Annotated in this window: 53 protein-coding genes, 7 tRNA genes and 3 rRNA genes (2 of these 63 cut by a window edge); 1 reads left to right on the forward strand and 62 read right to left on the reverse strand. The window is 37.8% G+C overall.

Annotated features, from left to right (window positions below; all coding sequences use genetic code 11):
* The 24 genes from topA to ACQ4QH_RS05885 form a co-directional block, all read right to left on the reverse strand.
* Positions 1-2,092, reverse strand: the 5' portion of a protein-coding gene (gene topA / locus ACQ4QH_RS05770) for a type I DNA topoisomerase (RefSeq protein WP_439818122.1). Its footprint begins 50 nt before the window's first position; only the first 2,092 of its 2,142 coding nucleotides appear in the window; the start codon lies at positions 2,090-2,092; its stop codon lies beyond the left edge, outside the window.
* A gap of 125 nt (positions 2,093-2,217) precedes the next feature.
* Entirely contained in the window at positions 2,218-3,084 is an 867-nt protein-coding gene (gene dprA / locus ACQ4QH_RS05775) for a DNA-processing protein DprA (protein ID WP_439818123.1), read from the reverse strand.
* Between the two features lie 47 nt (positions 3,085-3,131).
* A complete protein-coding gene (locus ACQ4QH_RS05780) occupies positions 3,132-3,896 on the reverse strand; it encodes a ribonuclease HII (RefSeq protein WP_439818124.1) in 765 nt (254 codons plus the stop codon).
* The gene (gene ylqF, locus ACQ4QH_RS05785; RefSeq protein WP_439818125.1) at positions 3,889-4,761 is read right to left on the reverse strand and encodes a ribosome biogenesis GTPase YlqF; all 873 of its coding nucleotides are present in this window, start codon (positions 4,759-4,761) and stop codon (positions 3,889-3,891) included. The genes ACQ4QH_RS05780 and ylqF overlap by 8 nt, the downstream gene beginning before the upstream one ends.
* A gap of 21 nt (positions 4,762-4,782) precedes the next feature.
* Positions 4,783-5,004: a YozE family protein gene (locus tag ACQ4QH_RS05790; RefSeq protein ID WP_002826999.1), complete on the reverse strand. Its 222-nt coding sequence runs from the start codon at positions 5,002-5,004 to the stop codon at positions 4,783-4,785.
* Entirely contained in the window at positions 5,001-5,618 is a 618-nt protein-coding gene (locus ACQ4QH_RS05795) for a YpmS family protein (protein ID WP_439818126.1), read from the reverse strand. Before ACQ4QH_RS05795 ends, ACQ4QH_RS05790 begins: the two co-directional genes overlap by 4 nt.
* A gap of 1 nt (position 5,619) precedes the next feature.
* Positions 5,620-6,492 (reverse strand): GDSL-type esterase/lipase family protein, encoded by an 873-nt coding sequence (locus ACQ4QH_RS05800; protein ID WP_439818127.1) that lies wholly within the window; start codon positions 6,490-6,492, stop codon positions 5,620-5,622.
* A gap of 121 nt (positions 6,493-6,613) precedes the next feature.
* Positions 6,614-7,459 carry a DegV family protein gene (locus ACQ4QH_RS05805; protein ID WP_439818128.1) on the reverse strand — a complete coding sequence of 282 codons (846 nt, stop codon included), beginning with the start codon at positions 7,457-7,459 and terminating at the stop codon, positions 6,614-6,616.
* A gap of 182 nt (positions 7,460-7,641) precedes the next feature.
* Positions 7,642-8,508 carry a DegV family protein gene (locus ACQ4QH_RS05810; RefSeq protein WP_439818129.1) on the reverse strand — a complete coding sequence of 289 codons (867 nt, stop codon included), beginning with the start codon at positions 8,506-8,508 and terminating at the stop codon, positions 7,642-7,644.
* Between the two features lie 184 nt (positions 8,509-8,692).
* Entirely contained in the window at positions 8,693-9,109 is a 417-nt protein-coding gene (locus ACQ4QH_RS05815) for a MarR family winged helix-turn-helix transcriptional regulator (protein ID WP_439818130.1), read from the reverse strand.
* 49 nt (positions 9,110-9,158) lie between these two features.
* Positions 9,159-9,797, reverse strand: a complete 639-nt coding sequence (locus ACQ4QH_RS05820; RefSeq protein WP_439818131.1) for a copper homeostasis protein CutC — start codon at positions 9,795-9,797, stop codon at positions 9,159-9,161.
* Positions 9,798-9,929: 132 nt separating this feature from the next.
* Positions 9,930-11,624 (reverse strand): NFACT RNA binding domain-containing protein, encoded by a 1,695-nt coding sequence (locus tag ACQ4QH_RS05825; protein ID WP_439818132.1) that lies wholly within the window; start codon positions 11,622-11,624, stop codon positions 9,930-9,932.
* A gap of 24 nt (positions 11,625-11,648) precedes the next feature.
* Positions 11,649-12,584: a riboflavin biosynthesis protein RibF gene (gene ribF / locus ACQ4QH_RS05830; RefSeq protein WP_439818133.1), complete on the reverse strand. Its 936-nt coding sequence runs from the start codon at positions 12,582-12,584 to the stop codon at positions 11,649-11,651.
* A 70-nt stretch (positions 12,585-12,654) separates the two neighbouring features.
* Complete coding sequence (gene truB / locus ACQ4QH_RS05835; protein WP_439818134.1) at positions 12,655-13,566, reverse strand: tRNA pseudouridine(55) synthase TruB; 912 nt, start codon at positions 13,564-13,566, stop codon at positions 12,655-12,657.
* 119 nt (positions 13,567-13,685) lie between these two features.
* Entirely contained in the window at positions 13,686-14,039 is a 354-nt protein-coding gene (gene rbfA / locus ACQ4QH_RS05840) for a 30S ribosome-binding factor RbfA (RefSeq protein WP_439818135.1), read from the reverse strand.
* A gap of 39 nt (positions 14,040-14,078) precedes the next feature.
* On the reverse strand, positions 14,079-16,304 hold the full coding sequence (gene infB, locus ACQ4QH_RS05845; RefSeq protein WP_439818136.1) for a translation initiation factor IF-2: 2,226 nt from the start codon (positions 16,302-16,304) through the stop codon (positions 14,079-14,081).
* Between the two features lie 11 nt (positions 16,305-16,315).
* Positions 16,316-16,621 carry a YlxQ-related RNA-binding protein gene (locus ACQ4QH_RS05850; RefSeq protein ID WP_439818137.1) on the reverse strand — a complete coding sequence of 102 codons (306 nt, stop codon included), beginning with the start codon at positions 16,619-16,621 and terminating at the stop codon, positions 16,316-16,318.
* A complete protein-coding gene (gene rnpM / locus ACQ4QH_RS05855) occupies positions 16,611-16,910 on the reverse strand; it encodes an RNase P modulator RnpM (protein WP_002826984.1) in 300 nt (99 codons plus the stop codon). Before rnpM ends, ACQ4QH_RS05850 begins: the two co-directional genes overlap by 11 nt.
* A 10-nt stretch (positions 16,911-16,920) precedes the next feature.
* Positions 16,921-18,051 (reverse strand): transcription termination factor NusA, encoded by a 1,131-nt coding sequence (gene nusA, locus ACQ4QH_RS05860; RefSeq protein WP_439818138.1) that lies wholly within the window; start codon positions 18,049-18,051, stop codon positions 16,921-16,923.
* Between the two features lie 19 nt (positions 18,052-18,070).
* Positions 18,071-18,757, reverse strand: coding sequence for a ribosome maturation factor (locus ACQ4QH_RS05865; protein WP_439818139.1), 687 nt, complete (start codon positions 18,755-18,757; stop codon positions 18,071-18,073).
* Positions 18,758-18,919: 162 nt separating this feature from the next.
* The gene (mgtE, locus tag ACQ4QH_RS05870) at positions 18,920-20,305 is read right to left on the reverse strand and encodes a magnesium transporter (protein WP_439818140.1); all 1,386 of its coding nucleotides are present in this window, start codon (positions 20,303-20,305) and stop codon (positions 18,920-18,922) included.
* Between the two features lie 26 nt (positions 20,306-20,331).
* Positions 20,332-21,249 carry an RluA family pseudouridine synthase gene (locus tag ACQ4QH_RS05875; RefSeq protein WP_439818141.1) on the reverse strand — a complete coding sequence of 306 codons (918 nt, stop codon included), beginning with the start codon at positions 21,247-21,249 and terminating at the stop codon, positions 20,332-20,334.
* The gene (locus ACQ4QH_RS05880; protein WP_002826979.1) at positions 21,250-22,068 is read right to left on the reverse strand and encodes an NAD kinase; all 819 of its coding nucleotides are present in this window, start codon (positions 22,066-22,068) and stop codon (positions 21,250-21,252) included.
* Positions 22,069-22,089: 21 nt separating this feature from the next.
* Positions 22,090-22,704, reverse strand: a complete 615-nt coding sequence (locus ACQ4QH_RS05885; RefSeq protein WP_439818142.1) for a GTP pyrophosphokinase — start codon at positions 22,702-22,704, stop codon at positions 22,090-22,092.
* A 388-nt stretch (positions 22,705-23,092) separates the two neighbouring features.
* Between ACQ4QH_RS05885 and ACQ4QH_RS05890 the strand changes: the two genes are divergently transcribed.
* Positions 23,093-23,704 carry a DsbA family protein gene (locus ACQ4QH_RS05890; RefSeq protein WP_439818143.1) on the forward strand — a complete coding sequence of 204 codons (612 nt, stop codon included), beginning with the start codon at positions 23,093-23,095 and terminating at the stop codon, positions 23,702-23,704.
* 93 nt (positions 23,705-23,797) lie between these two features.
* Here ACQ4QH_RS05890 and ACQ4QH_RS05895 read toward each other — a convergent pair whose 3' ends face one another.
* The 38 genes from ACQ4QH_RS05895 to yajC all read right to left on the reverse strand — a co-directional run.
* Positions 23,798-24,316, reverse strand: coding sequence for a YfcE family phosphodiesterase (locus ACQ4QH_RS05895; RefSeq protein WP_439818144.1), 519 nt, complete (start codon positions 24,314-24,316; stop codon positions 23,798-23,800).
* A 2-nt stretch (positions 24,317-24,318) separates the two neighbouring features.
* On the reverse strand, positions 24,319-24,915 hold the full coding sequence (locus ACQ4QH_RS05900) for an XTP/dITP diphosphatase (RefSeq protein ID WP_439819512.1): 597 nt from the start codon (positions 24,913-24,915) through the stop codon (positions 24,319-24,321).
* A 21-nt stretch (positions 24,916-24,936) separates the two neighbouring features.
* Positions 24,937-25,770, reverse strand: coding sequence for a glutamate racemase (murI, locus tag ACQ4QH_RS05905; RefSeq protein ID WP_439818145.1), 834 nt, complete (start codon positions 25,768-25,770; stop codon positions 24,937-24,939).
* Positions 25,771-25,832: 62 nt separating this feature from the next.
* Positions 25,833-26,462 (reverse strand): HAD family hydrolase, encoded by a 630-nt coding sequence (locus ACQ4QH_RS05910; protein WP_439818146.1) that lies wholly within the window; start codon positions 26,460-26,462, stop codon positions 25,833-25,835.
* A 220-nt stretch (positions 26,463-26,682) separates the two neighbouring features.
* Positions 26,683-26,754, reverse strand: a tRNA-Gly gene (locus ACQ4QH_RS05915).
* A gap of 10 nt (positions 26,755-26,764) precedes the next feature.
* A tRNA-Met gene (locus ACQ4QH_RS05920) sits at positions 26,765-26,838 on the reverse strand.
* Between the two features lie 8 nt (positions 26,839-26,846).
* Positions 26,847-26,920, reverse strand: a tRNA-Pro gene (locus ACQ4QH_RS05925).
* 28 nt (positions 26,921-26,948) lie between these two features.
* Positions 26,949-27,022: transfer RNA gene (locus ACQ4QH_RS05930), tRNA-Arg, on the reverse strand.
* A gap of 19 nt (positions 27,023-27,041) precedes the next feature.
* A tRNA-Lys gene (locus tag ACQ4QH_RS05935) sits at positions 27,042-27,114 on the reverse strand.
* A 2-nt stretch (positions 27,115-27,116) separates the two neighbouring features.
* A tRNA-Val gene (locus ACQ4QH_RS05940) sits at positions 27,117-27,189 on the reverse strand.
* Between the two features lie 8 nt (positions 27,190-27,197).
* Positions 27,198-27,314: ribosomal RNA gene (rrf, locus tag ACQ4QH_RS05945) — 5S ribosomal RNA — on the reverse strand.
* A gap of 77 nt (positions 27,315-27,391) precedes the next feature.
* A 23S ribosomal RNA gene (locus ACQ4QH_RS05950) occupies positions 27,392-30,307 on the reverse strand.
* 201 nt (positions 30,308-30,508) lie between these two features.
* Positions 30,509-30,581 (reverse strand) — tRNA-Ala (locus tag ACQ4QH_RS05955).
* Between the two features lie 70 nt (positions 30,582-30,651).
* Positions 30,652-32,226 (reverse strand): 16S ribosomal RNA (locus ACQ4QH_RS05960).
* Together the 16S, 23S and 5S rRNA genes with 7 tRNA genes alongside form the textbook arrangement of a ribosomal RNA operon.
* Positions 32,227-32,727: 501 nt before the next feature.
* Complete coding sequence (gene trxA / locus ACQ4QH_RS05965; RefSeq protein WP_002828982.1) at positions 32,728-33,042, reverse strand: thioredoxin; 315 nt, start codon at positions 33,040-33,042, stop codon at positions 32,728-32,730.
* Between the two features lie 73 nt (positions 33,043-33,115).
* Positions 33,116-35,503 carry an endonuclease MutS2 gene (locus tag ACQ4QH_RS05970; RefSeq protein WP_439818147.1) on the reverse strand — a complete coding sequence of 796 codons (2,388 nt, stop codon included), beginning with the start codon at positions 35,501-35,503 and terminating at the stop codon, positions 33,116-33,118.
* Positions 35,504-35,545: 42 nt separating this feature from the next.
* Positions 35,546-36,085, reverse strand: coding sequence for a CvpA family protein (locus ACQ4QH_RS05975; protein WP_439818148.1), 540 nt, complete (start codon positions 36,083-36,085; stop codon positions 35,546-35,548).
* A complete protein-coding gene (gene zapA, locus ACQ4QH_RS05980; protein ID WP_439818149.1) occupies positions 36,085-36,315 on the reverse strand; it encodes a cell division protein ZapA in 231 nt (76 codons plus the stop codon). Before zapA ends, ACQ4QH_RS05975 begins: the two co-directional genes overlap by 1 nt.
* A 135-nt stretch (positions 36,316-36,450) precedes the next feature.
* Positions 36,451-37,077: a ribosome biogenesis GTP-binding protein YihA/YsxC gene (yihA, locus tag ACQ4QH_RS05985; protein ID WP_439818150.1), complete on the reverse strand. Its 627-nt coding sequence runs from the start codon at positions 37,075-37,077 to the stop codon at positions 36,451-36,453.
* Between the two features lie 12 nt (positions 37,078-37,089).
* The gene (clpX, locus tag ACQ4QH_RS05990; protein WP_439818151.1) at positions 37,090-38,337 is read right to left on the reverse strand and encodes an ATP-dependent Clp protease ATP-binding subunit ClpX; all 1,248 of its coding nucleotides are present in this window, start codon (positions 38,335-38,337) and stop codon (positions 37,090-37,092) included.
* A gap of 131 nt (positions 38,338-38,468) precedes the next feature.
* Positions 38,469-39,758 carry a trigger factor gene (tig, locus tag ACQ4QH_RS05995; protein WP_002828989.1) on the reverse strand — a complete coding sequence of 430 codons (1,290 nt, stop codon included), beginning with the start codon at positions 39,756-39,758 and terminating at the stop codon, positions 38,469-38,471.
* Positions 39,759-40,001: 243 nt separating this feature from the next.
* The gene (gene tuf / locus ACQ4QH_RS06000; protein WP_002828990.1) at positions 40,002-41,189 is read right to left on the reverse strand and encodes an elongation factor Tu; all 1,188 of its coding nucleotides are present in this window, start codon (positions 41,187-41,189) and stop codon (positions 40,002-40,004) included.
* 201 nt (positions 41,190-41,390) lie between these two features.
* Positions 41,391-42,314, reverse strand: coding sequence for a hypothetical protein (locus ACQ4QH_RS06005; RefSeq protein WP_439818152.1), 924 nt, complete (start codon positions 42,312-42,314; stop codon positions 41,391-41,393).
* A 122-nt stretch (positions 42,315-42,436) separates the two neighbouring features.
* On the reverse strand, positions 42,437-44,332 hold the full coding sequence (locus tag ACQ4QH_RS06010) for a ribonuclease J (protein ID WP_439818153.1): 1,896 nt from the start codon (positions 44,330-44,332) through the stop codon (positions 42,437-42,439).
* 246 nt (positions 44,333-44,578) lie between these two features.
* The gene (rpsT, locus tag ACQ4QH_RS06015) at positions 44,579-44,833 is read right to left on the reverse strand and encodes a 30S ribosomal protein S20 (RefSeq protein ID WP_002828993.1); all 255 of its coding nucleotides are present in this window, start codon (positions 44,831-44,833) and stop codon (positions 44,579-44,581) included.
* 55 nt (positions 44,834-44,888) lie between these two features.
* Positions 44,889-45,158 (reverse strand): 30S ribosomal protein S15, encoded by a 270-nt coding sequence (gene rpsO / locus ACQ4QH_RS06020; RefSeq protein ID WP_040761154.1) that lies wholly within the window; start codon positions 45,156-45,158, stop codon positions 44,889-44,891.
* Between the two features lie 138 nt (positions 45,159-45,296).
* The gene (gene holA / locus ACQ4QH_RS06025) at positions 45,297-46,322 is read right to left on the reverse strand and encodes a DNA polymerase III subunit delta (RefSeq protein ID WP_439818154.1); all 1,026 of its coding nucleotides are present in this window, start codon (positions 46,320-46,322) and stop codon (positions 45,297-45,299) included.
* Positions 46,323-46,384: 62 nt separating this feature from the next.
* Positions 46,385-48,469, reverse strand: coding sequence for a ComEC/Rec2 family competence protein (locus tag ACQ4QH_RS06030; RefSeq protein ID WP_439818155.1), 2,085 nt, complete (start codon positions 48,467-48,469; stop codon positions 46,385-46,387).
* 161 nt (positions 48,470-48,630) lie between these two features.
* On the reverse strand, positions 48,631-49,311 hold the full coding sequence (locus ACQ4QH_RS06035) for a ComEA family DNA-binding protein (protein WP_439818156.1): 681 nt from the start codon (positions 49,309-49,311) through the stop codon (positions 48,631-48,633).
* Positions 49,312-49,406: 95 nt separating this feature from the next.
* Positions 49,407-49,679, reverse strand: a complete 273-nt coding sequence (locus ACQ4QH_RS06040) for a DUF1292 domain-containing protein (protein WP_439818157.1) — start codon at positions 49,677-49,679, stop codon at positions 49,407-49,409.
* A 109-nt stretch (positions 49,680-49,788) separates the two neighbouring features.
* Positions 49,789-50,073 (reverse strand): DUF1292 domain-containing protein, encoded by a 285-nt coding sequence (locus ACQ4QH_RS06045; protein WP_439818158.1) that lies wholly within the window; start codon positions 50,071-50,073, stop codon positions 49,789-49,791.
* A gap of 11 nt (positions 50,074-50,084) precedes the next feature.
* Positions 50,085-50,519 carry a Holliday junction resolvase RuvX gene (ruvX, locus tag ACQ4QH_RS06050; protein ID WP_002829000.1) on the reverse strand — a complete coding sequence of 145 codons (435 nt, stop codon included), beginning with the start codon at positions 50,517-50,519 and terminating at the stop codon, positions 50,085-50,087.
* A gap of 34 nt (positions 50,520-50,553) precedes the next feature.
* Positions 50,554-50,805, reverse strand: a complete 252-nt coding sequence (locus tag ACQ4QH_RS06055) for an IreB family regulatory phosphoprotein (RefSeq protein ID WP_002829001.1) — start codon at positions 50,803-50,805, stop codon at positions 50,554-50,556.
* A gap of 48 nt (positions 50,806-50,853) precedes the next feature.
* Positions 50,854-53,502: an alanine--tRNA ligase gene (gene alaS / locus ACQ4QH_RS06060; RefSeq protein ID WP_439818159.1), complete on the reverse strand. Its 2,649-nt coding sequence runs from the start codon at positions 53,500-53,502 to the stop codon at positions 50,854-50,856.
* Between the two features lie 332 nt (positions 53,503-53,834).
* A complete protein-coding gene (locus ACQ4QH_RS06065; RefSeq protein ID WP_439818160.1) occupies positions 53,835-55,193 on the reverse strand; it encodes a DEAD/DEAH box helicase in 1,359 nt (452 codons plus the stop codon).
* Complete coding sequence (locus ACQ4QH_RS06070; RefSeq protein WP_439818161.1) at positions 55,193-56,143, reverse strand: DHH family phosphoesterase; 951 nt, start codon at positions 56,141-56,143, stop codon at positions 55,193-55,195. The genes ACQ4QH_RS06065 and ACQ4QH_RS06070 overlap by 1 nt, the downstream gene beginning before the upstream one ends.
* A 106-nt stretch (positions 56,144-56,249) precedes the next feature.
* The gene (dinB, locus tag ACQ4QH_RS06075; RefSeq protein ID WP_439818162.1) at positions 56,250-57,365 is read right to left on the reverse strand and encodes a DNA polymerase IV; all 1,116 of its coding nucleotides are present in this window, start codon (positions 57,363-57,365) and stop codon (positions 56,250-56,252) included.
* A gap of 243 nt (positions 57,366-57,608) precedes the next feature.
* Positions 57,609-57,671, reverse strand: partial view of a preprotein translocase subunit YajC gene (yajC, locus tag ACQ4QH_RS06080; RefSeq protein WP_439818163.1) — the 3' portion only. Its footprint extends 327 nt past the window's final position; 63 of the gene's 390 nt are visible here — the last part of the coding sequence; its start codon lies off the right edge, out of view; its stop codon occupies positions 57,609-57,611.

Here is a 57,671-nt window from a genome sequence, read left to right on the forward strand (position 1 = left end):
CATCTTTAGGTGTTGTACCATCTGGTAACGTTTTTTCCGTCGGCTTGTCCCAAGAGACAAAGTCACATTCAGGATAACGTGAGCATCCATAAAACTTACGACCACGTTTTGTCTTACGCTCAACGATTTGCCCCATCTTACACTTAGGACAAAGTAACCCGATTTCTTCAACAATTGTTTGGGTATTGCGACAATCCGGGAAGCGAGAGCAAGCATAAAACTTACCATATCTACCTAATTTCTTAAGCATTGGTGCACCACAGACATCACAGTCAAAACCTGCCAGCTCATCCTTTAGGACAATCTTTTCCATTTCTTTTTCAGCTGTCTCTAATTCTTTTGAGAAGGGTGTAAAGAAATCATCAACTACTTTCACCCAATATTTTTGACCAGCTTCCACATTATCTAAGTCTGTCTCAACTTGGGCAGTAAATTTAATGTTGGTCACATCTGGGAAAAACTCTTGAACAGTATTTTGAACCAGTTCTCCCAGTTCAGTTGGCACAAATTTTTTAGTATCTAACCGAACATAGGCTCGACGTTGAATCGTTTCTATTGTTGCCGCATATGTAGATGGGCGTCCAACACCATTCTCTTCCAACGCTCTCACCAAGGTTGCTTCAGTATATCGAGCAGGTGGCTGCGTAAAGTGCTGCTCAGGTGACATTGACACCATATCCACAGCATCGCCAGTTACCAAGCTAGGTAATTTATTATCTTTATTTTTGGCAGCTGGGTATGCCTTTGTAAATCCAGCAAACTTGGTTTGTGAACCATTAGCACGGAAAGTCACACCATTTTGTTCAATGGTCACTGCCATCGTGGCTAAAATTTCTGGTGTCATTTGACTGGCAACAAATCGTGACCAAATCAACTGATATAACTTAAATTGATCATTCGTTAATTTATCTTTCACAGATGATGGCGTACGAAAAACTGATGTTGGTCGAATAGCCTCATGCGCATCTTGCGCACCTTCTTGTTGCTTTCCCTCAACTGGCTTAGTAGCTGCGTACTCTGAACCATATTCATCATTAATAAATGATGCTGCTTCTGTTTTGGCAGTATCAGATAATCGAACCGAATCAGTACGCATATACGTAATTAATCCGACCGTGCCATTTTTACCACCCAAATTAATTCCTTCATACAGCTGTTGGGCTGCCATCATGGTTTTACGAGTTTTAAAATTCAACTGCGTATTAGCTGCTTGTTGCATTGTTGAAGTGGTAAAAGGTGGTTGTGGATTGCGCTTGCGATCCTTCGTAACAACATTAGTAATATTAAATGGTGCTGTTCGATCAAGCTTTTTCAAAACCTCTTGAACCGCATCATTATCTGGTAAGGCTGCCTTTTTACCATCGAGGCCATAAAACACAGCCTTAAATTTTGTACGATCCTTTTTGAACATCGTATCCAATGACCAATATTCATCTGGTTGAAATGTCTGAATTTCTTGCTCACGTTTAATGACAAGCCCTAAAGCTATTGATTGTACACGACCTGCAGACAATCCTTTTTTAACTTTCTTCCATAGAATAGGTGATAATGAATACCCAACCAGCCGGTCTAAGATACGTCGGGCCTGTTGAGCATCGACAAGATCCATATTAATTTTTCTAGGATGTTTAAAAGCATCTTTCACTGCATCTTTGGTAATTTCATTAAATACCACACGATTATCACTCGCCTCTACATCAAGGTCTAGAATGTGTGATAAATGCCAAGCAATCGCTTCCCCTTCTCGATCCGGATCGGATGCCAGATAAACATGTTTAGAAGCCTTGGCTTCCTTCTTTAAGGATTTAATAATATCGCCCTTACCGCGTATATTAATGTACTTTGGCTGATAATCATTTTCGATGTCCACACCCATTGTTGACTTAGGTAAATCACGAATATGACCAATACTTGCGACTACTTTATAGTTTCGTCCAAGATATTTTTCAATTGTTTTTGCCTTTGATGGTGATTCAACAATCACTAAATTCTTTTTTTGCTTTGCTTTTGTCTTCGCTCGAGATTTAGTTTTTGTCGTCGTTGATTTCACCGCACGCGCCTTTTTTTCTTTAACAGCAGTCTGTGAAGCCATTTGCGTGCACCTCTTTTCTTGTAGTTTAATTTATTATTTTCATTAGTCTAAGTTCCTAACAATATTGTACTATACACTATACAACGAAACTTTGCCAAATACTCATTGTATGATACATACAAAAATTAGTAAAAATTTGCAAATTCTAAAACGATTTGATCAACTGATAAAACCGGTGTCGCACCAGCTAAAATCAATTCATTTGTTCCGACAGAATATTCGCCATCAATCCGTCCAGGTAATGCCATAACTGTCCGATTCTGGTCCAACGCTAACATAGCTGTAATAAGTGATCCCGATCTTTTTCTAGCCTCAATGACCAAACAAACTTGACATAGCCCCGAAATAATTCGGTTTCTTTCTGGAAAATGATGTCTTTTGGGTCCTTGCCACGGTAAATATTCAGATAATAATAATCCTAGCTGACTAATAGTATTTTGAAGATTTTCACAATGTTTTGGGTAGGCAAATTCAAATCCTGTACCTATAATTGCAATTGTTTGGCCATTAGCTTTGAGTGTTTCACGGTGTGTCAATTCATCAATTCCTGCTGCCAGTCCTGAAACTGTTGTTAGTCCTGCTGCAGTTAAACCTGGTATCCATGATTTTAAAACACTCTTGCCATACGATGTAGCCTGTCTAGATCCTACAATGGCAACTAATGGTTGCACCAATAATGATAAATCGCCTTTATAGAATAAACAAATGGGTGCATCAATACACTCAGACAAAGTTATTGGGTATGAAGCATCACAAATTGCAATGTATGTCTGGTCTTGCAATTTATGCCAATCGACTTGCCAATTTGTCTCTTTAAACCAGAGAGTTGCCTCATTTCGCTGTGATTGCCGCATTTTACTAATAGTTAATATCTGTTGCCAAGATAATTTTGATAATTTATTTTCTTTTAAGTGGATCCAAATGCGGTAGCGCCCCTTTATGCTTAGTCCTGGAATCATTAATAACCATAATAAAAAATCACGTTGTGCCATTATAAGTCTCCTTTATAAAAAGGACACCTAGCAACGTGATTTGTTCATTAATTCAAAAACTTTTTTACTGGTGCAAATGACTTACGGTGAATTGGTGTAATGCCTAATGTATTTAATCCCGCTAAATGTTCAGCAGTGCCATACCCTGCATTATGCTCAAATCCATAACCTGGAAATTGCTGTGCAAATTCTTTCATTAAATTATCTCGATAATTTTTAGCCAAAATTGATGCGGCACCAATCGAAATACTACGATCATCACCTTTAATTAATTTTTCTTGTGGCATTTCTAAATCAACTGTCATCGCATCAATAAGTAAGCCATCAATAGGAACACTCAAAGATTCTACAGATTGACGCATGGCCACCCTAGAGGCTTCATAAATATTTAATCGATCAATATCTTTTGCATCTACCACACCAAATGCAAAATCCACAACTTTTTCACGTATTTCTGTATCAATTGATTGGCGTGTTTTCTCGGAAAGTTGTTTAGAGTCATGAACAATGGCCAGATCAAAACTATCGTCAATTACGACAGCTGCCGCAACAACTGGACCTGCCAATGGACCTCTACCAACTTCATCAATACCAGCAACAACTTGCCCCTGTTGCCATGCTTTTCTTTCAAATTCTAATCGATTATTAAATGCTTTTTGTTGTAATACATTTTTTTCTTGTCTTTTTTCATATTGACGCAACAACTTTTGTACACCAATACGTTCATCAACTTGCCATCGGGCAATGTCTTCAGAAGATGGCCGCTGAAATAATAGCCGCTTAATTTCGGTAATTGTCTCTGTTTTAGTCATTCACTACCTCACCAATATGATCACTTGGTAGTTCTAGTGTGTATCGCCCTAATTTACCACGTCTTAAGTCAATCAATAATCTTTCAGATGCTCGATCATAATCATCTTTAAAACCTAATTTTTCAGTTATCATAAGTAAAATATCCACATCGGATTTTTCTTCCCAAATCGATGTATTTAGATGGTAACGAGTCGTAATTGCTTCTGCATTATAGTCTCTAAAAAATTTTAATGCAGCCAAAGCAATGTCATCCAAATTAATTAACTGATCTTTTATTGCACCAGTCATGGCTAGATGTTGGCCAACCCGTTGATCGACAAATTTAGGCCATAAGACACCTGGTGTATCTAACAGTTCAAGATTGGTTGGTGTTTTCAACCATTGCAGTTTTTTAGTGACACCAGGTCGATCACCAGTTATTGCAACATTTTTGGTCACCAAATGATTCAATAATGTTGATTTACCAACATTTGGAATACCAGCTACTAATGCACGGATTGCTTTATCTTGAACACCTTTTTCTTCCAAATTTTGCCACTTATCTGCCAATACAGTACGCGCTGCTTTCGTAATGATCTGAGGTGTTTTATGTCCTCGTGTATCTAGAGATACAACTGTTAACCCTTGTGATTCAAAATAACTCCGCCAAATACTTGTACGTTCTGGATCTGCCAAATCTGTTTTTGTCATAATCAATAATCGAGGCTTATCTCCAAGCACATCATCTAACTCTGGATTACGAGATGACAATGGGATACGTGCATCAACCAATTCAAAAACGATATCCACATGCTTTAAGTTTTCACGCATGAGGCGAAAGGCTTTGGCCATATGTCCTGGAAACCATTGTATAATTTGAGACATGTTATTCTCCTTCAAATTTTTTTATTCTTCTGACGCTTTATATTCTGACCAGGCTTGATCAAATATTGACATATTGTATAAATAAGTGGCATTTTCTTCCAAATATCTCGAAATTAAGTCAAAGTCATCAGATTGTTTTGGAAACTGCGTATCATAAAAAGCTGCATTAGCAAAATTTTCAACTTCATCACTAGTCACTGGATTACGTTGGGTCATTAGCCATTGGAAAAAAGGGCGTCTCATTTGTCTGAAAATCCTCCTCTAAACACAAATTTATCCTTTTCGGGATTAATTTGAACTGCCTTCACATGGACACCTTGCACCTTTGGCGCCTTGCCTAAATCAATTAACAATGTTTTTTTCTGTGCATCCAATATCAGCCAATTAGGTAGATTTACTTTTTTACCAAAATAATCCATCACATATTTCACAGGCAAAGGTAATTGTCCCACAGCAACTGAATCTGCATGAAGTAGTATCCCACCATGCTTTGTAACTTCAGGTGTCATTCTCATACCGAAATCAACAGATTGGCCAAAAAGCTTATATGTGCCGTACAACATCATACCTTTCTTTTGCATTTCAAAGCGAAATTGATGCCGTAAGGATGGATCAGCATTAATGTATTTTTCAACAAGAGCATTCAACTCCTTGCGACTAACACTAACCTCAAACGACGCCTGACCAATTTCTGGTCGTGAATCCGTTACATGTTGATGACTCTGTGGCAAGAATAACAAAACTGTACTTAAAATAACTAATACAAGTATCGTTCCTAATATTCCTTTTAAAAATCCTCGTTTTTGTGATTGACGAATAATCTCATCTATATTTGACCTTACATTGTCTTGTTTCATCTTATTTTTTCAACCAATCTTGTTCACTTAATGACATTTTTTTAACCAATAAAGTACTCATTTTATCATAACCTAAATTATTTGGATGGTAGTGGTCCTGCGTTGTTATATATTGATTTAGTTCTTCATTTTTCCCTGAAGTTAGTGTTTCCGTCACCATTTTATTATTTAATGATCCACGATTGGCAGCTTCGGATTTCTTTTGTAATTTTTCACGCGATGCTTTGGTTTTATATTGACCAAACGTTAAGGTTCTAAATGTAGATACATAAAACACGCGACCATCTACAGATGCTAAATTTGCGTTTATATCATTATAAATTTTTACGTCATCATTTAAATCATTCCGGTTAGCTAAATAAACATACAATGGATTATAGTTACCAAATAAATAAATAGGCGCCTGTTTATTTTGTTTTTTTAGGTAATTAATCAAATTTGTTAAATTCTCAGTATAATCCGGCATTGCTTTTTCAACTTGCCTTGTAACAGCAGATTCAGACCTAGCTAATACTGCCTTAAATAAGGTTTGTTGCAGATCATTGCCACCAACTGTCAGAGTAATAACATCTGCATCTCCTATGTCTTTTTTTGCCTGCGAATTTGCTTTAATACGTGCTAAAATTTGATCGGAACGATCCCCAGCTTTTCCATAATTTGATGTATCAACTTTCACATTATATTTTTTTGAAATTTGCTTTGCAGCACGTTTCGTGTAACCTTGTTGTTTTGTTGTATCACCAACTCCTTCAGTTAATGAATCACCGACTGCAACAAAGTTAATGCTGTCTTTATTATCTGCATGTACGGTTGTTAACCCGATAAGAAAAAAAGCCAATAAACTGGTCAACACTAAATACATCCTTCTTGGCATAACAGGTGGCTCCTTTCTATCGTTCACTAATAATAACCTAATTAATAATTTTACCATATTTTAAGGCAACACGAAAAAAGCGAGATTTACACATCTCGCTAGTTCATACTAATATCACTTACTAATTTAACTGATAACTAAACCCAATTGCGCCATCACCAGTGTGTGTCGCAACAATCGGCGTGGTCTGTTGCAATACAATTTCTACCCCTGGAAAAAGCGTTCGTAATTGTTCGCCTAATGTTTCTCTTTCATCTGGAATACCGGCAGTTGAAATTCCAATTGCATGCACACCCTTTGGTGCTGATTGAAGTACTTCTATAATTTTTTGTATATAGGCTTTAGTTGATTTGGCACCACGACCCTTAGTCTCAACATTAATATTTCCCTCAACAACATGTGCACCGATGCGAATATTTAACATACCTGCTAACAAACCTGCTGTTTTTGACAAACGACCGCCAGCAACAAGATTGTCAAGTTTTGAGACAGTTAAATATTGTTCTGTTTTTTCTTTTACTGATTTAATTTCGGCCAATACTTCATCTCGCGAAGCACCATTAGCGGCCTTTTCAGCTGCTGCTAAAACAACCATACCAAGTGAGCGATCAATTAAACCAGAATCTATAATCGTTACATCTCCATCAACCATCATTGCAGCTTGACGTGCTGCATCTACAGAACCAGATAGCCCTTTCGTCAAGTGAATTGAAATAACAGATGAGCCATCAGCAACTAATGGTTCATAAATTTCTGTAAAAACACCTAATGCTGGTTGAGAAGTTTGTGGCAAACTTTTAGATGCCGCCATTTTGTCCATAAATTCAACTGGTGATATGGTAATACCATCTTGATAGGTTACACCATCAACCGTAATTGTTAGTGGAATAATTTTTATATCATATTTTTCAATCTCATGTGGTAATAACATTGCTGTTGAATCAGTAACAATTTTTACTTGGGCCATAATATTTAATTCCCCGTTTTCTTGTAATTCATTATGATTAATTATCGCATTTTTTTTGGAATTTTTCAATTAGCTGATATATAAAAACCGATAATCTGGTTTTTATAACTAAATGATATTCCTGCTACAAAAAAAGTTGCAGTATTCTATTCTAAAGATTACAACAACTTTCGTGACATTTCTTATAAGGAATCTGGGTCTCGTAGCCAAGCCAAAGCTAATGCACCCTTCCCTAAGTGTGCACCAATGACTGGTCCGATATAACTAAATTCGATACGCATATCTGGATATTCTTTTTGTAGCTTATCATGCCAAGCCTGTCCGGCCTCTTTATCATTTCCCTGAATAACCATTGCACGTAGCGGATAATCTGCTGCTTCTTTTGCTTGAGCAAATAAAATTTCTGCACGTTGCATTGCTTTCTTCATTGAACGCACTTTTTCAAATGGTACAATTTGATTTGTCTCATCGTCAAAAGTTAACAAAGGTTTAATCTTTAACATCGTCCCAATAAAAGCAGAAGCATTTGATAAACGACCACCTCGTACCAAATTTTGTAAATCATCGACAATAAAGCACTCATTAATTGTTGCTGAAAGTTCGTCCAAGATCTTGATGATGTTGTCGATGGACTCTCCTTTTTTAACTAATTGTGCTGCCTTCATTACTAGGTGTCCCATCAAACGGACCGTTATCTTTGAGTCGTACCCATAAACTTTAAAATCTTCTATCATGTTATCCAAGCCGGCAACTGTATTAACTGTTCCTGAAATTGTTGATGCTAAGTTAATAACAATTGCACCATCATAACCTTCTTGTTTTAGTGACTCAAATAATGATAACCAATCACCAATTGCTGGCTGAGAAGTTGTTGGGAATTCTGAAGCACTAGCTAATTTTTCGTAAAATTCTTCTGTTGTAATATCAATACCTTCATGATATGTTGTTCCATCAATAATTACTGGTAATGACATGACCTTAATATCATACTTATCAATTTCTTCTTGATCCAAATATGCTGTTGAATCAGTGACAACTGCAAGTTTCATCTTAATAAAATCCTTTCAAAGTCATTTGACGTGTAACGTACGCCTATTTTGTTCTTACGTAATTTTTGTGTATGTAATTAACTATTCTAAGAACTTATTCTTGTATATATAATGACTTAATCACCTGATATTAAATCATAACACAAATCAGTAATGTTTTCATTTCGATTAAATGATTCGCAGTCTAAAACGGTTTCGTCATTGATTTATTCAAACGATTTAACAAAATTTGCAACATACTAGTTTCTTCTTCAGACCATACTTTAAAAACATTTTCTTGAAAATATTGGTGTTTTTCATTAATTGCCACTAAAGTATCTGATCCAAGAATTGTCAGTTTATATATCAGTTGTCTATGATCTTTTCCAATGGCTTCGCTGGCTACCAACTCTTTTTTAACTAATGAGTGTAGTTGTCGCGATAAAGTTGAATTATCAAGACCCGTATCAACTGATAGTTTATCTTGCGTATCAATTTCATCATCTAAATGTTGTAAGAGCTGCCATTCTGCAATGGTTACGCCATTGTCCTTGGTAATTTTTGTTAAAGCCGTTTTATATTGTTTTTCAGTCTGCCGAAGCGCTTCAAGTATTGTTTTCATTTCAACCTCCACACGATTGCACGCTTGCCAATAACCACCAGTTTATAAATCATGATAGTCTAACAATTTTAGACCCATGAACATCATTTACGCCTAGAACAGCTGCTACCCGATAAGCATTCATATACGTCACACCGCCACCAGGCATGATTGTCAGTCCTTTTGGTGCCATTGCAATGATTTCATGTAAATGAGGAATTGTTTCTTCAATACCCGTATTTAATGCTCCTCCATGCGTCAAGACACGAACAACACCATACTGATAGAGCCATTGTAAAGCTTGTGACTGACAACTCACGTCAATCGCATCAAAAGCCATATGATAAACAACTTTCATTGGTTTCGCTGCCTCAAGCAGTTTTAACATATGATGACGGGCTAAACGACCTTTTTCATCAACCACACCAAAGGTAACCATTTTAACACCCAAACTTTTAAAAGTTAGAATAGATTGTCGCATCATTTCAATCTCGGAATAAGTATAATTGAAATCACCTGATCGGGGCCGAATCATCACAACTAAATCAACTTGAGATTTTTCAGCAAGCTGAACTGCCATTGCAACCGTCTTAGGGTCTGGTGTTAAGCCACCTAACTCAAGATTAGCATTTAACTCAACGCGATTTACCCCAGCAGAGATTGCAGCTTTCATTGTTGGTATATCAGCTAATGCAATTTCTTTTTCCATATATGATCCCTCCAATCTACTAACCCAGAACACAACTTACCAATTTTAAAAATGTGATGAAATTCTTTTTATACATAAGATACTAAAAAAGACAGATTAATACACGTTATTAACCTGACTTTAAAGTTTTTTTTAATTATTCTGTCGTAATTTCTGCACTAATTGTACCTCTGGGGTAACAGTCATCGTTGTTTGTCCTTCAAAAATGACAAAGCCTGGCTTAGAACCATTTGGCTTTCTCAAGCGTCCAACCGGTAAATAATCCACTGGAACGTTGGCCGATTCTCGTGCTTTTGAAAAATAAGCTGCTAACATAGCCCCTTCAAACAAAGTTTGCTCTGTTGGCTCATTATCGTGAATAATAACGTGTGAACCAGGAATATCTTTTGTATGCAACCAAATATCAGACTTTGCCGCAGTTTTCATCGATAATCGTTCATTCTGCAAATTATTTTTTCCTACTTCAATCAATGTACCATCAGTGGCATAGAATTTTTCAGGTTGACTAACCTTTGGCTTCTGTTTCTTTTTATGCTGTACCCGAAGATAACCTTCTTGTGTTAATTCCTCTCTGATTTCAGCAATATCTTTTGGTGAAGCAATGTCTATCTGTGCCAGTAGTGTTTCAAAGTAATCAACTTCCTGCTGTGCTAAAGCAATCTGTGAATGCAAATATTTTACTGAATTCTTTAACTTATTGTACTTTGTGAAATACTTTTGTGCATTCTGAGATGGGCCAATTTGGTTAGACAAGGTTATTTTCATTAACTTATTATCATCATAATAATTTGGTAATTCAATCTCTGTCATTCCACGTTGAATCTGAGACATATACGTGGTTAGCAACTCACCTTTTACACGATATTCGTCAGCATGGTCAGCATTTGCCAATTCATTTTTTTGTTTTTGAATTTTTTTCTTATTCTTTTTTAATTCATTACGAACGGTTCGCAAAACAATTACCGCTTGTTGCTGTACACGATCACGCTCGGATTTTTCTGCAAAATAAGCGTCTAAAAGTTCACTTAAAGAATGGTAAGGTGCCTTAATGCCATCAATCGTTACCCAATTAAATGGTGTAAAAGCTACCCCTTTATCCGTACTGATTAACTCTGGTTCTGGTGCGTTAAAATGGTTTAACCACGAAGTTGTAATTGCTAATGAATCACCAGATTGTTGTAAAACATGTGCCAACTCATTGGCAGAGTCACGGGCAAAGCCTTGGAAATGTTGTTGAATTTCCTTTGCCAAGTCATTAATTTTAGGATTATCTAAAATAATATTGGCCACCCCATCCAAGCTTTCAAATGGATTGATAACATTTTGCTTAGGCGGCAAAATATAAGTCCCTCCAGGCATCAAAGTTCGAACTCGATTTTGATCTGCAGGTACATGTTTAATTAAGTCAATAATGCGTTGCGTTGCCTCGTCTACTAAAAACAAGTTTGAATGACGCCCCATCATCTCTAAAATCAATGTTGTTTGCTCTTCATCACCAAGTTCATCGCGTCCTGACGTCACAAATCGAATAATGCGATCATTTTCAACTTGTTCAATTTTAATTAGTTTTGATCCTTCAAGATGCTTGCGTAGCATCATTGCAAAATTTGGTGCTGTCTGCGGATTGGTATATTTTATTCTTGAAATCTGGGCACGAGCAAATGCTGGATGGGCACTCAATAAAACTGGGAAATTTTGTCGATTATGTCGAATAATCAAAAAAATTTCATTCGCATATGGTTGATGAATTTTCATGATTCGTCCACCAGCTAATTTATCATTTAACTCATGCACCATGGCATGTGTAAAAAGTCCATCGAATGACATGTTATTTATCACTTTCCTTTCTGACTAAAGGTTTAGTAGAAATGCCTGCGCCTCTTTTTCGTCTTCGGCCAATTGATCAATTAGCTCCTGTACATTATTAAATTTCACCTCACCACGTAAGTAGTGGTGCCATTTAATTTGTACATTTTCACCATAGATAGCGCGACTAAAATTAAATAAGTTAATTTCAACTGTTTTAGGTCTATTTTCACCAAAAGTGACGTTATATCCAATTGAAGCCATACCTGGATACCAAGTTTGGTTAATTTTCATTTCTACGACATACACACCAACACCTGGTAATCTCTCACCTGGCGTCGTTTCAATATTGGCAGTTGGATATCCTAATTCTCGTCCTCTCGCCTCACCATGCACAATTAAACCTGTTGTTTCATACGGCCGCATCAATAGGTGCGTTAACTTATCTAAACGACCTTCATCAACCATCTTCCGTGCAGTAGTTGATGCACTCTCTTTTCCATCCACATTTACTTGCTGGACCTCAATCACATCAAAGCGACTTTGTGCATATTGATGTAAATATTTCATATCAGCATTTTTAGGACCATAAGTATGGTCGAATCCAGCAACAACAGCCTCAGCATGTAGTCCAAACATATATTGATCGACAAAATTCTGTGGCGCTAATTGTGCAAACTCAGATGTGAAGTTAACAACATAGGTTAAATCCACTCCGAGTTCGGCCAATAGATCCAACTTCTTGGGTAATCTAGTTAAATAAGTAAGTGGTTTATTATATGTTTTAAATACGATTGATGGGTGATGATCATATGTTAAAACAGCTAGCTTGATACCCCTTTTTTTTGCTTCCTCTGCAGCTCGTTTAATAACCATACGATGCCCAGCATGCACCCCATCAAAAAAACCCATTGCTAAAACAACTGGCTCTTTTTTTATTTGACTAGCCTCATATGGATGATGCAAATAAATAACTTCCATCAGTAAGCCCTTCTTCTCTTTTTTTGTGTATTAGTGTATTAATCATAACACATGTTATTATAAGAATATTTCACTCTATTGAAAAAGTACGATAAGTACGATATTGATTTTTATCAGGTCGCCAAGCAAAAACCGATTTCACATCGCCCTTATATGTCAAAACAATTTTTTCTGTAGTCGGTTCATGTAGACTTGCTGGTTGCCCAATCCCATGTTTTACCTTTTCCCATTGTTCATCATTTAATTCGACGTGGGGATATTGTGCGACTGCTGTTGCAAGTGGCATTAACCAGTCATCTAATGAACCTTTCCCCACCATGCGTTGCGCAATCTCATCTAAACGATGGGCTTGTGCAATATCATATCCTCCAGCACTAACTCTTGTTAACTGACTCATAACTGAAGGTACTTGTAACTGCCTACCTAAATCAACAGCAAGCGTTCTAATATATGTCCCCTTAGATACCTTAGCTAAAAATGAAAATGTTTGTGTGCCTTTTTTTTCATCAAACGTTGTTGCGGATGTCATTTTAAATTCATAAATTACTGCTTCACGTTTTGGTCGCTCAACAGTTTCACCAGCACGTGCATAATCATATAAACGACGCCCTTTAACTTTAACCGCAGAATACATTGGTGGAATTTGAGTAATATGTCCTGTCAACGCCTGCATTCCTTTATTTATTTCATCGACTGAGAATGGTTTAACAAGCTGCTGAGTTTGCACCACTTCTCCATCCATATCTTCTGTCGTTGTTGCAATACCAAGTGTGATTGACCCCGTATATATTTTCCCAGTTTCTTGCAAAAACTCAATCGTCTTTGTCGCTTTACCAAGTGCCACAGGCAAGACACCGTCAACATTAGGATCAAGCGTGCCAGCATGTCCAATCTTTTTCATTTTTAAAATCCGACGTAACTTAAAAACAACATCATGGGAAGTCATCCCTTTTTCTTTATAAATTGGTATAATTCCGTCCATACTTCTCACCTTCGATTTTTGTGTAATTATATGTATATAAAAAGGGCTTTTGTACCAAAATAAGCTGGTAAAAATGCCCTTTCATTAATTATTCTCATACCTATTCATAATAAGTATGATTAGTCTTGGTGTAATTGACGAATCAAATCATCAATTTTATTACCATATTGAACAGATTCATCTTTAACAAATTTTAACTCTGGTGTTTTATAGATACGCAAACGTGAACCTAATTCTTTACGAATTAATCCAGTTGCTGCATCAAGACCTTCTGCAGCTTTTTTGTTAACTGATGCTAATTCTGATAACACACTATAATAGATTTTGGCTTGTTGCAAATCTCCAGTGACTTCTACACCAGTAACTGTAACCCCCTCAATACGAGGATCACGAATTCGCTTTAACAATAAATCATTAATTTCTCGTTGAATTTCTTGTTCTAAGCGACCAACTCGAAAATTCTGTTGTGCCATATTAATTTTCTCCCATCAATATATACATTGTGAAATTAATTAGCGTGGAATTTCAACCATTTCATACGCTTCAATCATATCGCCAACTTTTTCGTCATTGTATTTTTCAATTGTTAGACCAAAGTCATAACCGTTCTTGACTTCCTTAACATCATCCTTATAACGACGTAATGAGCCAATCTTACCATCAAAAATAACGATACCATCACGGATTAGACGAACTGATGAATTACGCGTGATTTTACCTGACATTACCATACCACCGACAATTGTACCAACCTTTGATACCTTGAATAAATCACGAACTTCCGCAGTACCAACAACTTTTTCTTCAAACTCAGGATCTAATTGTCCCTTCATTGCAGCTTCAATTTCATCGATGGCATTGTAAATAACACTGTGCAAACGAATTTCAACCTTATCAGTATCAGCTTGTTGTTTTGCTTGTGGTGTTGGTCGTACATTAAATCCAACAATAATTGCACCAGATGCTTCTGCAAGTGTTACATCTGATTCGTTGATAGCGCCAACGGCTGTATGAATAATATCAACCTTAACACCCTCAACATCAATCTTACGGAATGAACCAGCTAATGCTTCAACAGAACCTTGAACATCTGCCTTAATAATAACAGGCACAGACTTCATTTGCTTCTCAGCCATCTTATTAAACAAGTCAGATACAGAAACAATATTATTACGATTACGTTCTGCAATCACGGCACGTTTTGCACGTTCCTCACCAGCAGCACGGGCCGTTTTTTCATCTTCAAAGACAACAAAACGATCACCAGCAGAAGGCACATCATTTAATCCCGTAATTTCCACAGGTGTAGATGGCAAAGCTTCTTTAACACGACGACCACGATCATTAGTCATCGTTCGAACACGTCCGTATGTATTACCTACAACAATTGGATCTCCAACATGCATTGTTCCTTGTTGAACCAATACAGTAGCAACAGTACCACGACCCTTATCTAATCGAGCTTCAACAACAGATCCTGCAGCTCTTTTGTTAGGATTTGCCTTTAATTCCAAAACATCAGCGGTCAAAAGAATCATTTCTAATAACTCATCGATATTTTGTCCGAACTTTGCAGAAATGTTAACGAAGATTGTGTCTCCACCATATTCTTCAGGTACTAATTCATATTGCATTAATTGATTGATAACATTTTCTGGATTAGCACCTGGCTTATCAATCTTATTAACAGCAACAATAATTGGTGTTTTTGCAGCCTTAGCGTGATTGATCGCCTCAATGGTTTGTGGCATAACACCATCGTCAGCCGCAACAACCAAAACAGTAATATCAGTAATATCTGCTCCGCGCGCACGCATTGCTGTAAACGCTGCGTGACCTGGTGTATCTAAGAAGGTTACAACACGATCATTTAACTTCGTCTGGTAGGCCCCGATATGTTGCGTGATACCACCAGCTTCACCCTCTGTAACGTGTGAATTACGTAGGTAGTCCAGCAAAGTTGTTTTACCATGATCAACGTGACCCATGATAGTGACAACTGGTGCACGTGGCTCCATGTTTTCGCTATCTTCATCTTCATCCTCAAAGAATTTATCCAAGTCAGCAATGTCCACTTCAACCTTTTGCTCAACATTAATACCATAATCAGCTGCTAATAGTTCAATCGTGTCAGCATCCAATGACTGGTTTTGATTAACCATAACACCCAACATGAACAACTTCTTAATAATTTCGGTTGCGTCACGGTGAATTAATTTAGCAATATCTTGAACATTCATACCAACAGAATATACTAGTGTTTCTGGTAGTGGCTGATCCTTACGCACTGTTGGTGCTGGACGATGTTCATTATTGTTACGATTACGTCCTGGGCCTTTCTTACCACGTCGATTATTACGGTTATTATTATTATTGTTATTATTAAAACGACGATTCTTATTTTGTGAATTACGAGTATTATTACGTCCAGAATTGCCTTCACTATTGCTTTGTTGCTGCGTCTTTTGCTTAGTGTGCTGTGGACGAGAAGGTTTAGTTTCTTCCTTCTTGTTATCCTTGTTATGGTTCACATTTTTTTTCGGTGCTTTTTGCTCAGCTGCTTGAGGCTTTGCTGAGTTATTATTTTTCTTTACGGCGTTAGTCAAGGTTTGAATTGCCTTATCATCTAATGTAGACATGTGATTTTTAACCGACATGTTTGCTTTATTGGCAATTGACACTAAATCCTTTGATGAAACATTCAAATCTTTCGCCAACTCATAAATTCGCTTGGTCATATAACTTCCTCCTAATTATCTAAGTATTCTCGCATTTTTTTAGCAAATCCTTGATCAGCTATTCCAATTACCGTTCGTGCTAATCCAGTTGCATCTGCCAACTCTTGTCGAGTTAATGCTGTCGAAAACGAAACTTTATAACTCGTTGTTTTATCTGTAAATTTTTTTTTGCTTGTTTGACCACCATCTGATGCAAAAAAAACTAAACTCACTTTGCCAGAACGAATTGCGTTCAGAACTAATGATTCACCAGTAACTAACTTACCTGCACGCCTAGCAAGGCCTAATAAGTTTAATAATTTTTGTTTATTTTGCATCGCCAAAAAGCTCCTTACGTGCTGCTTGATGATCAACATATGCAATCAACTCATCATAAAACTGTTCTTCAAGTTTTGTTTCAAATACTTTATCAAAGATACGCTTTTTCTTAGCGGTTTCTGCCACATCAACAGATAGAGAGATGTACGCACCACGCCCATTTGCTCGATTTGATGGATCTAAAATGACATTACCTTCTGGTGTTCGTACAATACGCACGAGTTCTTTTTTAGGTACCATTTCTCCGGTAACAATATCTTTACGCATTGGAATTTTACGTGGCTTCATATGCGACCTCCTATTCTTCTGAATTATCGTCTAATTCAACTTCTTCAATATTTTCTGCAACAGAACTAGCTGTTGATTGATTTTCTAATTCAGCGATAACTTCTTCACGTGCTGATTCTGGCTTGATGTCAATTTTAAATCCTGTCAAACGTGCAGCTAAACGTGCATTTTGACCTCGTTTACCGATAGCCAATGATAGTTGATAATCAGGTACCAAGACCGTTGCTGCGCGATCATTAGTTGGATCAAAAATCACTTCAACAACTTCTGCTGGATTCAATGAATTTTTAATAAATTCAGCTGGATCTTCTGTCCACTCAACAATATCCATGTTTTCACCTGATAATTCAGTAACAACAGATTGCACTCGTGCACCACGTTGACCAACCATCGTTCCAACAGCATCTAGATTTTCATTATGTGAATAAACAGCAATTTTTGAACGATCTCCTGCCTCGCGAGCAATAGACTTGATCTCAACGGTACCATCAAAAACTTCAGGTACTTCTGCTTCAAATAGTCGCTTAACCAAATCAGGATGAGTACGAGAGACAAACACTTGTGGACCTTTTTGCTCATTTTGTACTTGTGAAACCAAAACCTTAATCTTATCACCCATTTGATAATTTTCACTAGGCATCTGGTCATTTGGCTTCATCGCTGCCACTTGATTACCTGGCAAAATGATGTACAAGTAACGTGAGTCTTCTCTTTCAACTTCTCCAGTGATAATTTCATCTTCATAACCGACAAAGTTATCGTAGACAACACCACGTTCAGCTTCACGTACTTTTTGCATAATGATTTGCTTTGCTGTTTGTGCTGCTAAACGGCCAAAATCTTTTGGTGTGACTTCAAAACGAATTTCGTCACCAACTTCGTAAGCCTTATTTAGGTCTAAGGCCTCTTCTAAACTAATTTGTTCATATGGTTCTTCAATTTCATCTACGACTGTCTTAACCGCGTATACCTTAATACTACCCTTTTTTTTATCGAATTGAACTTCGACATTTTCAGATTCGTCATAGTTTTTTTCGTACGCTTTTTTTAAGGCCTCTTCCAGTGCTGCAATTAAAACTTCGGCTTTAATACCCTTTTCTTCTTCAAGTGCATCAAGGGCTGATACTAGTTCCTTACTCATTTTTTGTTTCTCCGTATTTTTAAAAATCATTTGATTGTCGTGCTTGTGCAACTGCACGACGTGGGATCAGCAATTCATCATTGGACTCATCAGTAATGATTAAATCTTCTGGTGTAAAATTATTTAATTCACCTAAAAATTCTTTGCGACCATCAATTTTTTGATAAGTTGAGATGTGCACTAACTTATGACGTGCCCATTCATAATCCTCTTCAGTAGTCAAAATACGATCTTGGCTGATAGATAAATTGGCTTTCTGAATATTATCTAAATCAATCTCAATCAACTGATGCTTTGTTTTTAATGCGACATCTACAGTCAATTTGTCATCTAAAAATGATACCAACTGGCCAGTAAATTTTTCTAACCCTGCAACTGGATTATTTAAAATCACCTCAATAAATTTTCCAACTGCCCAAACAAAGTTTCCTGGTTGCTGTAATTCTCGATCAGCACCTGGAGATGAAACATCAAGAAGATAAGCCTGTGGGAATGGATCAGGAGTAATCATATCTAGCTCATCGCTGATAACTTCAGTTAACATCACGAGATCATCCATATTAATTTCTCCATCAACACGGTCTACAAGTACCCGAAGAACAAAATCGCTGTCTTGTTTTTCATACAAAACATCCCAAAGATCAAAACCCTTTGTAGCCAATATAGGTTTTAAAATTGCTTGAACATTTTCTGTAACTTTTGCCATTCTAACCCTCCCTTCATGCATCAATATTCGCTCGATTTAATAAACTCCTTAAAAAAATGAGCGGCCGAGAAGAAATCCGGCCACTCAATTAAGAGCATATTCATTAACAAACCTTATAGTATCACGAATTTATCCTATAGGCAAGTAACTGCTCTTCATATTTTAACGCATCATGAAGTGATCAATGAATGTTTTTGCAACATTAAAATAGATAATAACGGATGTTAGGTCAGATAGTGTTGAAATGAATGGTCCAGATGCCACTGCGGGATCAACACCCACTTTATCCATAAGCAACGGAATAAATGCTCCGGCAACATTAGCTACCAAAATAGCAACACTCATTGCTAATCCAACGGCGATTCCCAATAACAGATTATTTTTCCAGATTAAGATAACTAGGAAAATAGTCACACCTGCAAGTACACCAATCATTACACCAATTAAAATTTCAATTAACAGTGATTTAAAGATTGACTTCTTTTCCTGTAAAGCAATGCGACGAACTGCAACCGCCAGTGATTGCGTACCTGCGTTTCCTGCCGTACCGGTTATTAAGGAAATAAAAACAGCTAGAATTGATGTCTCTGCTACTAAATAATTATAGCCATCAATCACTGATGCAGTTCCCATCCCCAAAAATATCAACCCAATTAACCAAGGTAAACGTTTCATTGCTGACTTAATTGGATTATCTTCTAAAGTGACAACGTCCACACCAGCCAGTCGTGAATAATCTTCTGCAGCTTCTTCGTCAATAACATCAACAATATCATCAACAGTAATCATTCCAACCATCTTTTGTTCGGCAACAACAGGAATTGCAACAAAGTTATAATCAGCCATAATTTTAGCCACTTCTTCTTGATCATCTGTAGGACTAACCGTAATCAGATTTGTGTCCATTACCTCAGCAACTTTTGCTGCATCTGGCCACACAATCAATGATTTCAGTGAGATAACCCCCACCAATACACCATTGTCATCTAAAATATAAATATAATTGATTTGCTCCGCTTCCTGGGCAGCTTGCTTAACCTCTACCATGGCCTGGCCAATTGATAGCTGTTGATTAATAGCGATGAACTCGGTACTCATCAGAGCTCCCGCAGTATCATCATCGTATTTCAAAAAGCGTTTGATTTCTTCAGCACTTTTTGGAGGCATTAATGACAAGTAAAGCGCTAATTGTTTACCGTCTAAGTCAGACATCAAATCAACCGCATTATCAGTGTACATTTCTGCTAGCATTTCTGCTGCATAATGAGGGGACATTTCAGATAATAGATCATTAAAATCGACATCTTCAGGATCAATCTCATCAAAAATATCCGCCAGTTCCACTGGTTTTAACCAGTCAATAATTTGATGTCTTAACTGCGCCGTTAATGAAACATAGAAGACCGCTTGATCAAATGTATGCAATTCATCAAAACCATTCAAAAAGGCATTTTTATCGTTATTTTCAATATATTGAACTAAATAATGGGCCTGTTCTGATAACTCATCACGCATTTCTTCCGTCAATTCCTGTAATGTTTCTTTCATTATTCACCACGCTATTTTTTATTTATCTAAGATTTACTCACCATATCTTCTGTAGAATTACCTGTTAAAATTTGCTTTAAGTCTTCAGGCAACGGGCTCTGAATGTGTCGCTTAATTTCACTAAAAGGATCATAGAATTCTAACGAATAGGCATGTAATGCTTGCCGCTCAATTCCTCGATCCATTGGGCCACCATATATTTCATCTCCAATTAATGGATGTCCTATATATTTAAAATGCACACGAATTTGATGTGTTCGCCCAGTATGTAACTGTACCTTTACTAATGTTTGATTCGACATCCGGTTTACAACCCAATATTCTGTTTGTGATGATCGCCCATCAGCACGTACCTCACGTCTAATAAAATCATTATCCATTCGACCAATTGGTGCATCAATAAAGCCATGATTGTCTGAGACAATGCCATCAACAATTGCATAATAACGCTTATCTACTGTGTGTGTTTGCAGTTGCTTATCTAAAAGGCCATGTGCAAAACGGTGCTTGGCTAGTAAGGCAACACCAGATGTAAATCTATCTAGTCGAGTCACAACATGTGGTACAAGATCTTCTGCCCCTTCTGAAATCAAATAACCTTTAACACGATTAACCATGGTTGTCTCTCGATCAGCTTTTCCAGGGACGGATGTTATGCCTGCCACCTTGTCTACCACTAACCAATTTTCATCTTCATACAAAATTTTAATCGGTAAGTCAGAAGCAGCCACAATTGCATTGGATTGTTCTGCTGGCATTTTCACCTCAACCAAATCACCTGGTGCAACATCATCTAGTGTTCTAACTGGTCTATGATTGAGTAGTACCTGGCCACCCCCACGTTTAATAATCGCAAACATACGATGTGAAACACCACGTTGTGCTAAAAATGTTTTTATACGTAATGTACTTTCACTTTGATTTTTCCAACTAAAATGAGCCACTTATCTCACCTCCGTTCCAATAAAGCTAGCCTGTACACGATGCCAAAAATGCATATGCCGGTATTCAGCAAATTGGATCTTTTGGTCAGCCACCTGGAAAGAAATCCAATCAATATTAGAAGATATTTTATTTAAATGATCATAACTAAACGTTACAGCAGAACCATCGTTTTCTAGTTGTACCTTAACGACCTCGTGACTACCAATGATCAAAGGAGAACCTAACGTACGAAAAACCCTGCTATTTATCGAAGCAATTTCAGCTAATTGAATTGCTTGTAAACTCGGATGCATGACTGCACCACCAATTGCTTTATTATAAGCTGTCGACCCAGTTGGTGTCGAAGCTGTCAAGCCATCTCCTCGGAATCGCTCAAACAATTCATTTTGAATATAAACATCAGCAACTAATGTACCAAGAGGGCGTTTGATAGCCGCCTCATTTAAGGCTAAAATATTTTCCTCATGTCCATCTGTGTAATGAATTTTAGCATGCAAGAGGGGATATTTAACTGTTTTAGCGGTTGTTTCTTGATTAACCAAACTCTCAACTAACTCATCTAATTCAAAATATTGCCAATCAGCATAAAATCCCAAATGTCCAGTATGCACACCAATAAAACGAATTTTATCTAATTGATCAGTATAATGATGAAAAGCCCCCAACAATGTCCCATCACCACCAACTGTAATGACTACTTCTGGATTTTCATTGTCAAATATGACTCGTCCTTCACTTCGAGCAATGAGTTTTTCTTTCAGTAAGGAAACTACTGCTCTAGAATGAGGTACATTATTACTATATACAGCGATCTTCATTTAGCAGCCTTCCTTTTACTTTTATAAATTACCGTTTGTTCCATTTTCTGATAAGCCATTGTGGAGTTCAGAAAACAATTCATCAACTTTGATGCTTAGGTCCGCAGCATTTTTTAACTTTTCTTGCATCTCTTCGGTATATTCACCATCATATTTATAATTAATGGCATGTTCAATTGTTGCCCATACATTCATTTGCATCGTTCGAACTTGAATTTCTGCTAGTACTTTCTTTTCACCAGTAACTAACTGAACAGGATACTCAATAACAATATGATACGAACGATACCCTGATGGCTTTTCATTCGTCACATAATCACGTTCTTCCAGAATAACCATATCTTTGCGTTTACGTAACAAGTCAACCACGCGATAAATATCCTCGGTAAACTGTGTCATGATTCGAACACCAGCTAAATCTTCCATATCTTGTTCAATACGATCTATGTTAATATGACGTCGAATAAGTTTTTCTTCAATAGCTGGGATAGTTTTCACCCTGCCAGTTACAAATTCAACTGGTGTTTGTATACTTTGTAATTCAAATTCTTGGCGCATGCCACGCAATTTAACCTTTAATTCATCAACAGTTTGAACATAAGGTTGCAGTAATTTTTCCCACTCATCATGTGTCATTTTTACTCCCCCAAAAATTTCATAAATCTCACTATTATTTGTGTCCTGCTATTAAAAAATCAAACTGACACGCTAAAATAACTAACCGCTGAGTATTTATAATAGGTTATACAAGCGGAATATTATCGTATTCGTTGTGAAAACTATATAATTAAGTCAGCTCATTATAACAAATAACACAATGCTTTAATTTTACAATTACTAAGTAATTCTTACCAGTGTTATTTAATAAATAATCAGTATTTGAAAACTTATATTATGCATTTTTTCACTAAAAGGGTTATCCTTAGTTCTGTTATAAAAAGAAAGAGCATATAGACACACTAGCAATGATAGCGTACTATTGATGGGTATGCATAAAAACGTTTTTTGGAGGTTGTCGCTTGTTATGTTAGAAGTGTACCACTTCGTCACTCCCCTCTCAGCTGAAAGTATAGCATCAGAGGAAATGATTACGAGTTATTTTGAAGAAATGAATCAATTTGTTTCCTACAAATTGATCCCAATTGTCACGATGCAATCAGTACGAGATACGTACCACGAATTAAAGCGTAGTTACAAAAATGTTGATTACGCAACCGTTGCAAATAATTTATCACAATTAGTATTAGATACAAAGGCTGTCCAATCTCAAGGAAGAAAGGCTGCCAGAGCATTTTATTTTAAAATGCAGACGAAATTATTAGCTAATAAAAGTTATTCTAAAAATTTAGTTTTGTCGACCATCGCTGAACTGAATTTAGATGAAAATATTTTTTTGGAAGATTATAATACGCTGTCAACTTTGAATGCTTTGAGAGATGATCAAAATATTGCGGCAAACATGGGGATTGTATCCTATCCTACCATGGTCGTATATAATTCAACCGAAAACAGATACGCCTTTCAAACAACAGATTTTTCATCTCAAGGTTTAGCACATGTCTTCAATTCGTCTATGAGTCAAAGAACGACCAATGCAACTCTTCATTTAGTTAACTACGAAGAAGGTACTAATTAAGAAAACCAAAAAGTAGATCGTAATAAACAATTTAAGTCAAATTGTTTTATTACGATCTACTTTTTTCTAAATTAAGTCAAATTGACACACATTCTACCTATCAAATTCAAATTTCAGTCCTGATACAGGCTGTAAATCACGCGTATAAAACTGCACAATAAACTTTTTAGTTTCTACTGAAAGAATTGCATATGTTCCCTTGAGATATGCATAAGGTCCCTTAGGTAGGGAAATCGACCCTGGATTAATAAATAACTTGCCATCAATCTGTTCAGCTCCCAACATATGTGTGTGACCTGAAGTAACAATATCTACATCTTTATGCGATGCTACTTCTCTCAACTGATTAAGAGAAATTTCAGTATGCACCAAGTGACCATGAGTTTGATAAATTTTAACAAATTCATCTTCATAGTTACGATCATCAGGAAACATCGGATCATCATCCATATTACCAATTACTGGAAGTAATGTATCAAAAAGTTCATCAGACCTTTGTAACTCCGAGTCACCGTTATAAAACATTGCACGAACTTTCCCCTTATAATGCGCAACAATGTCAGTTAAAATTTGTCGATCACCATGTGTATCAGATACAATCAAATAATCCATAATTAATCTCCCCACCAATCTTTAAATAATACAATAAATTGTCTTAAAGCATTTCCTCTGTGCGAAATACTGTTTTTTTCTGTGGCTGTTAATTCCGCAAAACTTTTATGCAATGGTTCATAATAGAACAACGGATCATATCCAAATCCATCGGTCCCTTGTTCTTCAAATAAAATACTACCATTAACTGAACCATCAGCCACAATTTTTTCTCCTGTTGGCTTCAATCCAACAATTACTGTATGAAATGTCGCTGTGCGATCTTGCTTTTTTACATTAGTCAATTCTGATAATAACTTTTTATTATTTGCGAGATCATCATGATCACCCGCATAACGTGCAGAATGGACACCAGGCGCACCATTCAAAGCATCAACACTCAGTCCAGAATCATCTGCTACAACCGGCAAGTGATAAGTTTCTGAAATTATCTTCGCTTTGATAGTCGCATTGTCTAAAAAAGTAGACCCATTTTCGTCAATCTCTGGTACATCTTCTAAATCGTTTAATGAAATAACTTCTACACCAAAAGGCGACAAAAATTCACGAAACTCACGTATTTTACCATTATTTTTTGATGCAAAAATTAATTTAGTCATCATTTTTTCTCCCCAAAAATTTTATTTTACAGATATTAGCTGTTCACCTACAATATCTACATGTTGTACATTTAAATTTGAAATCTGAAGCCAATTTTCTGCAAGACGATCAAAAATTTCCTGATCGCCAGTTGTAAAATATTTGTCCAAATTTCTTATCTGATGATTTGTACTCTCATGTCTAATTTCAAAATCATCCAAAATTTGTGCGACAACCTCAATTGTTGACGTTCCTGGATCAACCAGTTTTACTTGTTCTCCTACAGCTTCTTGTATAAACTTTGCCAACAAGGGAAAATGGGTACATCCTAAGACTAACGTATCAATTTCACTTGTTTTAATTGGTAATAAAACTTTTGTAACTATCTGGTTAACAGTTAATTCATTCTTTTCCGGTTGCTCTGCAATTTTGACTAAGGTTGGTGCGGCCAATTGCAAAACATGAAAATCAGAATTAATTTTCTTCAACCCATCATAGTAAGCCATGGAATTAACTGTTCCCTGCGTTGCAATAATACCAATATTATTTGACTCTGTTAACTGACTAGCCGCATCCACTCCTGGCTGGATAACACCAACAACTGGAATTGGTAAGTATTTAATCAAATCATCCAAAGTAGCTGCAGTAGCTGTATTGCAGGCAATAACTAATAGTTTAATTTCTTTTTCCATTAAAAAATCTACCAATTGCCAGGTGAATTTTCTAACTTCATTTGATGATCTTGGCCCATACGGCATTCGTGCAGTATCGCCAATATAATAGACCTGCTCATCTGGTAATTGTTTGAGAGCTTGTTTGACGACGGACAAACCACCTATACCTGAATCTAAATATCCGATTGCACGATTATCCATATTTTTCACTTCTTTCAAAAAGTTATTTTAGATTATAAAATTTCTAAATACTTCAATAATATCTACTTATCATTTAGCATATAAGCTACCAGGTCAGACGGTGTTTCAAAAATCATATCTGCCTGATTGTTAAAGACAGATTGATCACGAACTCCCCAAGCAGCCATGCCAAACTTAATACCCGCATTATGTGCTGCTTGCATATCATGAACAGAATCACCAATATACATTGCTGTTACTTTATCTGCTTCCAAATTATCCAATGATTTTAAAATTGGATCGGCTGCAGGTTTCATATGAGGTGTCTGTCCTGCAAATACAAAGTCATCAAAATATTTTTTGAAATCAAAATCATTACTATGACTAGCAAATTCTTCTGGTGTATTTGAAGTCACTATGCCAAGCTTCTTATCACCTAATTTAAGTTTCGAAAGCATCTCAGTAATACCATCAAATAATTTAACCTCATGCCAAAAATCGTGATAATGGCTTTGCCAAGCTAATTGCATTTCTTCTGGATTTTCCACACCCATTCTAATTAATCCATCTAATGATGGTAATCCAAAAATTTTATACACTTCCTCGTAAGATTTTTCAATCCCACGATCACGAAATGTTTGAATAAGTGACTGCATATACATACTTTCTGTACTTAATAACGTACCATCAACATCAAAGATAACCGTATTCATAATTTTCCCCTAAAAATATTTATACAGTATAGTATATAACACTCACAAATTTCATGCATCAACCTAAACATTGAAAATTATTAATGACAGATTAATTGGCAGATAGACATGACTGTTTTTTACGATATATTTGAGACCAATTTATGATGACATAGGAAGGTGTATACATAAAAAACTCCGATAAACACTTGGTAATCAATGTTTATCGGAGTTTTATCAAAGCGGACGACGGGAATCGAACCCGCATTCCCAGCTTGGAAGGCTGGAGCACTAGCCATTGTACTACATCCGCATTATGCTAATCGCGGCGGGGGGAATCGAACCCTCGACCTCCCGGGTATGAACCGGACGCTCTAGCCAGCTGAGCTACACCGCGAATAAATATCGGGACGACAGGATTCGAACCTGCGACCCCCTGGTCCCAAACCAGGTGCTCTACCAAACTGAGCTACGTCCCGAAATAATAACAAATATTAATTTGTTAAATGCACCTAGAAGGATTCGAACCTTCAACCTTCTGATTCGTAGTCAGACACTCTATCCAGTTGCGCTATAGGTGCAATTTCCATATTAGTAATATGGGTCGTCTGGGGCTCGAACCCAGGACCCATGGATTAAAAGTCCACTGCTCTGCCAACTGAGCTAACGACCCAATGGACGTTACAGGGATCGAACCTGTGACCCCCTGCTTGTAAGGCAGGTGCTCTCCCAGCTGAGCTAAACGTCCATTATAATGCATCGCGATGTCCTATCCTCGCAGGAGGCGATCCTCCAACTACTTTTGGCGCTACTGAGCTTAACTACTGTGTTCGGTATGGGAACAGGTGTGACCTCAGTGCCATCATCACGACACGTTTTTTATTGAGTGAACTTAGTTCCCTCAAAACTGAATCATAATTGCGTTTTTCTTGCCTTACACCACTTGCTACTTGGTTAAGTCCTCGAACCATTAGTACTAGTCCGCTCCATGCGTCACCGCACGTCCACTTCTAGCCTATCTACCTCATCATCTCTGAGGGGTCTTACTTCATTTCTGAATGGGAAATCTCATCTCGAGGCGAGTTTCACACTTAGATGCTTTCAGCGTTTATCTCATCCGTACATAGCTACTCAGCGATGCTCCTGGCGGAACAACTGATACACCAGTGGTACGTCCACCCCGGTCCTCTCGTACTAAGGGCAGCTCCTCTCAAATTTCCTACGCCCGCGACGGATAGGGACCGAACTGTCTCACGACGTTCTGAACCCAGCTCGCGTACCGCTTTAATGGGCGAACAGCCCAACCCTTGGGACCGACTACAGCCCCAGGATGCGATGAGCCGACATCGAGGTGCCAAACCTCCCCGTCGATGTGGACTCTTGGGGGAGATAAGCCTGTTATCCCCAGGGTAGCTTTTGTCCGTTGAGCGATGGCCCTTCCATGCGGAACCACCGGATCACTAAGCCCTACTTTCGTACCTGCTCGACTGGTAAGTCTCACAGTCAAGCTCCCTTGTGCCTTTACACTCTGCGAATGATTTCCAACCATTCTGAGGGAACCTTTGGGCGCCTCCGTTACCTTTTAGGAGGCGACCGCCCCAGTCAAACTGCCTGCCAGACACTGTCTTCCACCACGCTTAGTGGTGTGAGTTAGAGTGTTCATACAACGAGGGTAGTATCCCACGTTTGCCTCCATCGAAACTAGCGTCCCGATTTCTACGGCTCCTACCTATGCTGTACAAGCTGCACAAACACTCAATATCAAGCTACAGTAAAGCTCCATGGGGTCTTTCCGTCCTGTCGCGGGTAACCCGCATCTTCACGGGTCTTTAAATTTCACCGAGTCTCTCGTTGAGACAGCGCCCAGATCGTTACGCCTTTCGTGCGGGTCGGAACTTACCCGACAAGGAATTTCGCTACCTTAGGACCGTTATAGTTACGGCCGCCGTTTACTGGGGCTTCAATTCGTACCTTCGCCGAAGCTAAGCACTCCTTTTAACCTTCCAGCACCGGGCAGGCGTCAGCCCCTATACGTCATCTTACGATTTTGCAGAAACCTGTGTTTTTGATAAACAGTCGCCTGGGCCTATTCACTGCGGCTCAGCTTGCGCTGAGCACCCCTTCTCCCGAAGTTACGGGGTCATTTTGCCGAGTTCCTTAACGAGAGTTCACTCGCTCACCTTAGGATGCTCTCCTCGACTACCTGTGTCGGTTTGCGGTACGGGCAGGTAAACACTAACTAGAAGCTTTTCTCGGCAGCGTGACATCACAGACTTCCCTACTTTATTTCGGTCCCCATCACAACTTGTCCGTATAAGTGCAAGCATTTGACTCACACTAAGACTTGTTGCTTGGCCCAGCATTTCCAGCCGCTGGGTTCTGTTAGCCTTCTGCGTCCCTCCATCGTTCAAACATGTTCACCTGGTACAGGAATCTCAACCTGTTAGCCATCGACTACGCCTTTCGGCCTCGCCTTAGGTCCCGACTAACCCTGGGAGGACGAGCCTTCCCCAGGAAACCTTAGTCATACGGTGGACAGGATTCTCACCTGTCTTTCGCTACTCATACCGGCATTCTCACTTCTAAGCGCTCCACCAGTCCTCACGGTCTGACTTCATTGCCCTTAGAACGCTCTCCTATCGCGCCACTGATGTGGCACCCGTAGTTTCGGTGGTGTGTTTAGCCCCGGTACATTTTCGGCGCAGAATCACTCGACTAGTGAGCTATTACGCACTCTTTAAATGGTGGCTGCTTCTGAGCCAACATCCTAGTTGTCTATGCAACTTCACATCCTTTTCCACTTAACACACACTTAGGGACCTTAACTGACGATCTGGGCTGTTCCCCTTTCGACAATGGATCTTATCACTCACTGTCTGACTCCCGGACATACGTGATTGGCATTCGGAGTTTATCTTAATTTAGTAACCCGAGATGGGCCCCGCACCAAAACAGTGCTCTACCTCCAACACGCTATCTTCCGAGGCTAGCCCTAAAGCTATTTCGGAGAGAACCAGCTATCTCCAAGTTCGATTGGAATTTCACCGCTACCCACACCTCATCCCAACATTTTTCAACATGTACGGGTTCGGGCCTCCAGTGCGTTTTACCGCACCTTCACCCTGGACATGGGTAGGTCACCTGGTTTCGGGTCTACAACAACATACTAAAACGCCCATTTCAGACTCGCTTTCGCTACGGCTCCGGTCTTTCCACCTTAACCTTGCATGGTATCGTAACTCGCCGGTTCATTCTACAAAAGGCACGCTATCACCCATTAACGGGCTCTAACTTGTTGTAGGCACATGGTTTCAGGAACTTTTTCACTCCCCTTCCGGGGTGCTTTTCACCTTTCCCTCACGGTACTGGTTCACTATCGGTCACTAGGGAGTATTTAGCCTTACGAGATGGTCCTCGCAGTTTCCGACCGGATTTCACGTGTCCGGCCGTACTCAGGATCCTACACGGGAGTTTGCTTACTTTCGCATACGGGGCTATCACCCTGTTTCGCTCAGCTTCCCAGCTGATTCTGCTAATAAACAAATTTGTAACTCCACAACGGTAGTCCTACAACCCCAGAGTGCAAGCACTCTGGTTTGGGCTCCTCCGCGTTCGCTCGCCGCTACTGACGGAATCGATTTTTCTTTCTTCTCCTGTTGCTAATGAGATGTTTCAGTTCACAACGTCTACCTTCGTTTAACTATGTATTCATTAAACGATAACTTGCATCACAAGTTGGGTTCCCCCATTCGGAAATCCCCGGATCACAGCTTACTTACAGCTCCCCGAGGCATATCGGTGTTAGTCCCGTCCTTCATCGGCTCCTAGTGCCAAGGCATTCACCATGCGCCCTTAATAACTTAACCGATCAACTTTCGTTGATGATTTCGTTTGAGTATTGTGACTCAATGGTCACAAGCGATTTTAAACTTATTTAAAAAACTCAAAAAATTACGCGGTGTATTTTTTCGGCTCAATTTAATTGATTTGATCAATTATAATGAATTTAAAAATTTACAATTATGATTCAGTTTTCAAAGAACTAATTAACAACCAGATGGTTGTTATGGAGAATATCGGGTTCGAACCGATGACCCCCTGCTTGCAAAGCAGGTGCTCTCCCAGCTGAGCTAATTCCCCATGTTTGAATGTTAACCACTCAAAACTAAATATCGTTTCGTTGAATGTGTAGGTTTCCGATTTTCCTTAGAAAGGAGGTGATCCAGCCGCAGGTTCTCCTACGGCTACCTTGTTACGACTTCACCCTAATCATCTGTCCCACCTTAGACGGCTGGCTCCTAAAAGGTTACCCCACCGGCTTTGGGTGTTACAAACTCTCATGGTGTGACGGGCGGTGTGTACAAGACCCGGGAACGTATTCACCGCGGCGTGCTGATCCGCGATTACTAGCGATTCCGACTTCATGTAGGCGAGTTGCAGCCTACAATCCGAACTGAGACATACTTTAAGAGATTAGCGCACCCTCGCGGGTTGGCGACTCGTTGTATATGCCATTGTAGCACGTGTGTAGCCCAGGTCATAAGGGGCATGATGATTTGACGTCATCCCCACCTTCCTCCGGTTTGTCACCGGCAGTCTCACTAGAGTGCCCAACTGAATGCTGGCAACTAATAATAAGGGTTGCGCTCGTTGCGGGACTTAACCCAACATCTCACGACACGAGCTGACGACAACCATGCACCACCTGTCACCTTGTCCCCGAAGGGAACATCCTATTTCTAGGATTGGCAAGGGATGTCAAGACCTGGTAAGGTTCTTCGCGTTGCTTCGAATTAAACCACATGCTCCACCGCTTGTGCGGGTCCCCGTCAATTCCTTTGAGTTTCAACCTTGCGGTCGTACTCCCCAGGCGGAGTGCTTAATGCGTTAGCTGCGACACTCAAGGGCGGAAACCCTCGAACATCTAGCACTCATCGTTTACGGTGTGGACTACCAGGGTATCTAATCCTGTTTGCTACCCACACTTTCGAGCCTCAACGTCAGTTACAGTCCAGAAAGCCGCCTTCGCCACTGGTGTTCTTCCATATATCTACGCATTTCACCGCTACACATGGAGTTCCACTTTCCTCTACTGCACTCAAGTCATCCAGTTTCCAAAGCCATTCCTCAGTTGAGCTGAGGGCTTTCACTTCAGACTTAAATAACCGTCTGCGCTCGCTTTACGCCCAATAAATCCGGATAACGCTTGGAACATACGTATTACCGCGGCTGCTGGCACGTATTTAGCCGTTCCTTTCTGGTAAGATACCGTCACACACTGAACAGTTACTCTCAGTGCCGTTCTTCTCTTATAACAGTGTTTTACGAGCCGAAACCCTTCATCACACACGCGGCGTTGCTCCATCAGGCTTGCGCCCATTGTGGAAGATTCCCTACTGCTGCCTCCCGTAGGAGTATGGGCCGTGTCTCAGTCCCATTGTGGCCGATCAGTCTCTCAACTCGGCTATGCATCATTGCCTTGGTAAGCCGTTACCTTACCAACTAGCTAATGCACCGCGGGTCCATCTCTTAGTGATAGCAGAACCATCTTTCAACCAACAACCATGCGGTTGTTGGTATTATACGGTATTAGCACTTGTTTCCAAATGTTATCCCCTGCTAAGAGGTAGGTTACCCACGTGTTACTCACCCGTTCGCCACTCTTTGTCAGATAAAATCAAATCAGAGCAAGCTCTTCATATCAGTTAAAGACAAAGCGTTCGACTTGCATGTATTAGGCACGCCGCCAGCGTTCATCCTGAGCCAGGATCAAACTCTCATTTTAAAAGTTTGAGTATAACTCAATTGTTGTTATTTGTTTAACAGAAGTTAAACGAATTTATTAGCGAATTGACTTCGCAAATGTTTTTGTATCAAGTAAATTACTTGATGACCCTACACATTTGTTTCATCGAAACGATATTCAGTTTTCAATGATCAACGGTTGTTGTCTCGCTGACAACTTAATCTATATTACAGACTTAAGATTGATTTGTCAATAACTTTTTTATTTAAATTTATTAAAACTATATTTTAAATAATATAAGCGACAACTTGATAAATAATACACATATTTTTAAGAAAAGTCAATAAAATTTTAGATTATAAATTAATTACTAAATTAAATATTAGCGCGTCCTAAAAACAGTGCTTTATTAATATACTGCTAACAACATCAACCGTCAATAATTTTATGAAATCACCTATCAATAATTAGCTACTAAAAAAGCTACCAATCAGCATTATTAAATGCCAATTGATAGCTGTACATTAATGTAATTTATAATTAGTCTACGTGCTTAGCCAAAATGGCCTCAAGCTGATGAGCTGGTGTGAATCCAGTCAAACGCTCAACAACCTCACCATCCTTTTTAACTAGTAAAGTGGGAATTGCCATGATTCCAAACTCTTGAGCTGTCGCTGGATTTTCGTCAACATCCATCTTTGTAAATTTCACGTTATCCATCTTTTCTGACACCGTTTCAACAACCGGTGACTGCATACGACAAGGGCCGCACCAAGTAGCCCAAAAATCAGTAATTGTCACGCCTGAGCTTGTTTCTGATACGAAATTATCATCATTTATATCTATTACAGCCATTAAATTTTCTCCCTCTTAACACTTATTTATTGTCAGTATAAACCGTAGTGAGCAATTTGTCGATAGATGCGTCCTAATTAAATTGTACATAAGTCGCACCCTGATCAGGGCCAGTAAACTTAAATGATTGCACTTGACGATGTGAACGAAGATACTCCTGGACGCCCTGGCGAATAGCACCAGTACCCTTTCCATGAATAATTTCAACGGAAGATAAATTATTTAACAATGCATTATCAATAAAACGATCTAATTCAGCCATGGCAGGTTCATAACGAACACCACGTAAGTCTAACTTTGCAGAGGCCTCGGCACGGTTTATTGCTTTATTAGTATTAACACTTGAACTATTACGATGTTTCTTTTTGGTTGACTTGGGTTCATTAGCTGACTGGTTAGCTTGCTTTTCAATTTCTTCACTAGTCAACACCATTTTCAGAATACCCATTTGAACCTCAAATTTATTATCTTTCAACTGACGTACAATTGTCCCTTGTTGTCCGTATTCACGAACAAGCACAGTATCACCTACCACAAGCGGAACTTGCTTTGCTTGTTTAGCTTTACGTAAAATTCGATTGTTTGTAGCAGAAGGCTCTTGATGCATAGCGTTCAATGCACCTTTTGCATCTATCAACTTGTTTTCTTTAATTGATACACCATCACGCGCCATCTTATGTAAATCGGCAATAATTTTATCAGTCTTACGACGGGCATCAGCAACAATATGGTTAGCCTCTTTTTTTGCCTCTTCAACTGCTTTAGCACGCTCTTTATCGATAGATTCAAGTTTTGACTCATAGTCATTCTTTAATTGACGATTTTCAATGACTTTTTGGGTCAATTCAACTTGCTGTGTCAAAACTGCATTTCTTCTTGCCACTAAATCAGCAATCATGTCGTTTAATTCTTGCGAATCTTCAGTTGTTAATGCAGACGCACTATCAATAATTTTTTTATCTAGGCCTAATTTTTTAGCAATTTCAAGTGCATTTGAACGTCCTGGAACACCAATCAAAAACTTATATGTTGGTCGTAGTGAATCAATATCAAATTCCATCGAGGCATTGATTGTATCCGCTCGATTATAGCCATATACTTTTAGTTCTGGGTAGTGTGTCGTAGCAACAGAATAGGCCCCAGTTTCACCCACAGCATCTAAAATAGCCATAGCAAGAGCAGCTCCTTCTTGTGGATCTGTTCCTGCCCCCAACTCATCAAACAAAACCAAAGAATCTTTATCTGTCCCTGATAGAATATCAATTATATTTACCATATGAGCAGAGAATGTTGACAGTGACTGTTCAATTGACTGCTCATCACCAATATCAGCAAAGATTTCTTTAAATATGCTAACACTAGAATACTCAGCCACAGGAATAAATAAACCTGACTGTGCCATTATTTGTAATAAACCTAGCGTTTTTAGCGTAATTGTCTTTCCACCCGTATTAGGCCCAGTCACAATAATCGCACTGTAATCTTCACCAATTATAATGTCATTGGGCACAACTTTATCTGGATTTAATAATGGGTGACGCGCCTTTAATAGACGTACATGATTTTCTGCACTAAATTCAGGCTCAATCGCTCTTATTACAGCCGCATATCGTGCCTTTGCATTCAAAAAATCCAAATGGCCAAGAATCTGAGCATTATTTTCAATACTATCTGCCTCAGGCTCGAGTTGAGCTGATAATTCAATCAGTACTCTTTCCTCTTCTTGACGTTCCTTTAACGTGTATTCTCTCAGTCGATTATTCATGTCAACCACATCTGCAGGCTCAATATATAACGTCTGCCCTGTTTGTGATTGATCATGAACCACCCCGCCAAATTTTTGACGATACGTTGATTTAACTGGTAAAACATACCGATCATTACGAATGGTCACAATTGGATCTGACAAATATTGTGCTGTCTTACCTCGCGTATAATCCTGCATTTTTTGTCTAATTGCATTCTCTGTACCCGTAATCGCTTGTCTAATGCGATGAAGCTCAGTTGACGCCTCATCATTTAAACGACCGTCACCATCAATTGCAACATTCACACGTCTTGTCAATTCAGGTAAGATAACCAGTTCATTATAATAGACCGCTAATGCTGGCAAAGTTTCACCACGATCAGCAACTAAATTTTCAAAAAAACTTCGAATTTGTCCTGTCGTAAACAATACACGGCCAACTTGTGCAAGCTCCGTACCACTCAATGCTGCATGAATTCGTAGGCGTTGCATGTGGGGCTTAACGTCTGCAAGTTTTGGAATACTGATTCCTCCTTGCCAACGAAGTACACGAGATGCATCAGCGGTTTCGGCTAACCACTGTTTCATTTTTTGTGCATCAGATGTGGGCAAAAGATTACGTAATTCTTTTTCACCAGCCACAGTTGATAAGAATGGCTTAATTTGTGTCTTAACCGCATCATATTCTAGCGTTCTTAAAATTTTTTTATTCATTTTATATTTTTACTACCAACTTTCATGATTAAACTAATTCACTTACAATAACCACCAATCATAAACAGCCTCTGAAAGGTAAGGTGTATTATTCATTATTCCCTGGGCAATAGACGAATTTGCCATTTCTTGTGTATACCAAGGAATATTTAATGTCTGTGTTATTTGCAAAACGAAAAAAATTTCAACATATACCACCAAACCCAGAACAATCAAACCACCTAAGTGATTTAATGTGCTCAATATTGGAATTTTATTAATAAAACGTAAACTTCTCTCAATCGCTTTAACGATTGACATGCCAATTAAAATAATTATTGTAAAAGCAATCCCTGATGCCAAAAATTCTGCTGGTTGACTGGCTGCTGTCGTTGGCACATTAGTTGCAGTCCAATTGGCAGAAATACTATTAAAAAAGGCACTATACAACCAACTACCTAGTTTGTGCGCTAAAAGAATGGCAAATGTATAAACAATAAGTCTACCAACAAGCATTGTCAGACTACGGACCATTCCTAATCGATAACCATGGATCATCGCTAAAAAGATTAGGATAACAATAATTAAAGAAAACAATGTCATTACTCTTCTTTATCCTTTTTAATTTGCATTTTTAATTGGTCAGATAAAGCGTTAATTGCTAACAATGTTAGTAATTGATTATCATTCAGCTTTGGAGCTGCTTGATGTATATGATCCAATTGTTCATTTGCCAGTTCAAACACTGCCTTCATATGTGCTTGAGACTCACTAGATGTAATTGTTAATTCTTTACCTAAAATAGTTCCTTTAAAACGTGTTTTCTCAGCCATGTCGTTAGCCTCCATTAATTTATCATTAGTTATTAGTATATCAAAAAAATAACCAGGATACAGCTTAGGGTATAGACACAAAATAAAGTACGAAAAAAGAGAACTAGCTTAATCAACTAGTTCCCTGTTTTCAAATTATTCAAAATCTGATGGATCAAACTCACTACCATCTAACATTCGTGCTTCCAGCCAATCCCAAATATTGTCTTTTCCATACTTGGTTTCCGCAGAAAAAATTTCAAAATCTGATAACTCTTCATTAAACTGTAAACTCCGTTTGATATCAGCTTCAACTTTATTCCATTTTCCACGAGATATTTTATCAGCTTTTGTTGCAACAACCAATACAGGCAAGCCAATATCATCTGAAATTAACCAATTATACATTTCAATATCTTCTCGTGAAGGTAAATGACGTGCATCTACTAATTGAACAATTCCCTTTAATGGCTCTCTTTTGCGAAGATATTCACCAATCATGATAGCAAAATCTTCACGTGCTTTTTTTGATACCTTTGCATACCCATAGCCAGGGACGTCCACAAAAAAAACTTGATTTTCAACTTTATAAAAATTTAGCGTTTGTGTTTTTCCAGGCTGTGAAGATGTCCGTGCAAAAGATTTACGGTTAATTAACACATTAGTCAATGATGACTTACCAACATTTGATCGTCCAACAAAGGCAACCTCTGGTAAACCATCCGTTGGATATTGTGATTCACGAACTGCAGACATCACCATTTCAACTTGATGAACTTCCATCGTCGTACCCCACTATTCTGTAATTAATTCAGGTTCATCTTGGCGTAATACAGCACCTTCTGTAATTACCACACCCGTAACATCTTCACGAGATGGCACATCAAACATAACATCACGCATAACTTCTTCAATAATTGACCGCAATCCACGAGCACCAGTTTCGCGTTCAATAGCTAAATGTGCCATTGCTTTCAGCGCATCATCAGTAAACTTGAGATCAACATCCTCTAGAGCCAACAAAGCTTGGTATTGCTTGACTAAAGCGTTCTTAGGCTCAGTCAAAATACGAACTAAGTCTGACTCAGTTAGTTCTTCTAACGCTGTTAATATTGGTAATCGACCAATAAATTCTGGAATCAATCCGAAATTCATTAAGTCTTCAGGTAATACTTGTTGCATAATTGATTTATCCGAACTTTGCAATTGTTGTGTTTTAGCATCGGTACCAAAACCAATAACCTTAGCCCCAAGACGCTCTTTAACCATCTGTTCAATACCAGCAAAAGCGCCACCAACTATGAAGAGAATATTTGTTGTATCAATTTGAATAAATTCTTGATTTGGATGCTTACGGCCGCCTTGAGGTGGAACATTAGCAATTGTTCCCTCTAGCATCTTTAACAATGCTTGCTGCACACCTTCACCAGACACATCACGAGTAATTGATACATTCTCAGCCTTCTTAGCGATCTTATCAATCTCATCGATGTAGATAATACCAGTTTCGGCACGCTCAACATCATAGTCCGCTGCTTGAATTAACTTTAACAAAATGTTCTCAACATCTTCACCAACATAACCTGCTTCTGTCAATGTTGTTGCATCTGCAATGGCAAAAGGTACATTCAACAATTTAGCCATTGACTGTGCAATATAAGTTTTTCCAGAACCAGTTGGTCCAATCACAGCGATATTTGATTTTTGAAGATCAACACCCTCTATCCCCGTTTCACCCGTTAATTTTGCATTAACACGTTTGTAATGGTTATAGACAGCAACTGCCAAAGTATGTTTAGCATCGTCTTGACCGATAACATATTCATTTAAATTATCAACGATTTCACGCGGTGTCTTCAATGTTAGTGTCCGCGCCATTGCATCCTGTTGTAAATCTTCGTTAATAATGTCTTGGGCTAAAGCAACACATTCATTACAAATGTAAACCCCTGGGCCAGCAATCAACTTTTTGACCTCAGTAGAGGGTTTACCACAGAATGAACAGTATGCAACCCCATTTGAGCTGTCAGTCGTATTAAACACTGTCCAACCTCCTATAACTTCTATCCATTAAATTATAATACTGTAAGTATTGTATCAAACTTCGCTTACCGGAAAAAGACAAAAAAGGTCAGACTTCTACAAAAGTCTAACCTTTTTATTAAAACCAATATTTAGGCTTCAACTGCTTCGGCAACAATTAAGTCAACAACTGACTTAATTGCAATGTCATGTGACAACATATCATCTGACAATGCATTGCGGACAGCATCTTCTTCCATATTGTAAGCTTCAGCCAATGACTTCACTTCTGCAGCGATTTCTTCATCAGATGGCTTAATGTCTTCAGCTTTAACAATAGCTTCCAATACTAAGTTTGTCTTCACACGACGCTCAGCACCTTCTTCATATTGCTTGTGAAGATCATCTTCAGATGTACCAGTAATTTGGTAATAAAGCTCTGGTGAAATACCTTGTTGTTGCATTGATGCAAACATTTGGTTCATTTGACGATGAACATCTTCATCAATCATTGAGGCAGGAATTTCATCACCAACAACCTTGGCGTTATCAACAGCTGCAGCAACGGCGGCATCTTCCTTAGCTTCCTTAGCTGCTGAAGCCTTTTGATCTGCCAAGCGAGCCTTAACTTTTTCTTTCAATTCAGCTAAAGTTTCAACTTCTTCATCAACATCCTTAGCAAACTCGTCATCAAGTGCAGGAACTTCCTTAGTCTTAACTTCGTGAACAGTTACTTCGAAAACGGCTTCCTTACCAGCTAAGTCAGCTGCTTGATAGTCTTCTGGGAAAGTAACCTTAACATCAACTTTGTCTTCAGCCTTTGCACCAACCAATTGCTCTTCAAATCCAGGAATAAATGAACCTGAACCCAATTCTAATGAATAGTTATCAGCTTGTCCGCCATCGAAGTGAACACCATCAACTGAACCATCAAAATCGATGACAACAGTATCACCATTCTTGGCAGCTTCTTCAACTAAGACAAGTTCAGATTGACCTTGTTGCATGTTTGCAAGTTCTTCATCAACATCTGCATCAGAAACTGATGTGTCAGAAGCAGGAACTTCAACACCCTTGTATTGGCCAAGTTCGATTTCAGGGGCCAATTCAACCTCAGCAGTCAAAACCCAAGTTTCACCCTTGTTCATTGATTCTGCTTCAATTTTTGGTTGTCCAACAGTCATTGCGCCTGTTTCTGAAACAGCCTCTCCGTAAACGTCTGGTAGAATCTTGTTCAAGGCATCTTGATACAATGACTCTTCACCATACATTTGGAAAAATACCTGCTTTGGCATCTTTCCTTTACGGAAACCAGGGACACTGATTTGCTTCTTTACTTCGTTGAATGCTGCATCAATTCCCTTTGCGTATACATCAACAGGAACTTCAAACTTAATTGTTCCCTTATTGCCTTCACCCTTAGTGAAAACTGCATTTGCCATGTTTTTTCCTCCAATAGTCGCTAGCTTTACACTATTCACGACATAAATTATCTTTACATACCTAATCAGTATATCGGAAACGCATTATTTTGACAATATTATGCCATAAAACATTCCACTCACCGTAAAGTACTTCATTATAGATTATATAAGATTTTCTCTTAAAATTCAAAAAGAGAGTCATCACATCATTGATGCAATAACTCTCTTTTTATAACCATTAACTAAACGACAAATTGTAGATTAGTCAAGGATTTCTGAAACAGTTCCGGCACCAACAGTACGGCCACCTTCACGAACAGTAAACTTCAATCCCTTTTCAATGGCAACTGGTGCGATCAATTCGATATCGAATGTTACGTTATCACCAGGCATAACCATTTCAACACCTTCTGGCAATTCAACTACACCAGTAACATCAGTTGTGTGGAAGTAGAATTGTGGACGGTAGTTAGTAAAGAATGGTGTGTGACGTCCACCTTCTTCTTTGGTCAAAACATAAACTTCGGCCAAGAACTTAGTGTGCGTTTGAATTGAACCAGGCTTAGCCAAAACTTGACCACGCTCGATTTCCTTACGGTCAACACCACGCAACAATGCACCAATGTTATCACCGGCTTCACCTTGTTGCATAGTCTTACGGAACATTTCGATACCAGTAACAACTGTCTTACGAACATCTTCCTTCAAACCAACAATTTCAACTTCTTCGTTCAACTTGATAGTTCCACGATCGATACGACCTGAAGCAACAGTACCACGACCAGTAATCGTAAATACGTCTTCGACTGGCATCAAGAATGGCTTGTCAGTATCACGAACTGGTGTTGGAATGTATGAGTCAACAGTATCCATCAACTCTTCGATAACCTTAACTTGTTCTGGATCACCTTCCAAAGCCTTCAAAGCTGAACCGCGGATAACTGGAATATCATCCCCAGGGAAATCGTATTCTGACAACAATTCACGAACTTCCATCTCAACTAGGTCAACCAATTCATCATCATCAACCAAGTCAGTCTTGTTCAAGAATACTACAAGGTAGTCAACACCAACTTGACGAGCCAACAAAATGTGCTCACGAGTTTGTGGCATAGGACCATCAGTTGCAGCAACAACCAAGATGGCACCGTCCATTTGAGCGGCACCAGTGATCATGTTCTTAACGTAGTCCGCGTGACCTGGGGCATCGATGTGGGCGTAGTGACGTGCTTCCGTCTCGTACTCGATGTGAGCAGTATTGATCGTGATTCCACGTTCACGCTCTTCAGGAGCGGCATCGATTGAAGCAAAGTCTTCTTGCTTAGCCAAACCCTTATCTGATAGTACCTTTGAGATAGCGGCAGTCAACGTAGTCTTACCGTGGTCGACGTGTCCAATAGTTCCAATATTAACGTGCGGCTTAGTGCGCTCGTAATTTTCCTTAGCCAAAAGCTTGTCCTCCTATTATTCGCATGTTGATTAGAATCAACCTTATTGCTTAGTATAAGTATACTACACATACCTCATAACTGAAACAATAAGATACGAAAATCTTTTTAATTCTCTATATGAGACTGAAATTATTATATATAACTTCCCTATTTTTGTAAATATTTTTTACTTATTTTTCTCTATATATTCTTGTTTTTTCTAATTAATTAAATTCATTAAACTATTTTGCAATTTATTACGCCAAATAACTTGGCTGTCAGGCTCATCGGGCATAGCATATTCAAATGTTTCCGCTATCAACCCCGCAACCCAACTCGTGACATCTTGAACAACAATTGATAATTGCGGATAAGCTATCATTAACAGTAGATGTACTTGTTCTTTCAGTCCATGAACCATGTCTGGTCCAAACTTTTTAGTATACTTATCTAATTCTTTCAAAATATCAACATACGTTTGGTCTTGTTCTAATGATTTTAATTTTGCAGGAATATATGTGTTTAGATTACCTTTCAAATCCATAAATTCCACTGAATCCGATGTCTTAACCCGCCTTAATTCATCTAGGACGGTGGTACGTGAAATTTGTGATAAAAATGGATCACGTAATACAAACTTTGCCCCAATTTCATATTCGCTTAAAGGCAACTTATTCGCGGCTAATAAGCGCTTTTGTTGTTCAATCATATCTCCATCACTAAGATGATAAAATTGCCTTGCAATTGTTCGAATTGTTTTTTCTTGGTTTAATCGATATTGATCTTCCTCTTCAACAACCATGAATCGAAACTTGTCTTGCAAACGTTCTGGCAACCAAGTTAAAAATTCCCATGCATTTAGAAAATAATGGTTATGAAGTGCCAAGGTCAGATAAGTTTTTACACTTTGTTCCTCTTTGGCATATGAGGCTAAATATTCGTCTGCAATGATTTGTGCTTCCTGATATTGTCCTTGTGCAATTAACGTGGTTACCAAAAGATGATTCACTTCCACTGTTTGTCTTAATTGATACGCTAAAGTCAAAGTGTCTAGCGCACGGCTCAATGATCCATTGTTAATTTCTTCTTTTGCTTCCGAAACTAATGCTGAGTACCGCTCATTGGTATTTTGTTCACTTGTCATATTAAAATTCCTTCTAACTAGTTGGATCTTAAGTTACCTAAAACTAAAAGATTCTTAATCATTTAACTATATTGTTAAACAAAAAAGAATCTCTTCATCTAAATCACAGAATGATTTTTTATTTACTCGGCATCAACAGTTTGCTTTGACTGTTTGCGTTGATTATTATTTTTTCTTTGTCGGCGAGCCTTATTAGGCTTACGATTAGTTGTTTTTGAAGCTGACTGCTTATCAGTATTATTGGTCGTATTCTTTTTATTAGTTTGCTTTTTAACTAATTTTGAACTAACAGACTTATTTTTATTACCTTGATGTGCTGATGTCCGTCTGCGACGACCATTCTGATTTGCCTCCATAATAACCGGTAAAATAACCGGCTTCCGTCTTGTCTTTTCATACAAAAACTTTCCCAAAGCATCTCGTACAGAGTTTTTTAAGTTACCCCAGTCAAAGTCCTTTGTATTCTTGACACCTTCTGCAACAGTCTGTTCAACCAGTTCTGCCGCTTCATGCATTAAATCACGCGAAGTTTTGACGTAAACAAATCCTCGAGAATCAATTTTGGCTGGTGCAATCACCTTTTTCTTTTTACGATCAATCGTGATAACTGCAATAAAGACACCATCCTCTGACAGAATGCGTCGATCATTCAAAACAATCGAACCTATATCACCAACCCCTGATCCATCAATCATGGTTGACGTTACTTGAATTGATCCACCAAGATAGAACTTCTCACCATTCCATCGTAACTTATCACCTTTGGCTAGTAAAAATACGTGGTCTTCATCGTATCCAACTTGCTCTGCTGCTCGATATGCCTCATTCAAGACACGGTACTCTCCTTGAACAGGAATAACATTTTGAGGTTTTAACAAATTTAGCATTAATTGGAAATCATCTTTTGATGCGTGTCCTGAAGACTTTTTATCAGTAGATATCTGTTTGACCATGGCTCCTGCTCTAAACAGCATATCACGTGTTTTCGCAACATACCCCTCCATTGCAGTAGATGGTGTCGTTGTTATAAATACCAAATCACCAGATTGAATTTTAATATTACGATCATCACCATGGGCAATTCTCTGTAAGTGACGAATTGGTTCTCCCATTCGTCCTGTTTCTAAAATAACAGTTTCATCAGCTGGCAGCTTAGAAAGATTCTTAAGAGAGACAAACATCTCATTTTCAGGTACTGGTAAAATTAACTTTTTCAAACGTAGAGCTGTACGCACAACCTTTTCCAAGTCATTCCCTGAAATGACAATTTTTCGACCAACTTTATATGCAGCATCAATTACCTGTTGAATACGTTGAATATTTGATGCTACCGCAGCAACGATAATTCGGCCAGACTTGTGTAAGTGGAAATTCTCCAGAATATAATCGCCTAGTACTGATTCATGATCTGGCGTCCCAATGTGTGCCGTTCCAGCCGCATCAGCTAACAGTGCCACAACACCTTTTTGACCAATTTCTGCTAATCGCAATAAATCCGTTTGATAATATGGTAATGCTGTTGTGTCTAGTTTAAAATCACCAGTGTAAACGACTTGTCCAACCGCGGTCTCAATCACAATTCCCAAAGACTCCGGAATTGTATGTGTTGTTTCAAAAAAAGAAACTGTCACATTGCCAAAACGAACTTCAGAATTACCTCTTACAATATGATAATCATCATAATTTTTTAAACTGGGCTCATTATTAATAGCTAACTTTGCCAATTCAATCGTTAATTCCGAACCAAATACTGGAACTTGCACCTCTGACAATAAGTAAGGTAATGCACCAATCGCATCAGCATGACCATGTGTCAAAAAAATTCCTGCAATATTATCTGCATGTTCAACTAAGTATGCATAGTCTGGGATAACAACATCTACCCCTAATAAATCACTCTCAGGATACTTCAATCCTGCATCTAAAATAAATATATCTTCATCAACCGTCACAGCGTACATGTTCATTCCATTTTCACGCACACCACCAAACGGCATAATGTCTAATGTAGTTGCCATAATTTTCCTATTCTCGTTTTATTTCACGGGTTTTTATTTTACCCAACGTTAAAATGTTTAATACAATACTACCACATAAGCGCACGCTAGAAAACCTGTAAGTCATCTATCATAATTTTTAAATAGTTTAACTTGAAAATAAAATAGAAAAATATTTAGAAAAGCAGTTAAAGGTCACTTTACATTAAAAAAAGACTAGTAGCACAAAGCTACTAGTCTTTTTATATTGTCTATTTGTAATATAAATTACTTGTTCAACAATGAAGCCAAACGTGACTTGTCACGTGAAGCTTTGTTCTTAGCAATCAAGCCCTTTGATGCAGCACGATCAATTGCTGATGAAGCTGCAGCGAATAACTCTTGTAAGTTACCTTCGCCAGATTCAGCAGCAACACGGAACTTCTTAACTTCAGTACGGTATGCACTTAGTTGTGAGATGTTACGCTCGCGTTGCACTTTGTTTAAGCGGGCACGTTGGATTGATGACTCAATAATTGGCATCGCTTTTCCCTCCGATGATAAATGTCAAAATAAAAACGTGATTAATATATTAATATTAACGACGCAAACCAAGCTTTTGGATCAACTCACGGTAGCGTTGTACATCATTGTTACGTAGGTAACGTAGCAAGTTACGACGGTGACCGATTTTCTTCATCAAGCCACGTTGTGAGTGAAAGTCATGCTTGTGCTCTGACATGTGTCCGTTTAATTCGTTGATGTCAGCAGTTAATACTGCAACTTGAACTTCAACTGAACCTGTATCACCTTCGTGACGAGCGAACTCATTGATGATTTCATTCTTGCGTTCTGCAGAAATAGCCATTGTTGGATATCCACCTTTCATAATATAATAGTCGCCTCAAACAACGTATGACGACGGTGAACCGTCAAACATAGTAAAAGGTCATATGCTAATGCACTCTTAGTATCATACTAAATTAGTCAATTATATGCAAGTATTTTATTCAGCCATTTGATTTTTATATTTTAAAATAAACAGTTCAAATAATAATTCCGGATCTCGATTCGTAGATTTTAACTGTTCTTCCATACTTACTAAACCAAGATAGGCGCTTGCTAAACGTATATAACTAAATTTTCTGACAACACGTTTTGCCAATTTCACACGATATGGATGAACTTTTAACTCAGAAGCTATCCCTTTTTCACTTTTTTCACTAGATTTAACTTGTAATAGTAAGCGAAATTGTCCTATTAATGCACCATGTAATCGCAATGGTTCTTCACCTGTTGACAACAGCTCATGATATAAATTAACGGCACGTGTTAATTGTCCCTTCAATAAACAGTCAATTAAATCAAAAATATTTTCACTTAGTGTATGTGTTACTAATTTTTTTACATCCGACACATTAATTTGTTTTTCACTTAATGTGTAAAGCATTAATTTGTCTAATTCAGACATTATTTGAGTTAATGACGAATTAGTCAATCTAATTAATTCTTGCTTTGCTGCAGAATTAATAAAATAGCCAGCTCCATTTACTCGTTGATCAATAAAACGATTAATATCCTTATCACTCAAATTAACAAACGAAAGATATCTCGCTTGTTCCTTCAACAATTTTGTAACTTTTTTCCGGTTATCTAATTTATCGTAGGGGGCAAAAATAACAACTGTTGTTTGCGGCTCAGGTTGTTTAACATAGTCTACCAAATCCTCAACGTGATGTTCTAAATTACTTTTTTGCCGTTCACCAGTTAAGAAATATGGATTATCTAGAATAACGACACGCTGATTACCAAAAAAGGGCACTGATTTAGCATCGTCAATTGCCAGACTTAAAGGTACTTCAGTTAAATCAAATTGGGCCAGGTTTAATGCACGATCTTCAGGTTGAATAATTGTTAAAAATTTTTCTCTGACCAGATCTAATAAATATTGATCCTGTCCTTGGACAAAGTAAATTGGATATAGTTGTCCTGTCTGTACATCGTTAAAAACGTCTGCTAAAGTTACGGTCAAAACAACATCCCCTCTCATTTTTATCTATATTATAAGATAGCACGTCTACCGAGTTCTGCCTACTAATGTTTTAACTTATGTTGATAATACATTTGATAACAGTTTAGTAGTCCCCATTTCGCCTTAATCATTCCCTGTTTTGCAGTACTGTAGACTTTCAAATGATGATTTTTTGCTATCATCATCGTTTCTTTGTTCGGATGCCCATAGCGATTATTAATACCTGCAGAAACAATTCCTATTTTGGGCTTTAACTGTTTCACAAACATTTCATCTGTACTCGTTTTTGATCCATGATGTCCTAATTTAAGGATATCCACTCGTGGCAAATAAAAATTGTTGATGATGTCTACCTCTCCCTTTTTAGATAAATCCCCAGTCATCATTAATTTAAGTTTCTTAAAATCAATGTATACTGCTATGGAATCGTCATTTTCACCCATTCCTTTAATAATTGGATGACAAACTTGAATATCTTTCGTCACATGTAATCCGGCCAACACCGGATATACTTTTCCACCTGAACGTACATATTTTGCAACACGCTTTTTAAAACCAGCCTGGTGTTCCATACCAGCAGGTACATAAATTTTTGCCACATCAATCTGCTCTAAGAAATCTGACACATTTCCTACATGGTCAATATCCTTATGCGTCAAGATTAGCTGTTGAACCCTATTAATGGCATGACCTTTTAAAAAATGAGTCAACTCTTCTACCTGGTAATTATGTGTATTCTTCTTTGTTTCGTCATGTTTCGAAAATCGAATTTTACCACCAACGTCAATCAAAGTAACTTGGTTATGTGAAGGACGTAATATAGTTGCATCTCCCTGCCCAACATCAAAAAAAGCCACAAAGCCACCTGGAAAAAAACGTGGGATTCCCCATAATATCCCATAACAACAAATCAATATTAAAAATAATAATCGTTTCTTACAAGCGATTAACCATATCAATGGTAGTATAGTTAAAACAATGCAAAAAAAGATCGATGGCCTACCAAATAAACATTCCCCAGGAATCTTGGCAGCAAATTTAATAAACAATTGCATTAAATTAATAATCCATTCGCAAATATCTTGAAGCCATACAAAATGACAGATTGTTGAAAAAATTCCCAAAATAATCACAGGTATAATTAGCCAAACAAATATGGGAACAATTAGTAAATTGGCTATCAAACTAATCGGATGCCAACTAAATGTATGCCACAACAAGGTAGGTAAAATAAAAAAAGATAACCAAATACTTTGGATCGATGCTGGTCTGTCTTGAAGCCAAAGTAATCCAAAAGTCAGTAAGTAAGATAATTGCCCCCCGAAGTTATGTAAAACGCCAGGTTCAATTAATAAGCCACCTATTAGTGCTAAGCCCCACGCATCCTTTGCATCAATAACTATCCAGTGTAAATCACGCCAGGCTTGGCTGATGCCTAAAAATATTGGTCGAATCAAAGATTGCACACCACCAGCAAACACCCACAAAACTATTAACATAAATTGAACAATCACAAGCGAATGTTCCCGTTGAATAAATAATTGTCGTGAAAGGCGGCGCCATAGTTGATAGACAATGGTTACTTGAAATCCTGAAATACTAAACAGATGCATCAACCCCAAAAGTTGAATACCATCATTCTCAATGTAAAATTCCGATCGTGTATATCCTAATAATAAGGTTTCACCATAGTCTCTCAGTCCTTTGGGCAATCTTTCAAACCAACTAACTAATCGAAAATGAAAACTATGAATTGTCCAACTAATTAATTCAATAAAGTGTTTAGGTTTTGCATAACCTAAAACATGTCCCTTATTTATATGTAACCGATGGATGATACCACGACTTCGCCAATAAGCCTGTGGATTAAACGAAAATTCATTACGTGCTTCATCGATACGATTTAAAACACCAGAAATTTGCACAAAAATTGGTCGAGCATCTCGAGCACATTTTTTAGCTATAGTTCCCTGCTTGTCGAAGCTAATACGTATTTTTTCACCATTTTTTAAACTTGCAGTTCCAGAACCACACTCTTGGTTGAGTTGTATATCATCTGGTTGAATTAAAATATAGGTGTCGATTTGACCAGTAGGCATTTTTATTAAACGATCAATATTAAACTGCCAATAACCAAAGTAACCCATAATACATATAATTATGCAGGTGCTTAACATATGGTGATTAAATTTACGGTATAACAATAAAATAAACCATATCAAAAACGGCAGTGCCCACCAACAGTGAAATAAAAATATTATATTAACACATGCTAAACACATTCCCAAAATTAATAAATATCCTGATTTCATACCGTTACCAATGGCTCTAATTTTGCAAATGTCTTTTCACCAATACCATTAACTTGTTGTAAATCTGTAATTGTTTTAAAGCCACCCATTGCTTCACGTTGTTTAATGATGTCCTGTGCACGTTTTTCACCAATTCCTGGCAAATTCTGCAAAGTAGCACTATCAGCGGTATTTAGATTAATTTTATCATTAGAACTATCTTGGCCGCTGGCTTGCTCAATACGTTGTTCGTTATGGGATGGGTTTCCTGGTAAAGGATACGCTTCTGGTACCTGTTCATTTTCCACTGGAACATAGAGCACTTGACCATTATTTAATGTTGCCGCCAAATTTATTCGAACATTATCAACATTTGGTAGCGGTCCTCCAGCACGTCGTAATACTTCGGCTACGATTGGCTCTTCGGCAAAATAATAAACTCCTGGCCGATAGACGGCACCTTTTACATCAATTACAACATTTTTTGAGTGTTCATCATGCAACATTTTTTTGGACGTTTTACTTTTTTTTGCTATATTTTGATGAGCTGAAATTGTCGTGATATCTTTCGCTGACATACTAGAACTACTCTGAGAAACTTGCCACCATATTAAAAAACTAATTCCCACAACTATTAAAATACAACTAAAATATATTTGATGTCGATAACGATAATACATTGCTTTAACTTGAATCATTTTCTACCCCTTTTAATAATAAAGACGCAGACTTAATTAGAGCGTACAAAAAAAGATTGAAAACAAAAATGTTTCCAATCATCATGCTGGCGATATTAACGTAATTTTGGATCATTGAAGATTGTATTCATAACTTCCTCAACCATCGCAAATTCTTCATCTGTTTCAATGGGCTGTAACATACCTTCTTCAGCGTCTTTATCATAAATAAATGGTAAAACACCGATTTCCTCAGCTTCAGCTTCCTCAACTGGACCTAAAATGATATATGACCGTTGAAAATCCTCTGAGTCGAATGAAAAAAGCTCTTGAAATTCATGTTCTTGACCATCTGAGTCTGTCAAAATAAAAATTTCCGCATTATCCATTTAATTTCTCCCTAATTAAAATTAGTACTAGGAACATGAGTAACGGTTATTAAATATTGGAAAAGTCATCAATCCGCCTATTTAAGTTCGGTAGATTGATGACCTTTAACTAATTTTCTTGTTCATCTAAAAATTGATTTAGACGTTCCTCAACCATTGCCCATTCTGCATCATCTTCAATTGGTGTTAAACCACCTTCAGTTGCAATTTGTGTTTCCTCTGGGTCAAAAATATAGGCTAGCATCTCAACTTCTTCATCCTCACCGGATCCCGCTGGATAAAGAATAATATAAGACTTACCATACTCTTCAGATTTGAAAGTAAATAATACTTCAAATAATTGTTCATCACCATTATCGTCAACTAATGTAATAATGTCTTGTTCTTCATCCATTTTTTTACCTCTTACTTTACCAATGATCCTTTTCGGTCCAAATAATTTTGCAAAATCAAACCTGCTGCCAATTTATCAATAACTTTTTTACGTTTCTTACGAGATGTATCAGCTTCTTCAATTAGCATACGTTCTGCTTCAACCGTTGTTAAGCGTTCATCTTGAAAATCAATTGGTAAGCCAAAAGTCTCTTTCAACAACTCACCATAAGCACGTGAAGCATCAACACGAGGTCCAGAAGTATTGTTCATATTCTTGGGTAATCCCAGAACAAATCCAATTGGCTCATACTTAGCTACGAGTTCTTTCATCCGGTCAATACCAAATTCTTTCTCATCTTCATTTATTGGAATAATTTCTACGCCTTGTGCGGTCCAACCTAATTGATCAGAAACTGCAACACCGACTGTGCGCGATCCTACATCCAAACCTAGAATACGTCCCATATCATTTGACCTCTTCCTACGTTGCTTTATGACATTATTTTGCCAAATAATCTGTTACTAACGCCTCAATAATTTCATCCCGTTCAAATTTACGAATTAAATTACGTGCATCATTAACACGTGGAATATATGCCGGATCGTTTGAAATCAAATAACCAACAATTTGATTAATTGGATTATATCCCTTTGATTCTAATGCTGCATAAACCACTTCCAACATTTTTCGGACATCATGTGATTCATTATTACCAAATTTAAATACTGCTGTATTATCCAATGAACTCATTGTACCCAAACCTCCCTTTAAGGTTTTCTATTAATAATAACTAACTTCTTATTTTGCTTGTAACCAGTCAGCTGCTTGCTTAAAGGCGTCTGCGATACCAGCTGGATTCTTTCCACCAGCTTGAGCCATATCAGGACGGCCACCGCCACCACCACCAATGGCTGGTGCGATCGACTTTACAAGGTCACCTGCTTTAATACCCTTTTTAACTGCTTCTGGTGAAACTGCAACTAGTAGATTAACTTTCTCACCCAAGTTAGCAGCCAAAACTAATACATCAGAAGGTGTACTTTGCTTCCACGTATCAGCAGTTGAACGCAATACATCCATTGATTCAACCGCCATTTCTGTGGCAATTAGCGTATAATTATTAATTTTTTGAGGATTTGCAAACGCAGCATTAGCTTCTTGATTAGCTAATTTCTGCTCAAGAGAAGCAGCTTGACGTTCTGCCTCTTTCAGTGCCGTTTGCAACCCAGAAATTTTATCATTAATCTCTGAAAGCTGTGGGGCTTTCACTTGTTCTGCTGCCTTAGTCAACCAGCTATCGTGTAGCTTGAACAGTGCCATTGCTCCAGATCCAGTAACCGCCTCAATACGGCGAACGCCAGCTCCTGTACCTTGTTCACCAACTATTTTAAACATCCCCAATTCAGCAGTTGAATTAGCATGTGTCCCACCATCAAATTCAGCATTGTAATCACCAATTGAAACAACACGAACCTTTTCACCATATTTTTCAGTAAAGACTGCAACTGCGCCTAGTTTCTTTGCTGATTCAATATCCGTTTCAATCCATGAAATTGGTAAATTATCAATAATCTTTTGATTAATGATGTTCTCAACTTCTTGCAACTTTTCACTTGGCACTGCACCGTTATACGTGAAATCATATCGCAAACCTTCTGCAGTTACAAGTGAACCAGCTTGGGTCGTATGCTCTCCAAGAACATTTCGCAAAGTTTGATCCAACAAATGAGTCGCTGTATGATTTTTTGATACCGCAACATGATATGAGCGATCAACATCAAGTTTGTATTGCTTGCCAACGAAAAGTGGCGCAATAATTGACAAAGTATGCAAATGTTGACCGTTTGGTGCATTTTGCACGTCAGTTACTTTGGCAACTGCTTGACCGGATTCATCATAAATCATACCGAGGTCAGCTACCTGACCACCCATTTCAGCATAGAAAGGTGTCTTTGCGAATATTGCTTGTACTTGACCTGCATTAGCTTCTTCGACCAATTTATTATCAACAATCAAATTAACTAACTCAGTTTGTTCAACAGTTAATTCAGACCAACCAACATATTGAGATGGCGTCTTTAGACCCGTTAATAGCTCATTTTGAACACCCATTGACGCTTTATTTGAACGTGCTGAACGAGCACGTTCTTGTTGAGCCTTCATTTGCTCATCAAAGCCATCACGATCAACCTTTAAGCCTTCATCAGTTGCGTACTCTTCTGTTAGTTCATATGGGAATCCGTAAGTATCATAAAGCTTAAAGGCAATTGCACCATCAATAATTCCCTTTTTACTCTTGGCCTGTTCAATCACATCATCTAATAGTGATAATCCATCAGTTAATGTTTTATTAAATCGAATTTCTTCGGCCTCAACAATGGAAGCAATATAGTCTGCATTCTTGGCAATTTCAGGATAATAAGAAATCATAATTTCACCAACTACAGGAACCAAATCCTTTAAAAATACTTGGCTAATACCTAATTTACGACCATGTAAAACTGCACGACGTAATAGGCGACGAATGATGTATCCACGCCCCTCATTTGAAGGCAATGCACCATCTCCAATAGCAAAAGTTACGGCACGAATATGATCAGCAATGACCTTGAACGAAATATCTTTCGTATCGTCTTCACCATATTTAAATTGTCCTGAAATATCCTCAGTTTTATGAATAAGTGGCAAAAATAAATCAGTTTCAAAGTTAGTTTTCGCATGCTGGAATACAGAAACCACACGCTCTAATCCCATACCAGTATCAATATTTTTTGTTGGTAATTCAGGATAATCCTTATTATCCGTTAATCCAGGCAAATGATTAAACTGTGAAAATACTAGATTCCAGATTTCCAAGTAACGCTCATTCTCACCTCCTGGATAATTTTCCGATTCATCAGGATCATTGAATTCTTCACCCCGATCATAGAAAATTTCAGAATCAGGTCCTGAGGGGCCTTCACCAATATCCCAAAAATTATCTGGTTCTTCATAAAGATGATCTTTAGGAAGCCCAACTTTATGCAACCAAATATCTTTCGCTTGATCATCATTTGGGTACACAGTTACATACAATTTATCTGGATCCATGCCAAACCAGTCTGGACTTGTTAATAATTCCCAAGCCCATGGAATTGCTTCCTCTTTGAAATAATCACCAATTGAAAAATTACCCATCATTTCAAATAAAGTATGATGACGAGCTGTATGTCCGACATTTTCAATATCATTTGTTCGAATTGATTTTTGTGCATTTGTAATCCGATGGTTCTCAGGAACAACCGAACCATCAAAATACTTTTTCAAAGTTGCAACACCAGAATTAATCCAAAGAAGTGTTGGATCATTTTGTGGAATCAATGATTGTGATGGTTCAATTTTATGTCCTTTACTTTCAAAGAAACGCAAGAATAAGCTACGAACCTCAGCCGATGATAATTCTTTCATCTTTAATGTAAGCCTCATTTCAAAAAATATTAAATAAAAACAGACAGCCATTGCAATAACAGAGACGCAAATACGCGGTACCACTCCGATTGCAATGATTGTCTGTATCATTACCTCTTTAATCGCTAATATCGCTAGCACGCGGTTCACTTTCGCAAACAATTTTAATTAGGTAGCGTCAAATGACCCTTAGCGTTGCTCTCATCAACCGCAACGTTTCTGTATGCTCTAAGAAATAATCTGACATGTCCTTGTGGGTATTATATCATATCCATTACTGTTTTTCTTACTTTTTACAACTTGAAATAATTTTGTAAATTCAAAATAACAAATTATTTATCATGGGCGCGTTTTTTTGCTTTCTTTGCAGCGCGTAACGTTTCACGTTCAGCAACCCGTTTCTTGTATTTTGCGTCTCGGGCAATGTTGTTTTTAATTTGACGTTTATAACCCGGTTTTACTCGCTTCTTCTTCTTCTTCACCATACCAATCATTGTTGGATCTAATTTAGCTGTAGTTTTGGTCCGCTGACGACGGCGACGACGATCATATCCAGACTGTAATTCACCATGGGCATATGTCATTGGCTCGAATTTCACGCCCATATTTTCAACCATCTGTACGCGATCTTCTTCATCTGGATTATAAATTGTGATAGCCGTTCCAGACATACCATTTCTACCCGTTCGTCCAACTCGATGAATAAAGAACTCTAATTCCGTTGGAATACCATCATTAATGATAAGTGACACGCCTGGAATATCAATTCCTCTAGCAGCTAAATCGGTTGCGACAACATATTGATAATCTAAATGTTGAATTTGTTGCATTGTTCGCTTACGTTCACGAGGTTGGATACCACCATGTATTTCAGCCACTTTTAGGCCACGACTACGCAAACTTTTAGTTAACTCACGTGCTCGTGTTTTCGTATTTGTAAAAACTAATGCTAAATAGGGGTTACCCATCGTCAATAAGTTATAAACTAACGTATCTTTCGTCTCACCCTTTGTCCCAACCAAAATATTTTTAATGGTTGGTGCAATAACTGTCTCGGATGGAATTTCCTCAATTACCGGGTTTGATAAATACTTTTTTAAGAAAGGTTGCAACTTTTGTGGAATTGTTGCTGAAAAGACCAGCATTTTCAAATCCTCAGGCATTGCACTAGCGATAGCATCAACATCAGGTAGAAAACCTAAATCAAGTGTCATATCTGCTTCATCCACAACTAATGTCGTTGCGGTATGAATATCCAATTCACCAGCCTGATATAAGTCCTTAATTCGTCCAGGTGTGCCAATAACAATTTGTGGCTGTTTATTCTGTAATTGATGAATCTGACGACTTTTATCCATTCCCCCAACATATAAACTGATCCGTGGTTGGGTATCTTCAGTAAAAGTACTTGCCAACTGCTTTGCTGCTTCATAAATTTGTTGCGCCAATTCACGAGATGGTGTCGTAATAACTGCCTGAACCTTTTGATTTTTTGCATCATATTGTTGGAATATCGGTACCAAAAAGGTGTGCGTCTTACCTGAACCGGTTTGTGATTGTCCAACAACGGAACGTCCCTGCAAGATAACTGGAATAAGTCTTGATTGGACAGTCGTTGGTTGTTTAAAATGTATTGCCGTCAAAGCTTCATATATCTCTGGACGTAAATTGTAATCAGTAAATTTCGCCATTATTTTTCTGCTTGCTCCTTTAATAAATTATCTGTCTCATTAATAATGTCATTGATTTCATCAATGTTTTTTGCTCTTGCACCAGCTGCAAATTCATGGCCACCGCCACCGTGTCTTTTTGCAATTTCGTTAATAATTACTTGTCGTGACCGTAATCTCACTCTGAAGTAGCCGTCTTCTTGTTGTTCAAATACTGCCCATGCTTTGACAGTATTTACTTTACCCAGTAAGGGTACGATAAACGCCGTACCAAAATTACCTAGTTTAAAATTATCAACAATTTCATTAGTTAAAATAATATAGTTAAAACCATATCGTGTTGTTACCATATTTTCATACACAAAACCTGATGCTTTAGCGGCTGGTAGTGAAATAGTATCCATTTGTTGATTAATTTTCACCCAATCAAAATTAAATTTCATTAATTCAGAAACAATGCTCATTGTATCGGAAGTAGTCCCGTACAAAAAGCGACCCGTATCGCCAACAATTCCTGAGTATAAAAATGCAGCACCCTTATCAGATAGTTTCAATTCATTAGAAAATTCTTGATAAAAAGAAAAAATCATTGCCGAAGTTGATGACGCATTCTCTATGACCCAAGTATAATCACCATATGGCTCATCATTAGGATGATGATCTATTTTTATCAATACTTTCCCATATTCAAAGCGACGGTCATCAACTCGTGGTGAATTTGCCGTATCTGTTACGATAACTAACGCATCATCGTATAAACTATTTGGGATTTTTTCCATTTGTCCCATCCAAGCCATACTTGGTACAGATTTACCAACAACATGCACTTTTTTTTCAGGAAATGATGTTTTTATGAGCTCTGCTAATCCAAACTGTGATCCAAAAGCATCTGGATCAGGCCGTTGATGGCGATGAATAATAATTGTATGTGCAGCTTTTATTTGCGCTAATATTGCTGTTTGCGCTGTCATAAGTAAGTCTCTATTCTATTAAAAATTTTTATTAACTAGTAATCGTATTAACGATAAATTTGAAATGACAATATATGTAAGTATATCAGAAAAACCATATGAGTTCCTATTTATATAGAGGTAACACAACATTTTCAAAAGATAATGCTGCTAAATTTGTCATTGTTAACCCAAGTAGGCGAATTGCATGATGATAGCCACCAAGTTCATCTAAAATATCTTGAGCAGCGTGATAAATTTCTTCTTCTTCATTTGGAAAAAAATCAAATCTTGTTGCACGATGAGTTGCAGTTTGAAACTCATTATCACGAATTTTTAAAACCAATGTTTTACCATGCAATTGTGATTTAATGAGTGAGGCAGTTAATTTAGCAGCTAACTCCTTTAATTCATCCATTATTGCTTGCTCTGTATCTAAAAACGGACCATACGTTCTTTCTTTACCTATTGATTTACGCTCTCTTTGCCAAACAACTGGGCGATCATCAACACCCCTAATTCGTTCATAGAAAATATATCCACTTTTTCCAAATTCATCAGCAAGTTTGTTCTGTGGTGTATCATACAAATCTTTGCCGTTATAGATGCCCAACGAAATCATTTTTTCAGCAGTCTTAGCTCCCACACCGCGCATTTCATTAATCGGTAAGGTATCTAAAAATGATCGAATATCTTCTTGATTAATAATTGTCAATCCACTTGGCTTATTGTGTTCTGAAGCTAATTTTGCCAAGAATTTATTAAAAGAGATACCAACCGAACTTGTCAGCTCAAGTTCCTCATAGATGATTTGCTGCAATTCATGCGCTAATTGTACCGTATTAATTATGTTTGGTATGTTCTCAGTAACATCTAAGTAGGCCTCATCAAAGGCAACCGGCTCAACCTTATTCGTATAACGCTCAAATATTTGATGCAGTTGCTGAGAAACATCACGATATTTAGAAAAATTGGGTGTGATAAAGACTGCTTGTGGTGCAAGTTTCAAAGCCTCAGAAGCGCTCATAGCTGAATGAATGCCTAAATTACGAGCTAAATAATTTGCGGTTGCAACCACTCCGCGACCACCAGTTTTTCGAGGATCATTAGCTAAAATCAAAGGTACGGATTTGTATTCAGGGTTATCACGCATCTCAATTTGTGCATAAAAGGCATCCATATCAATATGTAAAATTTTTCTATCAGTATTTAAATGGATGGGTATTTCTAAAAAATTAGACATCATATCCCCCTTTTTTACATTATAATCTTACTTATTTTTATCATAAGACATCATTCTATAATTACATAGAAAAAAGTCTGACAAAGGCTAGAATAACTGAAAAGGTCATCAATCTACCAATGTAAAATTGATAGATTGATGACCCTAAATGTATCCCAAAAAACTGAAGGCTTTCTGTAACCACAATTAACTTCCAAACGTCTTTTATGCCATTTTCAGTTTTTAACAGCCATACTTTACAGCTTATTTTTCTTCACTCTTTGATTCATCATTTGATGCATCAACATCAGTGTTTTCTGGTTGCTT

Origin of the sequence: Weissella paramesenteroides (assembly GCF_051903945.1) — a bacterium.
GTDB lineage: Bacteria > Bacillota > Bacilli > Lactobacillales > Lactobacillaceae > Weissella > Weissella paramesenteroides_A.

Bases quoted from the DNA above. Each gene is read 5' to 3' on its own strand.
- ACQ4QH_RS06070 (WP_439818161.1), bottom strand. From the start codon at position 56,143: ATGACAGCGCAAACAGCAATATTAGCGCAAATAAAAGCTGCACATACA.
- infB (WP_439818136.1), bottom strand. From the start codon at position 16,304: ATGACCAAGCGAATTTATGAGTTGGCGAAAGATTTGAATGTTTCATCA.
- trxA (WP_002828982.1), bottom strand. From the start codon at position 33,042: ATGGCTGTAATAGATATAAATGATGATAATTTCGTATCAGAAACAAGC.
- dinB (WP_439818162.1), bottom strand. From the start codon at position 57,365: ATGTCTAATTTTTTAGAAATACCCATCCATTTAAATACTGATAGAAAA.
- ACQ4QH_RS05795 (WP_439818126.1), bottom strand. From the start codon at position 5,618: ATGAAACAAGACAATGTAAGGTCAAATATAGATGAGATTATTCGTCAA.
- nusA (WP_439818138.1), bottom strand. From the start codon at position 18,051: ATGAGTAAGGAACTAGTATCAGCCCTTGATGCACTTGAAGAAGAAAAG.
- ACQ4QH_RS05815 (WP_439818130.1), bottom strand. From the start codon at position 9,109: ATGAAAACAATACTTGAAGCGCTTCGGCAGACTGAAAAACAATATAAA.
- ACQ4QH_RS06030 (WP_439818155.1), bottom strand. From the start codon at position 48,469: ATGGGTTACTTTGGTTATTGGCAGTTTAATATTGATCGTTTAATAAAA.
- ACQ4QH_RS05885 (WP_439818142.1), bottom strand. From the start codon at position 22,704: ATGACACATGATGAGTGGGAAAAATTACTGCAACCTTATGTTCAAACT.
- truB (WP_439818134.1), bottom strand. From the start codon at position 13,566: ATGGACGGAATTATACCAATTTATAAAGAAAAAGGGATGACTTCCCAT.
- ACQ4QH_RS05970 (WP_439818147.1), bottom strand. From the start codon at position 35,503: ATGAATAAAAAAATTTTAAGAACGCTAGAATATGATGCGGTTAAGACA.
- ACQ4QH_RS05790 (WP_002826999.1), bottom strand. From the start codon at position 5,004: ATGAGACGCCCTTTTTTCCAATGGCTAATGACCCAACGTAATCCAGTG.
- rpsO (WP_040761154.1), bottom strand. From the start codon at position 45,158: ATGGCTATTTCTGCAGAACGCAAGAATGAAATCATCAATGAGTTCGCT.
- ruvX (WP_002829000.1), bottom strand. From the start codon at position 50,519: ATGGGACGTATTCTAGGTTTGGATGTAGGATCGCGCACAGTCGGTGTT.
- ACQ4QH_RS06005 (WP_439818152.1), bottom strand. From the start codon at position 42,314: ATGACAAGTGAACAAAATACCAATGAGCGGTACTCAGCATTAGTTTCG.
- dprA (WP_439818123.1), bottom strand. From the start codon at position 3,084: ATGGCACAACGTGATTTTTTATTATGGTTATTAATGATTCCAGGACTA.
- ylqF (WP_439818125.1), bottom strand. From the start codon at position 4,761: ATGTCTCAAATTATACAATGGTTTCCAGGACATATGGCCAAAGCCTTT.
- ACQ4QH_RS05865 (WP_439818139.1), bottom strand. From the start codon at position 18,757: ATGGCAAAAGTTACAGAAAATGTTCAAGCAATTTTAAAACCTATATTG.
- ACQ4QH_RS05825 (WP_439818132.1), bottom strand. From the start codon at position 11,624: ATGTCATTCGATGGACTTTTTACACATGCCATGGTGCATGAGTTAAAT.
- rpsT (WP_002828993.1), bottom strand. From the start codon at position 44,833: ATGCCAATTATTGAGTCATCAATCCAACGTGCCCGCTTAAACAAAGTG.
- ACQ4QH_RS05890 (WP_439818143.1), top strand. From the start codon at position 23,093: ATGTTAGAAGTGTACCACTTCGTCACTCCCCTCTCAGCTGAAAGTATA.
- rnpM (WP_002826984.1), bottom strand. From the start codon at position 16,910: ATGAAGCCACGTAAAATTCCAATGCGTAAAGATATTGTTACCGGAGAA.
- mgtE (WP_439818140.1), bottom strand. From the start codon at position 20,305: ATGAAAGAAACATTACAGGAATTGACGGAAGAAATGCGTGATGAGTTA.
- murI (WP_439818145.1), bottom strand. From the start codon at position 25,770: ATGGATAATCGTGCAATCGGATATTTAGATTCAGGTATAGGTGGTTTG.
- ACQ4QH_RS06065 (WP_439818160.1), bottom strand. From the start codon at position 55,193: ATGGCGAAATTTACTGATTACAATTTACGTCCAGAGATATATGAAGCT.
- tig (WP_002828989.1), bottom strand. From the start codon at position 39,758: ATGGCAAATGCAGTTTTCACTAAGGGTGAAGGCAATAAGGGAACAATT.
- ACQ4QH_RS05900 (WP_439819512.1), bottom strand. From the start codon at position 24,915: ATGACTAAATTAATTTTTGCATCAAAAAATAATGGTAAAATACGTGAG.
- ACQ4QH_RS05910 (WP_439818146.1), bottom strand. From the start codon at position 26,462: ATGAATACGGTTATCTTTGATGTTGATGGTACGTTATTAAGTACAGAA.
- rbfA (WP_439818135.1), bottom strand. From the start codon at position 14,039: ATGGCACAACAGAATTTTCGAGTTGGTCGCTTAGAACAAGAAATTCAA.
- ACQ4QH_RS06055 (WP_002829001.1), bottom strand. From the start codon at position 50,805: ATGAGTTCATTGGATAATACAGCAGTATTTAAATTTGGTAATAATGAA.
- ACQ4QH_RS06010 (WP_439818153.1), bottom strand. From the start codon at position 44,332: ATGGCAACTACATTAGACATTATGCCGTTTGGTGGTGTGCGTGAAAAT.
- zapA (WP_439818149.1), bottom strand. From the start codon at position 36,315: ATGGCTGAGAAAACACGTTTTAAAGGAACTATTTTAGGTAAAGAATTA.
- ACQ4QH_RS05820 (WP_439818131.1), bottom strand. From the start codon at position 9,797: ATGGAAAAAGAAATTGCATTAGCTGATATACCAACAATGAAAGCTGCA.
- yihA (WP_439818150.1), bottom strand. From the start codon at position 37,077: ATGGAAGTTCATCAAGTTGAAATGGTGATGTCTGCAGTTCGTGAATCA.
- ACQ4QH_RS06035 (WP_439818156.1), bottom strand. From the start codon at position 49,311: ATGATTCAAGTTAAAGCAATGTATTATCGTTATCGACATCAAATATAT.
- ACQ4QH_RS05895 (WP_439818144.1), bottom strand. From the start codon at position 24,316: ATGGATTATTTGATTGTATCTGATACACATGGTGATCGACAAATTTTA.
- ACQ4QH_RS06040 (WP_439818157.1), bottom strand. From the start codon at position 49,679: ATGGATAATGCGGAAATTTTTATTTTGACAGACTCAGATGGTCAAGAA.
- ACQ4QH_RS05810 (WP_439818129.1), bottom strand. From the start codon at position 8,508: ATGAAACTTGCAGTTGTCACTGATTCAACAGCATATTTGGATCAAGAA.
- ACQ4QH_RS05880 (WP_002826979.1), bottom strand. From the start codon at position 22,068: ATGAAGATCGCTGTATATAGTAATAATGTACCTCATTCTAGAGCAGTA.
- ACQ4QH_RS05975 (WP_439818148.1), bottom strand. From the start codon at position 36,085: ATGACATTGTTTTCTTTAATTATTGTTATCCTAATCTTTTTAGCGATG.
- ACQ4QH_RS05850 (WP_439818137.1), bottom strand. From the start codon at position 16,621: ATGCAAAATAAACAAAAATTATTAAACTTATTAGGCCTTGCTAGGCGT.
- ACQ4QH_RS05805 (WP_439818128.1), bottom strand. From the start codon at position 7,459: ATGGCCCAAGTAAAAATTGTTACTGATTCAACAGCAATGTTATTACCA.
- ACQ4QH_RS05800 (WP_439818127.1), bottom strand. From the start codon at position 6,492: ATGCCAAGAAGGATGTATTTAGTGTTGACCAGTTTATTGGCTTTTTTT.
- ACQ4QH_RS05780 (WP_439818124.1), bottom strand. From the start codon at position 3,896: ATGACTAAAACAGAGACAATTACCGAAATTAAGCGGCTATTATTTCAG.
- alaS (WP_439818159.1), bottom strand. From the start codon at position 53,502: ATGAAAGAATTATCATCGGCTGAGGTTCGTAGCTTATTCTTGCGTTTC.
- ACQ4QH_RS06045 (WP_439818158.1), bottom strand. From the start codon at position 50,073: ATGGATGAAGAACAAGACATTATTACATTAGTTGACGATAATGGTGAT.
- ribF (WP_439818133.1), bottom strand. From the start codon at position 12,584: ATGGAAGTTATTTATTTGCATCATCCATATGAGGCTAGTCAAATAAAA.